At 29.7% G+C, this 57,671-nt stretch carries 61 protein-coding genes, 2 pseudogenes and 1 other annotated feature (2 of these 64 cut by a window edge); of the genes and pseudogenes, 58 read left to right on the top strand and 5 right to left on the bottom strand.

What is annotated here, in order from left to right:
• The 25 genes and pseudogenes from ABDZ93_RS18860 to ABDZ93_RS18740 all read left to right on the top strand — a co-directional run.
• Nucleotides 1-408, top strand: the end of a protein-coding gene (locus ABDZ93_RS18860) for an asparaginase (protein ID WP_343828062.1). 591 nt of this gene lie to the left of the window's left edge; 408 of the gene's 999 nt are visible here — the last part of the coding sequence; its start codon lies off the left edge, out of view; it ends in the stop codon at nt 406-408.
• Nucleotides 409-519: 111 nt separating this feature from the next.
• Nucleotides 520-1,290, top strand: a complete 771-nt coding sequence (locus ABDZ93_RS18855) for a copper homeostasis protein CutC (protein ID WP_343828061.1) — start codon at nt 520-522, stop codon at nt 1,288-1,290.
• Nucleotides 1,291-1,438: 148 nt separating this feature from the next.
• On the top strand, nt 1,439-2,242 hold the full coding sequence (locus tag ABDZ93_RS18850; RefSeq protein ID WP_343828060.1) for a polysaccharide deacetylase family protein: 804 nt from the start codon (nt 1,439-1,441) through the stop codon (nt 2,240-2,242).
• Nucleotides 2,243-2,461: 219 nt separating this feature from the next.
• Nucleotides 2,462-3,133 carry a GntR family transcriptional regulator gene (locus tag ABDZ93_RS18845; protein ID WP_343828059.1) on the top strand — a complete coding sequence of 224 codons (672 nt, stop codon included), beginning with the start codon at nt 2,462-2,464 and terminating at the stop codon, nt 3,131-3,133.
• Between the two features lie 254 nt (nt 3,134-3,387).
• The gene (citD, locus tag ABDZ93_RS18840; RefSeq protein WP_343828058.1) at nt 3,388-3,672 is read left to right on the top strand and encodes a citrate lyase acyl carrier protein; all 285 of its coding nucleotides are present in this window, start codon (nt 3,388-3,390) and stop codon (nt 3,670-3,672) included.
• A 12-nt stretch (nt 3,673-3,684) separates the two neighbouring features.
• Complete coding sequence (locus tag ABDZ93_RS18835) at nt 3,685-4,593, top strand: aldolase/citrate lyase family protein (RefSeq protein ID WP_343828057.1); 909 nt, start codon at nt 3,685-3,687, stop codon at nt 4,591-4,593.
• On the top strand, nt 4,583-6,136 hold the full coding sequence (gene citF, locus ABDZ93_RS18830; protein WP_343828056.1) for a citrate lyase subunit alpha: 1,554 nt from the start codon (nt 4,583-4,585) through the stop codon (nt 6,134-6,136). Before ABDZ93_RS18835 ends, citF begins: the two co-directional genes overlap by 11 nt.
• Nucleotides 6,137-6,257: 121 nt before the next feature.
• The gene (gene citS / locus ABDZ93_RS18825; protein ID WP_343828055.1) at nt 6,258-7,604 is read left to right on the top strand and encodes a citrate/sodium symporter CitS; all 1,347 of its coding nucleotides are present in this window, start codon (nt 6,258-6,260) and stop codon (nt 7,602-7,604) included.
• A gap of 111 nt (nt 7,605-7,715) precedes the next feature.
• Nucleotides 7,716-7,919, top strand: coding sequence for a hypothetical protein (locus ABDZ93_RS18820; RefSeq protein ID WP_343828054.1), 204 nt, complete (start codon nt 7,716-7,718; stop codon nt 7,917-7,919).
• Between the two features lie 39 nt (nt 7,920-7,958).
• A complete protein-coding gene (gene citC / locus ABDZ93_RS18815; protein ID WP_343828052.1) occupies nt 7,959-8,996 on the top strand; it encodes a [citrate (pro-3S)-lyase] ligase in 1,038 nt (345 codons plus the stop codon).
• Nucleotides 8,997-9,131: 135 nt separating this feature from the next.
• A complete protein-coding gene (gene citG / locus ABDZ93_RS18810) occupies nt 9,132-10,511 on the top strand; it encodes a triphosphoribosyl-dephospho-CoA synthase CitG (protein ID WP_343828051.1) in 1,380 nt (459 codons plus the stop codon).
• Between the two features lie 239 nt (nt 10,512-10,750).
• A complete protein-coding gene (locus tag ABDZ93_RS18805; RefSeq protein WP_343828050.1) occupies nt 10,751-11,227 on the top strand; it encodes an NADH-quinone oxidoreductase subunit NuoE family protein in 477 nt (158 codons plus the stop codon).
• A gap of 1 nt (nt 11,228) precedes the next feature.
• Nucleotides 11,229-13,103, top strand: coding sequence for an NADH-quinone oxidoreductase subunit NuoF (gene nuoF, locus ABDZ93_RS18800; protein ID WP_343828049.1), 1,875 nt, complete (start codon nt 11,229-11,231; stop codon nt 13,101-13,103).
• A gap of 4 nt (nt 13,104-13,107) precedes the next feature.
• Nucleotides 13,108-14,796 (top strand): [FeFe] hydrogenase, group A, encoded by a 1,689-nt coding sequence (locus ABDZ93_RS18795; protein ID WP_343828048.1) that lies wholly within the window; start codon nt 13,108-13,110, stop codon nt 14,794-14,796.
• A gap of 5 nt (nt 14,797-14,801) precedes the next feature.
• Nucleotides 14,802-15,050: a (2Fe-2S) ferredoxin domain-containing protein gene (locus ABDZ93_RS18790; protein ID WP_343828047.1), complete on the top strand. Its 249-nt coding sequence runs from the start codon at nt 14,802-14,804 to the stop codon at nt 15,048-15,050.
• Between the two features lie 217 nt (nt 15,051-15,267).
• On the top strand, nt 15,268-15,690 hold the full coding sequence (locus ABDZ93_RS18785) for a hypothetical protein (RefSeq protein WP_343828046.1): 423 nt from the start codon (nt 15,268-15,270) through the stop codon (nt 15,688-15,690).
• 116 nt (nt 15,691-15,806) lie between these two features.
• Nucleotides 15,807-17,672, top strand: a complete 1,866-nt coding sequence (gene htpG / locus ABDZ93_RS18780) for a molecular chaperone HtpG (RefSeq protein WP_343828045.1) — start codon at nt 15,807-15,809, stop codon at nt 17,670-17,672.
• Between the two features lie 241 nt (nt 17,673-17,913).
• The gene (locus ABDZ93_RS18775; protein ID WP_343828044.1) at nt 17,914-18,054 is read left to right on the top strand and encodes a hypothetical protein; all 141 of its coding nucleotides are present in this window, start codon (nt 17,914-17,916) and stop codon (nt 18,052-18,054) included.
• 9 nt (nt 18,055-18,063) lie between these two features.
• Complete coding sequence (locus ABDZ93_RS18770) at nt 18,064-18,270, top strand: phosphorylase family protein (protein ID WP_343828043.1); 207 nt, start codon at nt 18,064-18,066, stop codon at nt 18,268-18,270.
• Nucleotides 18,248-18,646 carry a 5'-methylthioadenosine/S-adenosylhomocysteine nucleosidase gene (locus ABDZ93_RS18765; protein ID WP_343828042.1) on the top strand — a complete coding sequence of 133 codons (399 nt, stop codon included), beginning with the start codon at nt 18,248-18,250 and terminating at the stop codon, nt 18,644-18,646. The genes ABDZ93_RS18770 and ABDZ93_RS18765 overlap by 23 nt, the downstream gene beginning before the upstream one ends.
• Before the next feature lie 73 nt (nt 18,647-18,719).
• Entirely contained in the window at nt 18,720-19,382 is a 663-nt protein-coding gene (locus ABDZ93_RS18760) for a response regulator transcription factor (RefSeq protein ID WP_343828041.1), read from the top strand.
• 44 nt (nt 19,383-19,426) lie between these two features.
• Entirely contained in the window at nt 19,427-20,821 is a 1,395-nt protein-coding gene (locus ABDZ93_RS18755; RefSeq protein ID WP_343828040.1) for a HAMP domain-containing sensor histidine kinase, read from the top strand.
• Nucleotides 20,822-20,938: 117 nt separating this feature from the next.
• The gene (locus tag ABDZ93_RS18750) at nt 20,939-21,355 is read left to right on the top strand and encodes a hypothetical protein (protein WP_343828039.1); all 417 of its coding nucleotides are present in this window, start codon (nt 20,939-20,941) and stop codon (nt 21,353-21,355) included.
• Between the two features lie 86 nt (nt 21,356-21,441).
• Nucleotides 21,442-22,239: pseudogene (locus ABDZ93_RS18745) on the top strand (NAD(P)H-dependent oxidoreductase).
• A gap of 153 nt (nt 22,240-22,392) precedes the next feature.
• Nucleotides 22,393-22,749 carry a hypothetical protein gene (locus ABDZ93_RS18740; protein WP_343828038.1) on the top strand — a complete coding sequence of 119 codons (357 nt, stop codon included), beginning with the start codon at nt 22,393-22,395 and terminating at the stop codon, nt 22,747-22,749.
• 283 nt (nt 22,750-23,032) lie between these two features.
• Here the strand turns inward: ABDZ93_RS18740 and ABDZ93_RS18735 are convergent, their stop codons facing one another.
• On the bottom strand, nt 23,033-25,174 hold the full coding sequence (locus tag ABDZ93_RS18735) for a C25 family cysteine peptidase (protein WP_343828037.1): 2,142 nt from the start codon (nt 25,172-25,174) through the stop codon (nt 23,033-23,035).
• Nucleotides 25,175-25,896: 722 nt separating this feature from the next.
• Here ABDZ93_RS18735 and ABDZ93_RS18730 point away from each other — a divergent pair.
• From ABDZ93_RS18730 to ABDZ93_RS18705, 6 genes are all read left to right on the top strand, one after another.
• On the top strand, nt 25,897-26,718 hold the full coding sequence (locus ABDZ93_RS18730; protein ID WP_343828036.1) for a GNAT family N-acetyltransferase: 822 nt from the start codon (nt 25,897-25,899) through the stop codon (nt 26,716-26,718).
• Nucleotides 26,719-26,882: 164 nt separating this feature from the next.
• Nucleotides 26,883-27,227 (top strand): PadR family transcriptional regulator, encoded by a 345-nt coding sequence (locus ABDZ93_RS18725; RefSeq protein ID WP_343828035.1) that lies wholly within the window; start codon nt 26,883-26,885, stop codon nt 27,225-27,227.
• A gap of 232 nt (nt 27,228-27,459) precedes the next feature.
• Nucleotides 27,460-27,963, top strand: a complete 504-nt coding sequence (locus tag ABDZ93_RS18720; RefSeq protein WP_343828034.1) for a flavodoxin family protein — start codon at nt 27,460-27,462, stop codon at nt 27,961-27,963.
• Nucleotides 27,960-28,598: a hypothetical protein gene (locus tag ABDZ93_RS18715; RefSeq protein ID WP_343828033.1), complete on the top strand. Its 639-nt coding sequence runs from the start codon at nt 27,960-27,962 to the stop codon at nt 28,596-28,598. The genes ABDZ93_RS18720 and ABDZ93_RS18715 overlap by 4 nt, the downstream gene beginning before the upstream one ends.
• 179 nt (nt 28,599-28,777) lie before the next feature.
• Nucleotides 28,778-29,203, top strand: coding sequence for a hypothetical protein (locus ABDZ93_RS18710; RefSeq protein ID WP_343828031.1), 426 nt, complete (start codon nt 28,778-28,780; stop codon nt 29,201-29,203).
• A 138-nt stretch (nt 29,204-29,341) separates the two neighbouring features.
• A complete protein-coding gene (locus tag ABDZ93_RS18705; protein WP_343828030.1) occupies nt 29,342-29,467 on the top strand; it encodes a hypothetical protein in 126 nt (41 codons plus the stop codon).
• Nucleotides 29,468-29,723: 256 nt separating this feature from the next.
• On the opposite strand, the gene ABDZ93_RS18700 is transcribed toward ABDZ93_RS18705, so the two are convergent.
• A complete protein-coding gene (locus tag ABDZ93_RS18700; protein ID WP_343828152.1) occupies nt 29,724-30,191 on the bottom strand; it encodes a VOC family protein in 468 nt (155 codons plus the stop codon).
• Nucleotides 30,192-30,596: 405 nt separating this feature from the next.
• Complete coding sequence (locus ABDZ93_RS18695; protein ID WP_343828028.1) at nt 30,597-30,950, bottom strand: hypothetical protein; 354 nt, start codon at nt 30,948-30,950, stop codon at nt 30,597-30,599.
• 345 nt (nt 30,951-31,295) lie between these two features.
• Here ABDZ93_RS18695 and ABDZ93_RS18690 point away from each other — a divergent pair, with 345 nt between their 5' ends.
• From ABDZ93_RS18690 to ABDZ93_RS18620, 15 genes are all read left to right on the top strand, one after another.
• Nucleotides 31,296-31,928, top strand: a complete 633-nt coding sequence (locus tag ABDZ93_RS18690) for an HD domain-containing protein (protein ID WP_343828027.1) — start codon at nt 31,296-31,298, stop codon at nt 31,926-31,928.
• A gap of 117 nt (nt 31,929-32,045) precedes the next feature.
• Nucleotides 32,046-32,819 carry an MBL fold metallo-hydrolase gene (locus tag ABDZ93_RS18685; protein ID WP_343828026.1) on the top strand — a complete coding sequence of 258 codons (774 nt, stop codon included), beginning with the start codon at nt 32,046-32,048 and terminating at the stop codon, nt 32,817-32,819.
• A 308-nt stretch (nt 32,820-33,127) separates the two neighbouring features.
• Nucleotides 33,128-33,604, top strand: coding sequence for an NUDIX hydrolase (locus tag ABDZ93_RS18680; protein ID WP_343828025.1), 477 nt, complete (start codon nt 33,128-33,130; stop codon nt 33,602-33,604).
• 112 nt (nt 33,605-33,716) lie between these two features.
• Entirely contained in the window at nt 33,717-34,067 is a 351-nt protein-coding gene (locus ABDZ93_RS18675) for an inorganic pyrophosphatase (RefSeq protein WP_343828024.1), read from the top strand.
• Nucleotides 34,068-34,303: 236 nt separating this feature from the next.
• Entirely contained in the window at nt 34,304-35,317 is a 1,014-nt protein-coding gene (locus tag ABDZ93_RS18670; RefSeq protein ID WP_343828023.1) for a phosphotransferase enzyme family protein, read from the top strand.
• Between the two features lie 170 nt (nt 35,318-35,487).
• Nucleotides 35,488-36,732: an SEC-C metal-binding domain-containing protein gene (locus ABDZ93_RS18665; protein WP_343828022.1), complete on the top strand. Its 1,245-nt coding sequence runs from the start codon at nt 35,488-35,490 to the stop codon at nt 36,730-36,732.
• 335 nt (nt 36,733-37,067) lie between these two features.
• Entirely contained in the window at nt 37,068-37,901 is an 834-nt protein-coding gene (locus tag ABDZ93_RS18660; RefSeq protein WP_343828021.1) for a GNAT family N-acetyltransferase, read from the top strand.
• Nucleotides 37,902-37,980: 79 nt separating this feature from the next.
• On the top strand, nt 37,981-38,448 hold the full coding sequence (locus tag ABDZ93_RS18655) for an HIT family protein (RefSeq protein WP_343828020.1): 468 nt from the start codon (nt 37,981-37,983) through the stop codon (nt 38,446-38,448).
• Nucleotides 38,449-38,481: 33 nt separating this feature from the next.
• Entirely contained in the window at nt 38,482-39,036 is a 555-nt protein-coding gene (locus ABDZ93_RS18650) for a GNAT family N-acetyltransferase (RefSeq protein WP_343828019.1), read from the top strand.
• 45 nt (nt 39,037-39,081) lie between these two features.
• Nucleotides 39,082-39,609, top strand: coding sequence for a GNAT family N-acetyltransferase (locus ABDZ93_RS18645; RefSeq protein ID WP_343828018.1), 528 nt, complete (start codon nt 39,082-39,084; stop codon nt 39,607-39,609).
• 54 nt (nt 39,610-39,663) lie between these two features.
• Nucleotides 39,664-40,008: a DUF1801 domain-containing protein gene (locus tag ABDZ93_RS18640; protein ID WP_343828017.1), complete on the top strand. Its 345-nt coding sequence runs from the start codon at nt 39,664-39,666 to the stop codon at nt 40,006-40,008.
• A 29-nt stretch (nt 40,009-40,037) separates the two neighbouring features.
• A complete protein-coding gene (locus ABDZ93_RS18635; protein WP_343828016.1) occupies nt 40,038-40,940 on the top strand; it encodes a 4Fe-4S double cluster binding domain-containing protein in 903 nt (300 codons plus the stop codon).
• A gap of 273 nt (nt 40,941-41,213) precedes the next feature.
• The gene (locus tag ABDZ93_RS18630) at nt 41,214-41,480 is read left to right on the top strand and encodes a nucleoside/nucleotide kinase family protein (RefSeq protein WP_343828015.1); all 267 of its coding nucleotides are present in this window, start codon (nt 41,214-41,216) and stop codon (nt 41,478-41,480) included.
• 57 nt (nt 41,481-41,537) lie between these two features.
• Entirely contained in the window at nt 41,538-42,032 is a 495-nt protein-coding gene (locus tag ABDZ93_RS18625; RefSeq protein WP_343828014.1) for an NUDIX hydrolase, read from the top strand.
• Between the two features lie 75 nt (nt 42,033-42,107).
• The gene (locus ABDZ93_RS18620) at nt 42,108-42,578 is read left to right on the top strand and encodes a GNAT family N-acetyltransferase (RefSeq protein ID WP_343828013.1); all 471 of its coding nucleotides are present in this window, start codon (nt 42,108-42,110) and stop codon (nt 42,576-42,578) included.
• A 90-nt stretch (nt 42,579-42,668) separates the two neighbouring features.
• Here ABDZ93_RS18620 and ABDZ93_RS18615 read toward each other — a convergent pair whose 3' ends face one another.
• Nucleotides 42,669-43,781: a DEAD/DEAH box helicase gene (locus ABDZ93_RS18615; RefSeq protein WP_343828012.1), complete on the bottom strand. Its 1,113-nt coding sequence runs from the start codon at nt 43,779-43,781 to the stop codon at nt 42,669-42,671.
• Between the two features lie 212 nt (nt 43,782-43,993).
• Between ABDZ93_RS18615 and ABDZ93_RS18610 the strand changes: the two genes are divergently transcribed.
• The 3 genes from ABDZ93_RS18610 to ABDZ93_RS18600 all read left to right on the top strand — a co-directional run bounded on the left by ABDZ93_RS18610 (nt 43,994) and on the right by ABDZ93_RS18600 (nt 45,661).
• Nucleotides 43,994-44,770: a DUF434 domain-containing protein gene (locus tag ABDZ93_RS18610; RefSeq protein WP_343828151.1), complete on the top strand. Its 777-nt coding sequence runs from the start codon at nt 43,994-43,996 to the stop codon at nt 44,768-44,770.
• Between the two features lie 160 nt (nt 44,771-44,930).
• Nucleotides 44,931-45,077 carry a hypothetical protein gene (locus ABDZ93_RS18605; protein WP_343828011.1) on the top strand — a complete coding sequence of 49 codons (147 nt, stop codon included), beginning with the start codon at nt 44,931-44,933 and terminating at the stop codon, nt 45,075-45,077.
• 62 nt (nt 45,078-45,139) lie between these two features.
• Nucleotides 45,140-45,661: a Csac_0668 family 2Fe-2S cluster-binding (seleno)protein gene (locus ABDZ93_RS18600; protein ID WP_341255978.1), complete on the top strand. Its 522-nt coding sequence runs from the start codon at nt 45,140-45,142 to the stop codon at nt 45,659-45,661.
• A gap of 219 nt (nt 45,662-45,880) precedes the next feature.
• Here the strand turns inward: ABDZ93_RS18600 and ABDZ93_RS18595 are convergent, their stop codons facing one another.
• Nucleotides 45,881-46,537, bottom strand: a complete 657-nt coding sequence (locus ABDZ93_RS18595; protein ID WP_343828010.1) for an HAD family hydrolase — start codon at nt 46,535-46,537, stop codon at nt 45,881-45,883.
• Between the two features lie 518 nt (nt 46,538-47,055).
• Between ABDZ93_RS18595 and ABDZ93_RS18590 the strand changes: the two genes are divergently transcribed.
• The 9 genes and pseudogenes from ABDZ93_RS18590 to ABDZ93_RS18550 all read left to right on the top strand — a co-directional run.
• Nucleotides 47,056-47,790, top strand: a complete 735-nt coding sequence (locus tag ABDZ93_RS18590; RefSeq protein ID WP_343828009.1) for an ATP-binding cassette domain-containing protein — start codon at nt 47,056-47,058, stop codon at nt 47,788-47,790.
• Between the two features lie 58 nt (nt 47,791-47,848).
• On the top strand, nt 47,849-48,610 hold the full coding sequence (locus ABDZ93_RS18585) for an ATP-binding cassette domain-containing protein (protein WP_343828008.1): 762 nt from the start codon (nt 47,849-47,851) through the stop codon (nt 48,608-48,610).
• Between the two features lie 86 nt (nt 48,611-48,696).
• Nucleotides 48,697-48,926: a binding site (T-box leader), on the top strand.
• A gap of 66 nt (nt 48,927-48,992) precedes the next feature.
• Nucleotides 48,993-50,071: pseudogene (locus ABDZ93_RS18580) on the top strand (TGS domain-containing protein); the annotation flags it as partial.
• 324 nt (nt 50,072-50,395) lie between these two features.
• Nucleotides 50,396-51,877: a beta propeller repeat protein gene (locus ABDZ93_RS18575; RefSeq protein WP_343828007.1), complete on the top strand. Its 1,482-nt coding sequence runs from the start codon at nt 50,396-50,398 to the stop codon at nt 51,875-51,877.
• Between the two features lie 176 nt (nt 51,878-52,053).
• The gene (locus ABDZ93_RS18570) at nt 52,054-52,779 is read left to right on the top strand and encodes an MBL fold metallo-hydrolase (RefSeq protein WP_343828006.1); all 726 of its coding nucleotides are present in this window, start codon (nt 52,054-52,056) and stop codon (nt 52,777-52,779) included.
• 303 nt (nt 52,780-53,082) lie between these two features.
• Nucleotides 53,083-53,754: a hydrogenase nickel incorporation protein HypB gene (gene hypB / locus ABDZ93_RS18565; RefSeq protein ID WP_343828004.1), complete on the top strand. Its 672-nt coding sequence runs from the start codon at nt 53,083-53,085 to the stop codon at nt 53,752-53,754.
• A gap of 32 nt (nt 53,755-53,786) precedes the next feature.
• Complete coding sequence (locus ABDZ93_RS18560) at nt 53,787-56,477, top strand: FAD-dependent oxidoreductase (RefSeq protein WP_343828003.1); 2,691 nt, start codon at nt 53,787-53,789, stop codon at nt 56,475-56,477.
• A gap of 95 nt (nt 56,478-56,572) precedes the next feature.
• Nucleotides 56,573-56,914: a hydrogenase maturation nickel metallochaperone HypA/HybF gene (locus ABDZ93_RS18555; RefSeq protein WP_343828002.1), complete on the top strand. Its 342-nt coding sequence runs from the start codon at nt 56,573-56,575 to the stop codon at nt 56,912-56,914.
• A 713-nt stretch (nt 56,915-57,627) separates the two neighbouring features.
• Nucleotides 57,628-57,671 carry the start of a GNAT family N-acetyltransferase gene (locus ABDZ93_RS18550; protein ID WP_343828001.1) on the top strand. 3,040 nt of this gene lie beyond the right edge of the window, so 44 of the gene's 3,084 nt are visible here — the first part of the coding sequence; its start codon is at nt 57,628-57,630; the stop codon falls past the right edge of the window.

The following is a 57,671-nucleotide window of genomic DNA, read 5'->3' as shown; positions in this document are numbered from 1 at the left end:
AATTTAGCTATGGCTTATATGACCATGGCATGTCCAGATACTATTAAGGATGAGTTAACAAGAAATGCAGTAATAAAGCTTACTAAATTAATGAATGAAAATTATGAGATGGTTTCAGGCACTGATTTAATATGCTCATTACTTTTACAGGATAATAATATTGTTGCAAAGGGGGGAGCTAAAGGTGTATATTGTTTTGGGCTTAAAAAGGAAAGACTTGGATTTTCAATTAAGATAATTGATGGTTCAGAGGAAGAATGGCCTTTAATAGTAGCATCTATTTTAGAGCAGATCAATTATAAAAATAGCGATACAATAGAGAGATTAAAGAAGGTATTTCCAAGGGTTATTGTTAATGATAATAACAAAATAGTAGGAGAAAGTATTGTAAAATTTAATCTGAAATAGATAAACTTATTTGTAATATTAAGTTTACTTAAAAAGTTATATATCTTAATATGTAATTTTTAGTGGGAGGTAGATTACAAAATAAAAGGTATGAGATGGAGGTAATTAATAATGAAAGAAAAGGTGTTAGTGGAGATATGTTGTGGTTCACTAGAAGATGTTATAATAGCTAAAAAAGCAGGAGCCCATAGAGTAGAGTTGAATTCTAATATGTTTTTAGGAGGCATAACTCCATCTATAGGAACTATTGAGGAAGCTAAAAAATTAGTAAATATTCCTATTATGGTAATGATTAGACCAAGAGGTGCTGGATTTTGTTATTCTGAATATGAAATTAAAACCATGGAGCGAGATATGAAAGCAGCTGTTAAAGCAGGTGCTGATGGCATAGTATTTGGAGCATTAAAGGAAGATGGTACTCTTGATGTGGAGTTATGCAAAAAATTTATGGATATTATTGGAGATAGAGAAGCTGTATTCCATCGCGCCTTTGATGTAGTTAAAGATCCTTTTAAAGTTTTGGATACATTAGTTGATTTAGGTGTAAAAAGAATTCTTACTAAGGGACAAAAGAATACAATAGAAGATGGGTCTGAATTTTTAAAAGAGCTGATGAAGTGTGGTAAGGGCAAAATTGAAATACTTCCAGGAGGGGTAAGACCATATAACGTAAAATGGATGATTGAAAATATGAAGTTTAATCAACTTCATGTAGCTTCCTTTACTAAAAGAAAAGACTATTCAACACAATGCAATCCAGAAGTTTACTTTGGAAGTCCTCTGAATCCCAAAGAGCTTGACTATGATATAGCTAATTATGATTATTTAAGAGAAATGTGTGATAATATAAAAATTATTACTAAAGCTAATTGTATAAAATAGATAAAAAATAATTTTAAAGAGGTTGTCTCAAAATAAGTTTGCGACAACCTCTTTTTGTTAATTTAACCTTAAAAATAATAGTATACATTTATAATTAAGAACACAATATATATTAAGGTAATTTACTATTTATATAAGGAGGATTAATATGAAGAAATTAAAATATTCTTCTATGGTTGTACTTATACTTATCTTTATATTTTGTACCTTCAATCCAGCTTTAGCTGAAGATGAGAAGAAAGCTGATTCCAAGGAAGATATAAAAAAAGTAGTTTATTTAACTTTTGATGATGGTCCTACTAATAATACCATAGAAATACTAAAGGTTTTAGAAAAAGAAAATGTTAAAGCCACATTTTTTGTTATAGGTGAACTAGTTGAGCAAAATCCAGATATATTAAAGCAAGTTCAAGAACAAGGCCATGAAATATGCGTACATACCTATAACCATAAGAAATGTATATATTCGAGTAAGGCGGAATATTTGGCGGACTACAACAAAGCTTTTAAGGCTATTACTGATGTTATTGGGCATGAACCTTCAAAATTCATGAGAATGCCTGGAGGGTCTAGCACTACCATAGGAGATAAAGGAACTGTAAGAGCTATTAGAAATGAGTTGTGTGATGAGGGATTGTACTATGTGGATTGGAATATGTCTATTGAGGATGCTCTATCTACAAATGTACCTGTAGAAAAACTTTTATCTACTTTTAGAAAAGAGCTTAAAAAAACTTTTATAGATCCTAACACTGCCATAGTACTCATGCATGATGGAGCTTCAAACTCTACTACACCTAAGGCTCTTCCTTCTATAATTAAATATTTTAAAGACAATGACTATGAGTTTAAAAATTTTGGAGATATATCTGAGGAAGAACTAACTCACCTTTTAAATCAAAGACAAATAAATAAATATAATCAACCAAAGCAAACAGATGCTTCAAAGTAAGAATCTAATCCTTTAAAAATTTTATTACTTTTATATACATAAGTATTATGCATCATTAAATTTGACAAAGAGTTAAAGGTATGCAATATTAATGTATATGGTTAATATTTTTAATTAAGTAAAGTATTAAATGAATGACTTTATTTGTAATGAAAATTAACAACTAAAATAAAGTATGTTTGTTATAGTCACAAATTATTTTTAAGGATGTAGATATTTATGAGTAGTGTTTTAAAGAATTTAGATGAAGGTAAAGAAAAATCTATAAGAGAAATAGTTCTTAAAGAACTTCGAACAGCTATATTTACAGGAAATATAAATCCAGGAGATAGATTGGTAGAAAATAATATAGCTACAGCTATGGGAGTTAGTAGAACACCTGTTAGAGAAGCCTTAAGACAGTTGGAAAGTGAAGGTTTGGCTGTGAATATTCCTAGAAAAGGAACTATAGTTAAGGGGATTTGCATTGAGGATGCTATAGAGATTTATGATATACGCGAAGTTTTAGAGGGACTTGCAGTAAGAGGAGCATGTATGCATATTTCTAGAATTGAGATAAGAGAGTTGAAAGAAATCATAGAAAATATGAAAAAACTTATTGAGGCTAATGAAGAAAAGGAATATGTAGAAGTTCACAACAGATTTAATAGAATAATTTTAGATGCTTGTCATAATAAAAGATTAATATCACAAATGGAATATATATATGAATACTTACAAAGCCTAAGAAAAATTAGTTTAATGACTAAGGAAAGAAAACTAGATGCACTTAAGGAACATATAGAAATTGTAGATGCTATAGAAGCGGGAGATGAACAACTTGCTGAAGAAAGAGCAAGGGTTCATGTTACACGTGCTAAAAAATCTTTTCAAAATGCAGTGGTTAAGTAATAGCTTATAATATATTACCTATAATATATAATATAAAAAGAATTGTTAATACTAAGTGTATTAGCAATTCTTTTTTATGCATTAAAGAAAATTTAATATTTACTATAAAATTATGAAAACTTAAAAAAATATTCAATTTTCTATTGATTTTTATAAATATTTTGTATACACTATAAACAAGATGTATACAAAATGTATTCAAAGTATGAAAAGGGATACAAAACGATGAATATTTTTAATCAGGAGGCGTAAATATGGAACTTAAAACAGTAGCTAGTGCTGGCACATTGGAGTCCAGTGATATTCAAATTATAATTGAACCCTCAACTGCTGGAATAGAAATTACTCTAGAAAGTACTGTTAAAGCACAATTTGGAGAGGAAATAGAAGCAGTTATTAAAGAAACTCTTAACTCCTTAGGGGTAGAAAATGCGAAGGTGTTTGCTAATGATAAAGGTGCAATTAATCCTGTAATTAAAAGTAGAGTTCAGACTGCAGTTCATAGATCCGCTGATAACAAGGAATATAAATGGATGTAAGGGGAGATTAAGATGAAACTAAGACGTTCGATGTTATTTGTTCCTGGAAACAATCCAGGAATTATAAGAGATGTACACATATACAAACCCGATTCAGTAATGTTTGATTTAGAAGATGCCATTGCTATAACAGAGAAAGATTCTGCAAGATTTTTAGTTCACAATATGTTGAGAAATCTAGGAGATTACTATAAAGAACTAGGCATAGAAACAGTGGTTCGTATCAATGGTTTAGATACAGAATTTTGGAAAGATGATTTAGCAGCAATAGTAACAGGTGGAGTTGAAGTTGTTAGAATACCTAAAACTGAAACTGTAGAAGATGTTATGACTGTAGATAGAGAAATAGAAAAAATAGAGAAGGCTTGTGGAAGAGAAATTGGATCTACAAAGATAATGGTGGCCATTGAATCTGCGTTAGGAGTTATGCATTCCTTTGACATAGCAAAGTCGCCTACTAAAAGATTAATAGGAATGGCTTTAAGTGGTGAGGATTTTGTAACAAGCATGAAAACAACAAGAACTCCAGAAGGGGACGAGCTTTATGTAGCTAGAGGAATGATTGCTATGGCAGGTAGAGCTTGTGGTCTTGAAGTATTAGATACAGTTTATTCTGATGTAAATAATGATGAAGGATTCTTAAAAGAAGCGAATCTTATTAAGAGAATGGGATATGGCGGTAAGTCACTAATTCACCCAAGACAAGTTGAACTTATACACAGTGTCTATACTCCAAATGAAAAAGAGATAGTTAAAGCTAAAAAGATAGTAGATGCTACAGCGGAAGCACTACGTGAAAATAAAGGAGTATTTACTGTAGACGGTAAAATGGTAGATAAACCAATTATAGAGAGAGCTCAAAGAGTTCTAGAACTTGCCAAAGCAGCAGGGGTTCTAGCTGGAGGTGAAGATGATGAATAATAGAGTAAGTAAGGAATTATTAAATACTATCCCAGGCTATGAGAAAAGGAAGGTTTATGAAACTCCATTTATTAATCAACCAAAGGAAACCATGGTTGAAAGCGATAGTGAAAACTTAAAAGAACAAGTAAAGCGAACTAAAGTTGTAGAATCTTTAAAAATTGCTATAGAAAAATGTGAAATTAAAGATGGAATGACTATTTCTTTCCATCATCACTTTAGAGCTGGAGATAAGCTTTTAATGATGGTGGTAGACACATTAGCAGAGATGGGTATCAAAAATTTAAGAGTAGCATCAAGTTCTCTAACTAGTGCTCATGATGGGCTTGAAGCACATATAGCAAATGGTGTTGTAAACAGAATTGAAAGTAGTGGACTTAGAGGAAAACTTGCTGCAGCAATATCAGAAGGAATTTTAGGAGATCATCCGGCAGTTATTCGTTCTCATGGTGGAAGAGCTAGAGCTATTGTAGAGGGAGATTTAAAAATAGATGTAGCATTTATAGCAGCTCCATCTGCAGATTGTATGGGAAATGCCAACGGTGTAAAAGGAAAATCTATATGTGGATCTTTAGGATATGCAAAGGTAGATGCAGAGTATGCTAATAAAGTAGTTGTAGTTACAGATACTTTAGTTGATTATCCAAACTTTCCACAAAGCATTCCTCAAACTAAAGTTGACTATGTAGTCGTAGTTGATGAAATAGGTGATTCCAAGGGAATAATGTCTGGAGCAACTAGATTTACATCAAATCCTAAAGAGCTTTTAATGGCAAAAAGAGTACTTGATGTAATGCTTGCCTCAGGAAGATTTGTAGATGGATTCTCTATGCAAACAGGTAGTGGTGGAGCATCTCTAGCAGTTACTCGTTTTGTTAAAGAGGAATTAAAGAAAAGAGATATTAAATTAAGTTATGCATTGGGTGGAATTACAGGACCTATGGTAGACCTTTTAGAAGAGGGTCTTTGTGATATATTATTTGATGTTCAATGCTTTGATTTAAAGGCTGCAGAGTCCATTGGGAAAAATGAAAAACATATAGAAGTTAGTGCAGATTTTTATGCTAATCCATTTAATAAATCTGCAGCAGTTAACAAATTAGATTTTGTTATACTAAGTGCACTAGAAATAGATACTGATTTTAATATTAATGTTATATCTGGTTCTGATGGAGTTATTAGAGCAGCATCGGGTGGACATAGTGACACAGCAGCTAATGCTGGAATATCAATCCTAGTAGCACCTCTTACTAGAGGAAGAATTGCAACCATAATTGATAAGGTAACTACTATTGTTACTCCGGGAAGTACAGTAGATGTAGTTGTTACAGATTATGGTGTAACTGTAAATCCACGAAGACAAGACTTAATTAAGAAGTTTAAGAAGGCAGGTCTTCCTTTAATAACCATGGAGGAATTGAGAAAAATTGCCATTAAACTAATAGGAGTTCCTAAGGAATTAAAGTTTACTGATGAGGTAGTAGCAGTAATAGAATACAGAGATGGAAGTATTATAGACGTAGTTAAAAAGCTTAAAAAGTAACTTGAACATTATCTTTGATTTGAAAATTTTAAACATATAACTTGTTAACCCTACTAAGCTTTACAAAACTCAGTAAAGCTTAGTAATGAAATTATACAATTTAATTTTAGGAGGATTAATTATGCCAGAAAATCTTATTGAAGAAAAAAAAGGTCCATTTAAAGTATACGGCATGCCGTGGTACATTTTTGCAGGAGTTGCAGTAGTAGTTTTCTTTGCAGCAATCAAAGGTTTTTTACCTAAAAACTCTGTAGGTGCCTTTGCACTATTATACTCAGTAGGTATACTATTTGCTATGGTTGGTGATAGAATTCCAATATGGAAAGAGTATGTTGGAGGAGGTCCTATCCTTGCTTTCCTTGGTTCAGCAGCATTAGTTTACTATGGAATAATACCAGAAGCTAGCGTTGAAGCTGTAAAGGTATTTATGGATACAGCAGATTTCTTAGACTTATTTATAGCAGTACTTATAACCGGATCAATATTATCAGTTAATAGAAAATTACTTATGAAAGCTTTCCTTGGATATATTCCAGCAATATTAGGAGGAGTAATTGCAGCCTTCTGTCTTGGGTCTCTAGGTGGATTTATATTTGGAATTCCTATGTCAGACATAGCTACTAAGTATGTATTACCAATAATGGGTGGTGGTACTGGAGCAGGAGCAATTCCTATGAGTGAAATTTACTCAAGTGTTACTGGTGGAGATCCAGCAGCTTGGTTATCATTTGCTCTTTCAATTCTTACAATAGCTAATATTATAGCTATAATAGCGGCTTCTATATTAAATAAATTTGGTGAAACTAAGACAGGAGCTAAATTTAACGGACATGGTGAATTAATAAGAAAAGCAGAAGATATATCTAAATTAGAAGAAACAAGAGTAGTTAAAGTTACAGCTAGAGAAGTTGCAGCAGGATTAATTCTTGCATGTGCATTCTATGTATTTGGAAATATATTATCAAAAACTTTAATTATACCAGAGTTCACACTTATGGGGATAAATGTTAAAATTGATATTCATAGATTTGCTTGGATGGTTATTTTAGTAGCTATAGCTAATGTAGCTAATATAATTCCATTAGAGTTAAAAGAAGGTGCTAAAAAGCTTCAAGGATTCTTCTCAAAACAATTCTTGCTAGTAGTAATGGTTGGAGTTGGTATAGCTATGACAGATCTTGGAGAACTTATAGCAGCATTTAATGTAGCTAACGTTGTTATAGCAGGTTTAATAGTTTTAGGGGCAATCATTGGATCAGCACTTGTAGGTTGGTTAGTAGGATTCTACCCAATAGAAACAGCAATTTCTGCTGGATTATGCATGGCAAACCGTGGAGGTTCAGGAGACGTTGCTGTTCTTACAGCAGCAAAACGTATGGATTTAATGTCCTTTGCACAAATTTCTTCTCGTCTTGGCGGAGGAATAATGCTGATATTAGCAAGTATAGCCTTTGGTATGTTCTTCTAAAATCGGCCTTTGAAAATAAATATAAAAAGAGTGTTGATGTCAACACTCTTTTTATATTATGATACAATGTAAGTATCCTAATAGTTATAAACTTATAATGGAGTGATAAATATGAGTAAAAAGAAAAATATAAAAATCAATAAAGAAATTCTACAAGAAGCTCATGCAGAAGGAATGTTTAGTGAAGCAGAAGAAATATCTAAAGGAAAAAAGAAATATGAATTTAAAAGTGGCTTTGATGCCATGTTATCCGTAATTATAGTAATTATTGCATTACTAATAATATCTTTTGTAAGAAAATATTTTAACTTATAAAATTAATATAAGATATAACTTATTAAATGAGGTGGAAAAATGTATTTTAATACTCAAAAAATAAATCTTAATTCTAAAATAGAAATAAATAGGGTTGAGGAATTTTTAAAAGGATTTGCACTTAAGTATGAGGATGTAGATTATACTTTAATCATTGAAGAAGATGGAGAAATAATAGCTACCTGTTCTAAAAAAAATAATATAGTTAAATGTTTTGCTATAAGTGAAAATTATCAAGGCCAAGGTATATCTAATATACTTATCACTGATATAACTAATAAACTCTTTGAAGAGGGTATATATCATAACTTTATTTTTACTAAGCCTTCTAATAATTTTCTATTTGAAGGACTTGGATATAAGGTGATTGTTGATACAGATAAGGTAAGTTTATTGGAAGCAGGGAATAAAAATATCCAAAGTGAGCTAAAAAATCTAAAAAAGATTTATGAAATAAGGGAAGGTGAGAAATATTCTGCATTGATTATGAACTGTAATCCTTTCACATTAGGGCATAAATATATAGTTGAAAAAGCAGCTAAGGAAAATAGCAATGTAATAATTTTTGTAGTAGAAGAAGATAAATCCTCTTTTCCATTTCAAATTAGGTTTCAACTTATAAAAGAGGGAGTAAGGGAATTAAAAAATGTCACTGTAATACCAGGTGGAAATTATATCATATCATCAGCTACTTTTCCAAATTATTTTTTAAGAAAAGATGATGACATTCTAAAGGAATACACTAAGATAGATGGAAATGTCTTTGGAAAATACTTTTGTAAGGAGCTAAATATAACTAAAAGATATGTAGGTAGTGAACCTTATTGCAATGTTACCAATACTTATAATGAAACTTTAAAAGAAGTATTGCCTAAGTATGGCGTGAAAGTTGAAGTTATAGAGAGATATGAGATAGAAAATAAAGCTATAAGTGCATCTAGAGTAAGAGAATTACTTAAAGGAGATAGACTAAAAGAAGTAAGGGAACTAGTACCCAAAACTACCTATGAATTCCTGGAAAGTAGCGTAGGAAAAGATATTATTGAAAAGCTTAAACTTAGAGATTTACCCCATTAAAATTATAATAATAAGTATTAGCTATTATGTAAGTTAGAAACTGATTGGTATATAATAAAAACCTATGAATTTAATTTTATCATAGTAAGGAAGGGGAAAAGTGATAGGATAATTATTGCCTATCCTTACATTAATATGGATTATACAGAAATAGATAAATTTTTAAACCATAGAGAAAAAAGAGTATTACATCAAGAACAGCTTCTTAGAAATACTTCAGGCGGAGTTACTCTTGCCACTGTAAGAGTAAATTATCCTGGTATAGAAAAATCTAATTATATTACAGATAGTATCGCAAAGATAATTTGTGAAGATATATTTTTATTTCACAATAAAAATATAATTTATAAAGAAGTATATAAGAATAGAGAAGGAATTATAGGTCACTTTATATTTAATACAGATAACATTGAAGTAAAAAGAAAACTTATATATATGGAAGAAAATCATATATTAGGTAGATGTGTAGATATAGATGTATACTATATTGAGGATAGTGATCCAATGATGCCAACATTGCATGGAGTATCCAGACGTGACATAGGTTTAGAACCTAGAAAATGTTTTTTATGCGAAGAAGAAGCTAGAGTATGTTCTAGAAGTCAAAAACATAATATAGAGGAAATAAAAGAGTACTTTGTTAAAAAGTATGAAGAATATATGTGTTATGTATATAGAAAAGATAAATTATCCTATGATATATCTCAACTAGCCCTTAAAGCAATGATTTCAGAGGTATCCACTATGCCTTCTTTTGGATTAGTTTCACCTATTACAAAGGGGTCGCATATAGATATGGATTACTATACATTTTTAGATAGTAGTTTTGCTATAGTACCCTTTATAAAAGAAATGGTAGAAGTAGGATATAGCTATGAAAGTCCTAAAAATATTTTTATAGCTATAAGAGCTATTGGAATAAAATGCGAAGAAGCTATGTTCAATGTTACAAAAGGAGTAAATACGCATAAAGGCATAATATTTTTAATAGGAGTAGTAGCTGCTGCTCTAGGTAAAGTTCTTTATGAGAAATTATCGTATAATAAAATTGAAACTATACTAAAAGACATGTGTGAAAACATATTAGATGATTTTAAAGATTTACATAAAAAGAAAGAATTAACTCATGGAGAGGCTTTATATTTAAAACATGGTTTCGCTGGGATTAGAGGAGAAGTTAAAACGGGACTTGGAAATATTTTCCAGGAAATAATACCCAATTACCGAAATTCTAAGCTGAAAGGAAATGATTTATATTCTCAGACATTGCTTATGCTAATGAGTAAAGTCGAAGATAGTACCATTGTACATAGACAAAATATAGATAAACTTCGTGAAGTTCAAAGACACGCCTATGAAGTTTTAAACTTAGGGGGCTTCAATAGTGAAGAAGGAATTAAAGCAGCCTATGATTTTGAAAAGCAGTGTATAGATGAAAATGTCAGTCCAGGAGGGTCGGCAGATTTATTGGCGCTAGTTATATTTTTGACAGACTCTAAAAAGTTTTTTTCATAAACTTTACCTCATTACAGATGTAAACTTTTAAAGTAGATGTATTTAATATACAAATAAAATTAAATATATCTACTTTATTTTATAAATTTCTTAAAAAATCAATATTATACAAAGAATTTATTATAATTATATATAGATTAATGACAAAAATAATTATTAATTTATATTGAAATATTTGAAAATTCAGTATAGAATGTAATGGTGATAATAATTTAACAAGCATTGTAGGGGGGAAAACAATGAATACATCCTTTAATTATGAAGAACTAGATGTTATATTAAAAAATCATGGGTATAGCTCTAGTAATATAATTGCTATATTACAAGATACTCAGGAGATATACAGATATCTTCCAGAGGAAATATTCCCATATTTCTCTAAAAAATTAGGTGTAAGTGAAGCTAAAATTTATAGTGTAGCTACATTCTATGAAAACTTTTCGCTAGAACCTAAAGGAAAATATGTAATAAAAATATGTGACGGAACAGCATGTCATGTAAGAAAATCTATACCTATATTAGAAAAACTAAGAAGTGAATTGAGTCTTTCAGAGAATAAGGTTACTACTAATGATTTAATGTTTACTGTGGAAACGGTTTCATGTCTTGGGGCTTGTGGTTTAGCACCAGCAATAACAGTTAATGATAAGGTTTATGGAGCTATGACTCCTGAAAAGGCAGTAGAACTTCTAAAAACGCTTAAGGAGGACAAATAGTATGCTTCTTAATAGACAGGATTTAATTAATATAAGAAATACCTATAAAGAGAGTTTTGAAAATGAAAAAGTAAAAATTCTTGTATGTTCAGGTACTGGTTGCATAGCGGGTGGTGCATTAGATATATATGATGAGTTTGTAAGAATAATGAAGGAAAAGGATATAAAATGCGAGGTTAGATTAGAGAAAGAACCTCATGATAAATCTGTAGGAATTAAAAAAAGTGGTTGTCACGGATTCTGTGAAATGGGACCTCTTGTAAGAATAGAGCCATGGGGATACTTATACATAAAGGTTAAACCACAGGATTGTGAAGAAATAATAAATAAAACAATTCTTTATGGTGAATGTGTAGAAAGATTAGCCTATAAAAAGGATGATAAAATTTATAAAACTCAAGAAGAAATACCTTTCTATAAAAAGCAAACTAGATTAGCATTAGAACATTGTGGTCATATTGATTCTACATCTATAGAAGAATACTTTGCTATAGGCGGATATTCTGCCTTAGAAAAAAGTTTATTTGATATGACAGCAGATGAAGTTATAAAAGAAATTGATGAATCCAACTTAAGAGGCCGTGGAGGCGGGGGATTCCCAACAGGTCGTAAATGGTCTCAAGTAAAACGTCAACCTGAAGGTGAAAAGTATATTGTATGTAATGGAGATGAGGGAGACCCCGGTGCTTTCATGGATAGAAGTATAATGGAGGGAGATCCACATAGAGTTATAGAAGGAATGATGATTGCAGCAGTAGCTTGTGGAGCACAGGAAGGATATATATATGTGCGTGCAGAATATCCTCTTGCTGTTAGTAGGTTAAAAAATGCTATAGAAGAAGCTAAAAAACATGGAATACTAGGTGAGAATATCCTTGGTACAGGTTTTAATATGGATATTAAAATTAGTAAAGGAGCAGGTGCATTTGTATGTGGAGAAGGAAGTGCGCTTACTGCTTCTATTGAAGGTAAAAGAGGTATGCCTAGAGTTAAGCCACCTAGAACTGTAGAACAAGGTCTATTTGGCAAACCAACAGTACTCAATAATGTAGAAACTTTTGCCAATGTACCTATAGTAATTGAAAAGGGCTCTGAATGGTATAAAGCAATTGGACCAGAAAAGAATAATGGAACAAAAGCTTTTGCTTTAACAGGAAATATTGAAAATACAGGACTTATAGAAGTTCCAATGGGTACAACCTTAAGAGAAATAATATTTGATATAGGTGGAGGAATAAGAGACGGAGGAGAATTTAAAGCTGTTCAAATAGGAGGTCCTTCTGGTGGATGTTTGACAAAAGAGCATTTAGATTTACCATTAGATTTTGATTCCTTAAAAAAGGCAGGAGCTATGATCGGTTCTGGTGGACTTGTTGTTATGGACGAAAATACTTGTATGGTAGAAGTGGCTAGATTCTTTATGAACTTTACTCAAAATGAGTCTTGTGGTAAGTGTATACCATGCCGTGAAGGTACTAAGAGAATGCTTGAAATTTTAGAAAGAATTGTGGCTGGTAAAGGTGAGATTGAAGATATTGATCTATTATTAGAGCTTGCAGATACTATATCTTCTACTGCTTTATGTGGATTAGGAAAGACAGCAGCCTTCCCAGTAGTAAGTACTATTAATAATTTTCGTAGTGAATATGAAGCTCATATTGTCGATAAAAAATGTCCAACCAAGACATGTCAAAAACTAAAAACTATCTTTATAGAAGCAGATCTTTGTAAAGGTTGTTCAAAATGTTCAAGAATTTGTCCAGTAGGTGCTATTTCAGGCAAGGTAAAGGAACCTTTTGTAATTGACAAGAACAAATGCATTAAATGTGGTGCCTGTGTTGAAGCTTGTGCCTTTAAAGCTATAAAGGAGGATTAATAGAATGAATGAACAATTTATGATTATAGATAATATCCCGGTAGAAATAAAGGGAGAGAAAAATATTTTAGAGCTTATTAGAAAAGCAGGCATAGATCTACCTACTTTCTGTTATTACTCAGAGCTTTCTGTATATGGAGCTTGCCGTATGTGTATGGTGGAAAATAAGTGGGGAGGTATTGAAGCTGCATGCTCTACCCCACCAAAGGCTGGTATGGAAGTATACACTAATACTCCTAGATTAAGAAAATATAGAAAAAATATATTAGAATTATTACTTTCAAATCACTGTAGAGATTGTACTACTTGTGAGAAAAATACACACTGTAAGTTACAAGATCTAGCTCAACGTTTTGGAATTAAAGATATAAGATTTAATAATACAGCAGAAAAAAGTGAATTAGACAAATCCTCTTTATGTATAGTAAGAGATAAGAGTAAATGTATCCTATGTGGTGACTGTGTTAGAATGTGTAATGAAGTTCAAAATGTAGGTGCCATCGACTTCTTAAAAAGAGGAGCAGAAATGACTGTAGGTGCAGTATTTGATAAACCAATTGGAGAATCAAACTGTGTAGGTTGTGGTCAATGTGCAGCAGTATGTCCTACAGGTGCCATAGTAGTAAAAAATGATACACAAAAATTATGGAAAGAATTAAGTGATAAAAACACTAAAGTAGTGGTTCAAATAGCTCCGGCTGTAAGAGTAGGAATTAGTGAAGAGCTTGGACATAAAGATGGCGAAAATGTAATGGGTAAAATTGTTGGAGCTTTAAAGAGAATGGGCTTTGACGAAGTATTTGATACATCCACTGGAGCCGATCTTACAGTATTAGAAGAGACAGGGGAATTCCTTTCAAGATTAGAGAATAATGAAAAGCTTCCTCTATTTACTTCATGCTGTCCAGCTTGGGTTAATTATGTAGAAAGAAATTATCCAGAACTAATGAGTAATGTTTCTTCATGTAAATCTCCTATGCAGATGTTTGGTTCTGTTTTAAAGGAACACTATAAACATTCTAGTAAAAGAATAGTAAGTGTTGCTATAATGCCTTGTACAGCTAAGAAATTTGAAGCTAATAGGGATGAATTTGAAGTTGAAGGAATAAAAGATGTAGACTATGTTATAACTACTCAAGAGCTTATATCTATGATAAAAGAATCTGGAATTGTATTTTCAGAGATAGAGCCAGAAGCTGTAGACATGCCTTTTGGTGTTAGTAGTGGCGCCGGAGTTATATTTGGTGTTACTGGTGGAGTTACAGAGGCAGTTTTAAGAAGAGTTCTAGATGACAAATCTGTATCTACATTGCGTTCTATAGCTTTTAATGGAGTAAGAGGAATGTCAGGAGTAAAGGAAACTAGTGTAACTGTAAATGATAAGGAATTAAAGATTGCTATAGTTAGTGGTCTTAAGAATGCTGATGATCTTTTAAGAAAGATAAAATCAGAAGAAGTACATTATGACTTTATTGAAGTAATGGCTTGCCCAGGTGGATGTGTAGGTGGAGCTGGTCAACCGTTTACCATGTCAGCCGGAAAACAAAAACGTGGAGCAGGATTATATGCAGCAGATAAGATGAGTAGCCTTAAACGCTCAGAAGAAAATCCAGTGATGATATCACTTTATTCAGGATTATTAAAGGGAAAAGTTCATAAATTATTACATGTGAATTACGATAGAGGGGAGTAAATGCTGTGGTAAACTTGAGTGTTTGTATAGGTAGTGCCTGTCATGTAAAGGGATCTTATAATGTTATAAATGCTTTTCAACAGAGTATAGAAGAATATAATCTATCTGACAAAGTAGATTTAAAGGCAGTATTTTGCTTAGGTCACTGTTCTGATGCTGTATCTGTAAAAATTGATGATGGGGAAATCTTCAGTGTATCAGGGTTAACAGCAAAGAGTTTCTTCAAAAAAGAAGTATTACCAAGAGTAAAATAAGAACTATCTTAAAATAATATTGAACCTACACTTATATTAAAGTGTAGGTTTAATATTTATAAAGTTTAGTGAATTACTATTGAGACAGAACCTTTTTATCCGTAGGGAAATAAACAGAACAGCTGAAAAATACATATAGTTGTTAATTTAAATTTATATATATGATATAATGATGTGCATGAAAAACTTAAGAATTAATTAACAGGAGATGATAAAAATGTATGTATTATTTGGTGAAAATGTAATTCATAATGATGAGATGAAAGAAATAATAGAAAGTAAAACTGATTTTAAAGTAATTAAGGATATGACAAAGGGAACTAAAAGAGAAGATGTTCATGCCTTTTGTTTAAGTGTGAAAACCTCAATCTTAAATGAAATTATAGAAGAAGAGTATGATGATTTTAATTTAAGTGAAATAGAAGAGGACGATATTTTTGATGAGTATCTTAGCTTAGCAGAAGAGATGGCCTTAGATATGGAGGAGTTTATCCCGGAAGAAGCTATTATAGATGCAAAGGCTTATAAATGGGATCAATCAGATAACGATATAAAAGTAATTGTTATTATTGGAAACGATGAATTAGAAGAAAGAAAACTGAGAGATATAATGAAAAAATTACTAACTCAAGCAGAGTAAATGTGATATTTTACAAAAAATTTACAATGTATTCTTTATTTTATGCGGAATTGGGTATAAAATAAAGAATACAATGAGTATAATTATTTAATATTTTATGTTTGGAGGAGATATATATGCTTAAAGAGAATGGAAACATTTCAATTCACACTGAAAATATAATGCCGATTATAAAAAAATGGCTATACTCTGATAAGGATATATTTGTAAGGGAACTTATCAGTAATGGTTGTGATGCCATTAGTAAATTAGAGAGACTAGTGACCTTTGGAGAGGCTACTGTAAAGGAGTCTAACTACGAAGTTACTGTATCCTTAAATAAAGATGAGAAAACCATAAAATTTAAAGATAACGGTATAGGAATGACTTCAGAGGAAGTAAAAAAATATATTAATCAAGTAGCTTTCTCAGGAGCTGAGGAGTTTTTATCTAAATATAAAGATAAAATTGATGAAGGAAAAGGAATAATTGGTCATTTCGGATTAGGATTTTATTCAGCCTTTATGGTATCAGAAAAGGTTGAAATTGATACTTTATCCTATAAAGAGGGAGAAGAAGCTGTTAAGTGGATTTGTGATGGTGGTACAGAATATGAAATTGAATCTTCTGAAAGAAATTCTAGAGGAACTACTATTACCCTTCATATAAGTGAAGATAGCAATGAGTTTTTAGATTATTATAAACTAAGACAAATAATTAAAAAACATTGTAACTTCTTCCCTGTAGAGATTTATCTAATAGATGAAAATGAGAAAAAAGATGAGAAGGACTCAGAGGAAAATATAGAAAAAACTCCTTTAAATGATACAAAACCACTATGGATGAAAGCTCCAAAGGATTGTACAGATGAAGAGTATAAAGAATTTTATAGAAAGGTATTCAATGAATATAATGATCCACTATTTTGGATTCATATGAATGTAGATTATCCATTTAATTTAAAAGGAATACTATACTTCCCTAAATTAAAACATGAATTTGAGGCTACAGAAGGAGAAGTGAAACTTTATAATAAACAGGTCTTTGTTGCAGATAACATAAAAGAAGTTATTCCTGAGTTTTTATTACTATTAAAAGGTGTTATTGATTGTGAAGATATTCCTTTAAATGTATCAAGAAGTTTTCTGCAAAAGGATAACAATGTATCGAAGGTATCTAGACACATTGTAAATAAAGTGGCAGATAAGCTTACATCTTTATTTAAAAACCATAGAGATGAGTACAATGACTTTTGGAAAGATATAAATATCTTTATTAAATATGGTTGCCTAAGGGATGAAAAATTCTATGAAAAGGTTAAAGATATAATAATTTTTAAAACTACCAATGAGGACCATGTAACATTAACACAATATCTAGAAAATAATAAAGAAAACCACGACAAAAAAGTTATTTATGTCAATGATGAAAAGCAGCAGTCTCAATATATTAAAATATTAAAGGACAACGGCTTAGAAGCAGTAGTTTTAAACACCACACTAGACAGTCATTTTATTACATTAATGGAGAGTAAAGAGGAAGGAGTACAATTTAGTAGAATTGACTCTGACTTAACAGAAATATTAAAAACTGATTTGAAAAATGAAAATCAAGAAGAAAATGATAAAGTAGAAGAGATATTTAAAAATTCTATAAATAAGAAAGAACTAAAAATATCTATAGAACCTATTAAAACAGAAGAAGTTCCAGCCATGATTACTCTATCAGAACAGTCTAGAAGAATGGCTGAAATGAGTGTAATGTTTGGTGGAGGGGATATGTCAATGTTCCCTAAAGAAGAAACCTTAGTTATAAATAGTACAAATTCATTAATTAAAAAGTTGTTTAATTTATCTAAAGATGAAAACAAAAAAGACTTAGTTAATGACATATGTAACCATGTATATGATTTAGCTATGATTAGTCATGGACAGCTAGATGCTGAAGAAATGGCTAATTTTATTAAAAGAAGTAATGATTTACTTGGAAGGTTAATTCAATAGAATAATTAAATAATTTGATTTTTATGATACCTCCTATTTTTAAAATAGGGGGTATTTAATTTAAAAATGTATTAAAAATTGAAAAAAAGTAATATTATGACGTAATATATATAAATTTGTATATATTATGATATAATTATGTATGAATTAAAATTATAGGATTTAGAGTAAAATCATACAATAAAGATAGGAATACATTTCAATTAAAAAGTAAAATTTATCTTTTAAAAAGGAGGAATACATGAGTACTTTAGGTATAATTGGAGTTAAGGAGATTGATATTAGATATATTAAAGAAAGTATGAAAATAGTAGAAGAAGTTGCATATTCAGGTTTTTTATTTTATATAGGAAATTATAATACATTAAATATTGTATTATGATGCACAGGCATGGGCAAAGTAAATTCAGCAGAATGTACTCAAATTTTAATTACAAAATTTAATGTGAAAAGAATAATTAGTACCGGTATTGCTGGTAGCTTAAATCCAGAAGTGAAAATTTGTGATATAGTTATTTCCAATAAGGTTACATATTACGATATATCAAAATCGCAGATGAAGACTTTATTTCCAAATGAAGACTTTATTTCCAAATGAAGATGTATTTGTTTCAAATGAATATCTAAAGAGATTAGCTATAAAAGCTTATAATAGAATAGAATTAAAGGAATGTGGGTATCACATTGGAAGAATAATTACAGGGGAAACCTTTGTATCAGATGATAAAACAAGAGCTGATTTAAGAACACAGTATCATGCGGAATGTATAGAAATGGAAGGAGGAGCTATAGCTCATATATGTCATACAAATAAAATTCCTTTTATACTTATAAGAGGAATATGTGACAATGCCGACCAATATGCAACTATATTATATAGGCAATTAGATATGATAGCAGCTTATGGCTCTGCAAAGTTTGTGATAAAGTTATTAGAAGAGCTTACCTACAATGAAAGAGATGTACTAAAATAATTTTAGGACATCTCCTTAATTTTATACTATAATAGTATAAAATAAAGGTAATATACAATTTTAGGAGGTTTAAATGAAAATTTTAGTTGCCGATGATGATGAGAGAATTTTAAGACTTATTGCTGATTATTTAACTTTTAATAAATTTGAAGTTATTACTGCAACGGATGGTAAACTTGCTTTAGAGAAGTTTGATAGTACCATTGATTTAGTAATTTTAGATGTAATGATGCCTATTTATGATGGGTGGATTGTATGTAAAGAGATTAGAAAGATATCAGAAGTACCTATAATCATATTAACAGCCAAGGATAGTGATTTAGATGAACTTTTTGCATTTGATATAGGAGTGGATGACTATGTATCTAAACCCTTTAATATAGCTTTATTACTTGCTAGAGTTAATAGGCTTTTAAAAAGTAAAAGCAAAATTATTCAGGAGGGAAGTATTGTATTTAAAGGAATTGAAATAGATGAAGAAAGCCATTTGATAAAAATAGATGGTAAAGAGAAGGAGCTAAATCCTAAAGAATATGAGTTATTGCTTTATTTCATAAAAAATATAAATAAAGTTATAACTAGAGAAACTCTACTAAGAGCCATATGGGATGAAGATTACTTTGGTGATACTAGAACTGTAGATACTCATATTAGTAGGTTGAGGAGTAAGTTAGGAAATCATAACAAGTATTTAAAAACCATAAGAAGTTTTGGATACAAGTTTGGTGAAGTATGATGAAATCAATTAAGATAAAATTATTTTCTGGTATAGTCCTCATATTGAGTACTTTTATTATTGGTATTGCAACATATGGAATTACATATAAAGACTTTTTTCAAAGAGAAAAATTAAAGGAAATGAATGTGGTAATTGAAGAAATTAAGGATTATATAGATGAAGACTATAATAATAGGGTAGACGAAAAACTAGAAGGGCTTTCAGAGAAGTATAGTGTTCAAATAGATATTAAAAATGCAATAACATTAGATAGCATATTTTCTAGCCATAAAATGGGTAAGAATAATATGATGAACGGACAACATAGGTTTGAAGTTATAGAGTTTATAGATGAAAAAGAGGGAATAAGTGAAACTATAACTCTAGATAAGTCTACAGGTGTAGAGTTTTTAACTGTAGTAGGAAACAGTGAATCCTCTTATGAAATAAGTGTTAAAACCCCAATTACTGTTATTGATGATGCAGTAAATAAATCTATAAAGCTTTTATTTATGATAATGTTGCCTGTTGGATTCATAGCACTTTTTATCACAGCATTATTTTCAAAACAATTTACTAAACCAGTAATAGAAATAACTAAAAAAACTAGAAAAATAGAAGAGTTAGACTTTAGTGAAGGTTTAAATATAAAAAGTATGGATGAAATAGGCACCTTAGCTAAAAGTGTAAATAATTTATCCTTTAAAATAGAAGAAACTCTAAAAAATCTAAAAGAAAAAAACTTAGTGTTAGAAACTATGATGGAGAATGAAAGGAAAAATCAATTAGCTAGAAGGGAATTTGTATCCTCCGTATCTCATGAACTAAAAAGCCCTATAACTGTTATTTCAGGTTATATACAAGCACTTCAAGGAGGATTTATTTCCTCAGATGAGGACAGAAAATATTATTTAGATGTAATAGGTGAAGAAACTGAAAGATTAGGAATTATAGTCAATGATCTTTTAGAGCTATATAAGCTAGAGTCAAATACCTTTAAATTAAATAAAAAGGGAGTAAATATAAATAGTTTGATAAAAAAAATTCTAGACAAAAATAAATTTAGATTTGAGGAATTAAACATAAATCTTAACTTTAATGAAGGTAAAAATGTTACCGTCTTTGTGGACGAAGTTAGATTAGAACAAGCAGTACAAAATTATATAAATAATGCTCTTAGTCATGTAGATGAAAATAAAATAATAGAGATTGATTTAAAAGTATCTGAAGATAATTTGGTAATTTATGTATATAACAGTGGTAGTAATATTGAAGACGAAAACCTTAATAAAATTTGGGAGGGTTTTGTAAGGGTAGACAAAGTGAGAAACTATAAAGAAAAACGTCTAGGATTAGGTCTAGCTATAGTAAAGCAAATAGTAACTCTTCATGAAGGTACCTATGGTGTAAAGAATAAAGAGCAAGGTGTGGAGTTTTGGATAACCTTAAAGTTATAAAAATGTATAATTAATTTAAGCTAACTATTAGATTCTTGGAACATTAATGTAACATTCCCTTGTTATTATAAAGGTGTAGAGGGAATAAAAAATATTTAATGAAGGGAAGGATTTAATATGAAAAAATCAATGATAGCTTTAGCACTAGTAGGAGTAATCACCGTTGGTGGAGCAACTATGGCCTTTGCAGATGAAAATTTAGGAGGAGCTTTTAGAAATGGTGGAACTACAAAAGTTCAAAGCTTAATAGAAGAAGGAAAGACTTTAGAAGAGTCAAGGGAAATTATGCTACAAGAAAAATATGAAAGAGTAGATGCAGCTATAGAAAGAGGAACAATAACTACAGAAAGAGGAGATGAAATTAAAGCTGAAATGACAGAAAATAGTGCTACTTGTGATGGTACTGGCATAAATAAAGAAAATAAGGAAGGCTACGGATTTAATCAAGGATTATGTAGTGGTGAAGGTACAGGACAAAGTAGAGGAACAGGCCAAGGGAAAGGTGCTGGTAGAGGAAACTGTATAAATAACTAATATTATAGGAAGGGTAGATATATTTGTATAAATATAGATATATCTGCTCTTCCTCTTTTTTATAAATTTTCTTTACATTAGTTAGGATGATTATGGTAAAATATTGTATATATACTATGACTATGAAGGAGATAGAAAATATGAAGTGTTTAGTTATCCATGGTAGTCCAAGAAGAGGAAATACATGGGATGTGTTAACTTTAGTAAAGGAAGAATTGAAAAAGAATTTAGAATTAAATTTTATAGATATAGAATTAAGAAAAGAAAACATTCCTTTGTGTATAGGATGTTTTAATTGAATTTATAAGGGAGAAGATAAATGTCCTCATAAAGAAATTATGAGTAAAATAGTGAAAGAAATTAAAGAAGCTGATGCTATAATAATCACTTCACCTGTATACTCTTTGCAAATAAGTGGATTACTAAAAAACTTTATCGATCATATGTCTTATAATTTTCATAGACCAAGTCTATTTACAAAGAAGGCTTTAATAATAACTACCACAGCCGGTGCAGGTCATAAGGATGCTGCTAACTATGTAAAAAGTGTTCTAAGTTACTGGGGCTTTAACCATATTCAAACTTTACCAATTGCTTATAGAAGCATGGAGCTTACAGATAAAAACAAGGTAAAGGTATTAAAAGGTGCAAAAAAATTCAGTGAGGAGCTAAGGTCTCAAAAGATTCATAAACCAACCTTAAAATCAGTAGCCATGTTTAATCTTTGGAAAGCTATGTCAAAGAATAAATATGAAGAAGGAAGTGCAGACTACGACTATTGGCATAGTGAAGAGATGCGTATAGGAGTATTTTCACCTCAAGTTCCTATAGGTATATTTAAAAAACTAATGGGAACAATTATTTATGGGATAATGAATAAATAAGGTTTGTATAAAAATAGATAAATTAGTAAATAATCCATATTAATACAACAATATATCTTGAACTATAACGTAATAAGTATTATAATGTGAATACATTATTAAATAATATATTTTAAGATATAACTGTTAAATGGAAAATGCAAGTTTGAGGTGATGATTTTGGATATTGAAATTGAAGATATACTTGTAAAGCTGTTAGAAGGTCAAACAAGACTTGAAACAGAAATAAATGGGGTTAAAAATGAGATAAAGAAGAATTCAATTAAAATTGAAGCTATAGAAAAAAACATAGATATGATTGTAGAAGTACAAACTTCACATAGAGATCAAAATGAAAATTCATTTAGAAGCACTGATTTAATAATAGAAGAAAAGACAAACTTGATTGAGAAATCAATAAAAAATATTTCAAAGAATGTTAAAGAAGTGAAGGAAAGTATAGAAGTATTAAAAGATATGACAGGGAGACATGAAGTAGATATTAACATATTAAAACGTAGACCAGTCTAACTAAAATTCAATATTCTTTTTCAATAACCATTTTATTTATTTAAGATAGTTATTTTTTATGGCTAAAATATGATTAAAATATGGATAATTTTAAAGGTAAGTTTGCATCTATTATATAGATGATAAGCTTACCTTTTTTGTGGACAAGAATTGTTTATAATTAAGTAAATGTTTTTTTAGAAGAAACTTATGAAATGCTAAGAGGAAATTATTTCAATAAGAACTGATAAGGCATTAAATAATAATAGGGTGCTACAAGAGCACCCTATTATATATTATAAATTTAGTTAGTTATAGGATAGCTTACGTTTAAATTATATTTTGTAGATGTGCTATAGATTCCATTATATCCAACAACTTTAAGATAGTATGTGCCTGTTGTACGTGCTGAGTAAGAAAGGGACTCATTGGATGTGGAGCTTCTAGTAGAAGAGGCAACTTTGTTTCCTGAGGAGTTATACAAATATAAGTCATAGTCATATGGTAGATTTGTTAGTGTAGCAGCGATAACACCAGATTCGTTAGTTGTAACTTTATAGTAATCAACGTCTGTATCTGAATATATATATGAACTATAATCTACACCACTGTTTATAGCATATGCTTGAGAAGTAGAGTCATTAGGTTCATATGGATCTTCTGGATCTACTGGTGGAGTTGTTGAATCAGATAGGATTTGTATAGATGGATCACCAAATAATGTCCATGTGTTAAAAGTTAATAAATCACTGCTTGTACCATTATCTAGCATTCTAGTTTCACCAGAATAACATAAGCCTCCTAATGATACTTTACTGTTGTTGCAAAGTAAGTCAATTATTCCGTCTTGACCATTCATAGGAGGTATCCAAGGTTGATTTACTGTTGACATTAATGTTCCTATTGCACCTATTGGGTTTCCATTGCTATTTTTTGAGCGAAGCCATGTTTCTGCAAAACAAGTACCACTTTGGAATTTACCACTTACACAAGAAACACTTACAATAAAAGGAAGTTGTCCTGGGTTTTGAAGATTTTTTATATTGGTATTACTAAAGCCTGTTGTTACCCAGTAGTTTTCAGCACCGTGTCCACAATAATTTATTATACCTCTGCCTTGATTTAGACTATTAGTAACAGAAGAAGCTGATGCACCTGGATCATATAGACTATCTACTTGAGTATAACCTGCATTTAGTAGCCTACTCTTTATGCTATCCATTTGTTGTATATCTGTCTCACCAGAGCCTTCATCAGATGCTATACCAACACCTTTCTTAAACCATGCAGCTGTATTATAACCATTTTGTTCAAACTCTATAGATCTTTGTACTTGAGTTTCAACATCTGCAATACTTTCTGCAGAAAAACGACCTACATATATGTCAGGATAATCATCTGATCCTGCAACCTTTGTATAGGTAGGATCAGAAACACCTGTAGAGTAAGTAGGAGAAGATACATGTGCATAGTCGCCAACCAGAAGAACATAAGTTAATTCAGGATGTTGGTTGTAATAATTTTGTATATAGTTTTTAATTTCAGTTGGATTATTGGTTGATGATACATCAGACATGTTTACCAATGTAGTGTTTATGCCTTTGGAATTTTTCCAATTAATAAAGGAATCCATAGTGCTACTATATTGATCATAGGATATGATAAGCATTGAGCCAGTTTCTGAAGGGTTACTCATTAAAGAATGATTTGATTTTTTTATATTACTGTAGTTAATAAATGTGTTTGTATAAGCTGGTTCGAAATCCGAAGTGATTTTATTAGGTTTTGAAGCTACAAGTGAATTTACTGAAGATTCACCATCTGTTATTATCTCAACAGTTACAGATTCATATACTCTTAGAGTTTCATTTTTAGGTTTATATTGAAATGCATTTAGAGTGATAGTTGTTCCTCTTAATTCTCTCATAATAAAAGGTTCACTAAAGGAAACTAATTCTGAAGGATAAAAGCTTTTATTTTTATATTCTTTACCTAATTTGTAAGGTATATCTTCAGGATTTTTATCCCTTGTTATAGAACCTTTTGATGGAACGATAGGGAAATTTTTATAGTCTTTATATTCTGATGATATAACGTTTAACTTAACGTCAGCATCATCTGGGATAACTATATTTCTGCATATACGAGGAAGTTCAGGTGCTCCTTCTTCAAGAGGTAAACTAGTACCTTCACAGGTAATATTATAGTAGGATTTATCATTAATATTTACTAAGTCTTTACTAAAATTGTTAATATCAAATTTTACAACTGTATGATGAGAATCAGACTCTAGAACAGTGACACTAACATCATCAGTGTTATTTGAGTTACCATCATTGTCAAGACTAGAAGTGGTTCTAGTATTAAATACAAAGAAACATTGAGTAACTAAAAATGTCAGTAGAAACAAAAATACTGATAGTTTTGATTTAAACAATTTTTTCATACATTCCCTCCTAAAAATTAAAAAATAGTAGAAATAAGACTGATAGAAAAACTCTCTAAATAATATATCCCTCCTTTTAAATTGTATTAATTGGTGATTTATGATAGATACATTGTGTCTATAGATAACAACTGAAATATAAGATTATTAAAGTTGTTTATCTCAAATATATTAAATTATTATGGAAAATTATAATTTAAACATGGGTGCATATAAATTAATTATGTGAAATTAGATAAATCAAATTGTATAAGACTGGATGAATAAATTTTGAAGATGTTTATAAAGTAGTTTATCACTTTTATGCGTGATTATGTAAAATAATGAAATGAAAAATTTATGTTATATATATATTAGAACAAATTCACAAAATTGTAAATAAAAACTGTGAATTTTTTTAAAAAGTTAATTATATGGAGACAATTAGTAAAAAACTAAATTTGAGTTAGTATACAAAGTGTGTAATATATAAGAAATTGAGATAGATAAGTTATAACTCTATTCTGTAACGAATAGTTATAAGATAAAATGCAATAACTATAAAATTAAATAATCTTTAATTAGCATAATATGTTATAATTTCCTTATAAAAGATAATCATATGATAAAAAAGTGATAAATTGATAAAGTGATATAGCTAAAGTTGCTATAGGAGTAAGAGCATAGTTTATATAATAAAACATTTAAGTGAAAATTAAAGTTGAAAAGTGGGGGGCACTATGATGTATACAATTAAAGATAGTAGAAGAAAACATATGTTAGAAGCTTATGACAAAGATAACAACTTAGTAGGGGAAGCTATAATTTCACCTTTTATGGAATCTGATTTATATGAAAAATCTAGATTAAATATTTATATTGATATTAAGGTGAGAGAGGTTTTAGATAAGAGTGAGTTAAAAGATCAAATCTTTGATGAAATAATGAAGAGATCACAAGTAATAAAAGAAGAAAATAAGGAGCTTGATGTAAGAGTCTACCATTGTTGTTTTTCAGACAATAAAGAGAACATAGCGTATTATTCTTCTAAAGAAGGTTTTAGCCATGATGAAGGAATGCATATAGTAAGAAAAGAAATAACTGAGGATAGTTTCCAGCTTACTGATATTGAAGGTATTAATTTTGTTAATCTTGAGTTTGTAGACGAAAATGAGATAAAACAATTAGTAGAAAAGCAAAATAAAGTATTTGTTAGAGGCTATTCTATTGAGGATTTAAAGGAATTGAAAAAGGAAAATAAGTGGTTCAGTATAGCAGCTAAACATAAAGGGGCGATTGTAGGCAATATCATCATTATTGTGAAGGAAGATGGATTAAACAATAAATATGGTTGGGTAGATGATTTGTTTGTTTCAAAGGAATGGAGAAAGCAAGGTATTGGTAAAAATCTGATTATAAGAGCCTTTCAAGGGTTAAAAGACTTAAATATTAAGGAATCAAGACTAGAAGTATGGAGTGAAAATAAAAGAGCATTGTCAGTTTACAATAGTGTAGGATATAAGTTTCACGAAGAGACAGAATCATCAATCGGGATGTCTCTTTAATGCTATTCTATGTGAAATATTTAAATTTGATGAATGAAGATTTTCATGTTCTACCAATGTGAAATGTGGTGTAACAATTTCATGAATACAAAATTTTACATGCATTGATTATTTAAGCATAATTATACTTAGATAATCAATGTATAATTTTGGAAGATGTTAATGTGAAAATTGATAAAGGATTAATAGGAGGTAGTACCATTTTACTGGTATTATCCTTATTGGAAGAAACCGATAGATATGGATATGAAATAATAAAGGAGTTAGAGATTCGCTCATATAAAACTTTCCAATTTAAGGAGGGTACCCTATATCCTGTTTTACACAAATTTGCGAATAATGGTTATGTAAAATCTTATATGGCTAAAGGGGATACAGGCAAAGAGAGAAGATATTATAAGATAACTAGGAGTGGAAAAAAACAGCTTAAAGAGGAAAAGAAAAAGTGGAAAGAATTCTCAACATCTGTTAACAAAGTTATTGGTAGTGAATCATATACCTTCTATTAGAAAAGAAAAGTTTTTAAAAGAGGTTTTGTACTATATTAAGTTTTCGTATATGATTCTGATAATAATGTAATTTTTGAAGAAAAATTCCAAAATATATTATGTCTAGTATTAAGTTTTTTACAATGAAAAAGTTATTAAACATAGAACTAAAAAGATAAGTGTAGTCATAATTATATAGAAATAATAAGATTGTTAGGAAAGTATATTAGATATAAGAAAGGAGCATTGAAAAATGAAGTTATTGATACATGATTTAGAAAGTAAGGATTTTAAAAAGATATTTCCTAATCAATTAGATGATACAATGGTTATTTCAGATGATGGAACTATACACCATTGCATAGGCTGTTTTGGGTGCTGGATAAAGACACCAGCAGCTTGTGTAATACGAGATAAATATGGTGATATGGGAGAGTATTTGGCAAAGTGTAAAGAGATTATTATTGTTAGTAAATGTTGTTATGGTGGATTTAGTCCATTTGTAAAAAATGTGTTAGATCGAAGCATTTCTTATATCCATCCCTATTTTGTAATAAGAAATGGAGAAATGCATCATCGGAGAAGATACAAAAATCATATAGATATGAAGGTTTGTTTTTACGGTGAGAATATAACAGAAAAAGAAAAACAAACTGGTGAAAAATTGATGAAAGCAAATTCTATTAATTTGAATTGTGATATTAGTAGTATTTCATTTGTTAATAGTATTGAGGAGATGGAGGGACAGATATTATGAAAATAGCTCTTATTAATGGAAGTCCTAAAATTAAAGATAGTGCTTCTGATTGTGTCTTACAAGAATTGAAAATTTTTTTAGAACAACAGGATAATATAATTTTTGAACATCACTTTAGAAAGCCACAATTGAGTACAGAAGAAATGAAGAATTTAGTAGAATGTGTAGCTTTAGTATTTGCTTTTCCTCTATACGTAGATGGAATTCCATCTCATTTGTTGAATTGTCTTGCTGAGCTAGAAAGTTTTCTCCTAACTTTAAATAAAAAAGAAATAAAGGTTTATTCCTTAGTAAACTGTGGATTTTATGAAGGTCATCAGAATAAATTAGCCATTGAAATTATGGAAAATTGGTGTATAAAATCAGGACTTAAGTGGGGACAAGGGGTTGGAATTGGTGCAGGTGGAATGCTCCCATCCTTAAAAAATGTTCCTATTGGTAATGGACCTAAGAAAAACTTGGAGAAAGCTTTAAAACAAATTGCAAATAATATTTTAAAGTCTACTTCAGAAGAAAATATATTTATAACAGCAAATTTTCCAAGAGTTGCCTATAAGTTTGCTGCAGAAATGGGATGGAGACAATCTATTAAAGCAAATGGGTTAAAGCGGAAAGATTTATTTTTGCGAAAGTAAAGAGTGTGAAATGATCATACCCTACAGTTAAATTTTTATGAGTATTATTTATATGGGGAATACAATAAAATGAAAACAATTAAATTAGTTTTAATAGTACCTTAACTACGATACTACGAGCAATGTTACAGGCACTTATACCTGCAGGGCAACGGACTATTCTTGCACCAAGCATCTTCGTGAATAATGGGACCATGCCCCTTGTATTTATGGTATATGGTACATTTGCCTATACTATAATTGTAGGAATTTTCCTTATATTACATAACGGCATGGGTGGTAATAGGATAATTAAAGGTTTGAAGTTCGGAATATCATGTTCATTGTTATGGACAATGTACCTTATGGAACCTCTACCGTATGTTGCAAATATTGATAGAATTACGTATCCTATTGTAGATAGTGTTGCGCTAATTTTTATGGGAGTATTATTAGGTAGATTTATAGCAATGTCATCTCCAACTAAAAAGCATAAACTTACAAAACAATCTTTATTTAATATGGGGATTATTACTATACTATTTTTTATAGGAAGAATGATCCAGTATACAATTTTCTGCATATATTCTTCCTTTAATAAATCTAGTATACCTTATATAGCGTAGGTAATCGGAACTAGTATTGCCATTGGATTAGTATTTGATTATTTAAATCCTTTAATAGAGAGTAAAAGTATTATTACTAAGTCTTTAATATTTGGGTTTGTAATTTTGGGTGTTGATTTATTTGCATTTAACTTCTTTATGCCAATTGTTTTTAATGCTAACATATTAGACTTGTTTATTAGGATGATAATGGATATAGTTTTCGTTTTTATTGGAAGTTATATTATAAACAAAATTAGAAATAGAGAAACTGTAATTCAGTAGAAAAATAAATTGATGAAATGCTTTTGTGTATCACTGATATTTAAACCCCTTTTGATAGATATTTAATTTGATTGGAACATATATAATGACATTTTGTATGATATGAAAAATAATATTAATATGGAAGTATTTGAATTGTGAAATAAGAATACCGCATATTCATTATGAATAATACGGTATTTTTATTTATTTTAATATATATTTTAATCATTTATTAAGATTCTGAAATTAACTTACTATACGTTATATTCATAATCTATTCCAAGAAAGATTTTACATAATCAACTGGTACATCCATTCTAATAGCAGTTTCTTTAATTGATAAACCTCTATTTAAGAATCGGCTGACAACCATAGTCATATTTTCACCAACCTCAATAATATGATTATCAGGGTCATAAAATCGAACAACACGCTGTCCCCAAGAATGTTCTATCATGGAATGTACATAATTAATGTCTGTCATGTTATTAAGTCTTTGAATAAAGCAATCAAAATTATCTTCTTCAAAATATAGCTCTGCGTCATTTCCCCCAAAGACAATTTCACTATCATTTTTATGAACAAAAGTAGACCAAGAATTTTTTGTCTGCAATGCAATACCTCCTGTTAAAGTCACATTTGCGCCAAAATCCTCAACAACTTTTAAATCAAGCACTTTATGATAAAACAACTTTGATTTTTCTATATCAGAAACCACTATTAATGGACTCAAAAACTTCATTATATTCCTCCTCATATAAGTGATAGTTATTATTTACTTTAATTATTATAGTAACTTTTTAACCTATTTTTCATATTGTGTAATTGGCAAGAAAATTTGTTCATTAATGAAAGGGGGGGATTATCATGTTTAAGGAAAAAACGTACAATAAGAATAATTGTAAAAACTCTGATTTTAAATATAATTATAAATGTCAGTGTTATACACATGAATATATGGGTATTGCAAGAATTGTTAAATCACAGCCATACCCAAAACAACCATCGTTTTCTTGGAGCTTCTAGCTAAACTAACCAAGTGTAAATAGAAATGTGTATAAATTTATATTGAGCTGTCATCCCTGACAGCTCTTATTGTTTAATGGCTAAGTGCTAGTTGTTTTCAATAGCTCAATTTTCTAAAAAATTAGATAGTTGTTCCTAATTTCTTCATTGTATAACCTATGATAAATAAATCAATGACTAATCCTAAAATTATAATAACTGTTTTTGAAATTAGTGATAAATGAAAGCTAAGGGATATTTTAATAAATATCAGTGATGTTAATAAGCATATAATTATAAATACACCAATCAAAATAGCAAATTTTTTAATGCCATTTTTTTTTGCATATCCAATAATATCATCAATACTACACAATAGAATAGTTATCATTAATATGGCTCTATCCCATTGCTGAATTCCAATAAGTTTAGCTAAAATCCATAAAAATATACCAAATAGGATGATAACATGCTTGTATTTTTTCCATAATTTCATTCTAATTCACTCCTATTCATTAAGAATGCATAATAATATCTTATTGATTCAGTTAAATTAATATACACATTATAACATATTTTCCAATACAGTTCTATTCAGTTTCAAAGATCGAGTTATTGTAACTCATGTAACAACATTTACATACTATTACCTAAAGATATAACCAAATGGCATATATGATTAGGGTAAATACATAGTTAAAATTAAGAAGGTCTTATTTCAAAATATTGGGTTGAATGTAATAATTTTATTTTAAATTTGCTTTTATTGTCGTATAATCAATTTATAGGTTTATAAGTGGCTGTATTTTTGATGAAAAAATTTTTACAAGGAGAGATAAGTATGGAATATTGTTATAAAAAAGGTGTACCTACATTAGAAGAAGCAAATATGATTTTAGAAGAGGCTGAAAAACTCAATCCAGGTAAATGGGTGGAACATTCAATTAATGTAGCTGAAGGAGCAAAACTAATAGCAGAGCAGACAGATGATTTAGATCCTGAATTAGCATATATTTTAGGGTTATTGCATGATATAGGAAGAAGAGAAGGAATGCACGGTATGAGGCATGGTATAGATGGATATAATTATGCAGTTGAGAAAGGGTATGATTTAGTAGCTAGAACTTGTATAAGCCATACTGGATTTAAATATAATAATGAGGTTGTTATTGTGGGTAAATGGGATGGTACAATTGAAGAATATAATTTTACCAAGGAGTTTTTATCATGTACAGAGGAGACTGATTATGATAAATTAATAAAATTATGTGATTATTTATCACTACCAAATGGATTTGTTTTAATCGAGAAAAGACTTGTAGAAATGGCATTAAGGGGAGGAGTTAACGAATATACAATTCCAAGGTGGAAGTCAACTTTTGAAATTAAAAAATATTTTGAGGGAAAAATCGGAAGATCGATCTATAGTTTGCTACCTAATATAAAGGAAAATACATTTGATTCAATCCTATAGTGTATTCTAACGTTGTCAAAAAAGCTTGGATTGAATTTTTATATATGATAAAGAATTGCAATTTTCTGATGATGATATAGAGCTTAGTGCAATATATTGAAGGGAGGTATATAATAAATGGCTATTGAAACCGATTGGTTTACAGTTGAGTTACTAGACGATACTACGTATTGTATAAGTGAATATAAGCATTGGGAAGAAACTCATTGTTATTTGTTAATTGGAAATGATAAATGTGTTTTAATTGATACAGGGCTTGGGGTTGCAAATATAAAAAATATAATCGATGAAATAACAGATTTACCAGTAGAGGTTATTTCAACTCACATTCATTGGGATCACATAGGTGGTCATAAACATTTCTCTAAATATGGGGTCCATGAAAAAGAAAAAGATTGGATAATAAAAAAATTTCCTATTCCTCTTCGAGTAGTAAAGGATAATTTAATAAAATATCCTTGTGACTTCCCATGTGATTTTACCATAGGTAATTATGAAATATTTCAAGGAAATCCAAGTTTTATTTTAAGTGATGGTGAAAAAATTCAAATTGGAGAAAGAGAGATAACAGTAATTCATACACCTGGACATTCTCCTGGTCATATGTGTTTTTACGAGAAGAAAAGAGGATATTTATTTTCAGGTGACTTAATTTATAAAGGAATTTTAGATGCCTTTTACCCTACAACAAATCCTACTGACTTCATGCAATCAGTTCAAAAGATTAGAACACTAGATATTAAAAGAATTTTACCGGGGCATCACAGTTTAGATATTAGGGTTAATTTAGTTGATGAAATTAATCAAGGGTTCTCTAAAATTAAAAAAGAAGGTTGTTTGCATCAAGGTGCTGGAGTTTTCAAGTTTGAGAATTTCACAATTCATATTTGATCAGATTAATCTTAGACAATTATAAATATAACAAGAATAATTTACTCTATGGTCACTTAAGTTCTAAAATAATTTCTGCATTTTAATATTTAAAGCATTAAGGAATATACTTAGATGTTAAAAAATATACTTAGATTTTACCTATGAAAATAGATAAATATATATGTAGAAAACTATTTACATAGAGAAGTATACAAATATTGACATAAAGAATTATTTATATATATAACTATTTGTATAGGTATATAGGAAACTATAAAAATATATAACTATTTAACTATAAATAAATTTTTAATTGGAGGTTTAAAATGGATTGTGGATTTGAAAAAGATAATGGATGGTTTAGATATAGAGCAGCAGCAATTATTATAGAAAATGGACATGTACTTTTTGTGAAAAATGAAATAGACGATTATTATTACTCCGTTGGAGGCGGTGTTCATCTGGGAGAAAAGGCAGAAGATGCAGTAAAACGAGAGGTTTTTGAAGAAACAGGAGTAGAATATGAGATTGAAAGATTAGCCTTTATTCATGAGAACTTTTTTGATGGGACAGGATCATTAGAGGTGTTAAAGTGTCATGAAATAGCCTTTTACTTTTTAATGAAGCCGAGAGGAAGTCAAGAACTCAATAGTAATAGTTATTCACAAGGCGGCCGTGAATATATGCATTGGCTACCTATTGAAAAGTTGGGAGATTATTTAGCTTATCCAAGTTTCTTTGCGGAAAAATTAACATGTATTAGTAATACTGTTGAACATATTGTTACAGATGAACGTATTTAATTAAATATTGGATTATTGGTGATTTTGAAAAATAGATGAATATTCCTTTGGAGCATAGAATGTAAGTGTGGTTTGTAGATGAAGTAATTTATAATAAATGGAGGACTGATTTATGGAATATAACGTAGAATTTTGGGATACATTAGATAAGCTTGTGCAACAATCGGAAGTTGTTATTGATAGACCAAAGGGAACAACGCATCCAAAATATCCAGAGTTTCTTTATAAAGTAGATTATGGTTACTTAAATGATACCACATCAATGGATGGTGGTGGAATTGATGTCTGGAAAGGAACAGACAAGGAACAAAAAATAGATGCCATAATATGTACTGTAGATTTAACAAAAAAGGATTCTGAAATAAAAATATTAATTGGATGTACTGAAGAAGAAAAAGAAAAGATTTATCATACTCATAATGATTCAGCAAATATGAAAGGTATTTTAATTAGAAGGTTATAACAAAGTAAGGCTATGACATTGTTAAGAATGAATAATTTGTGTGTATTACTTTTATCGATTTACAATTAGTTTATAGTTTGATGTGATGATAAATTCCTAGAATAAAAGAAATGGAAAAAAGGTTGAAAGTATTGTTAAAAAGTACGTTTCTAATTACTTTACTGACAAGGGAAAACCTGAAAGACGTGTACATGATGGAGTATCAAATTTTAATTCGTTGTAAATGGGGAGGAAAAATGAGGGAAAATAACAACTCAATTTTAAATGAGATTTTTAGACTTTTTCAATTAAATATATTAGAAGTTAATATTAATGAGATTGGTAATTCTGCCAATTTAATTTATGAATTACAAAATGAAAACAATGCATATATTTTAAGAATTTCAAAACAACCTTTTTGTAATTTGTCACAATATGAAGCCGAAATGGATTATGTAAACTATCTATATCATATGCAAGGAAATGTATCAAAAATTATTCCATCTATAAATAATAAACTTGTAGAAGTTATATATGATAATGATCAATGTAGCTTTGTTTCAGTATTTAAAAAAGCTAAAGGACATCTTCCAAGAGTAGATAATAGTAAGGAGTGGAATGAATTTTTATTTTATCAATGGGGAAAGACAATGGGTAAATTTCATTGTTTAACAAAGGATTACAGACCGAAAGAAGGAAAAATTATAAGGAAACAATGGAATGAAGATCTTAATTTTATAGGAGAATATGCAGTCGATGAAAAAGATTATGTTATTTATGATATATGGAGTGAAATAATAAAAGAAATGAATTCTTTTCCTAAGGATAAGGACTCTTATGGGTTGATTCATAATGATTTTCATCAATATAATTTTTTTATTAATGATGATAACATAACTGTTTTTGATTTTGATGATTGCTTATATCATTGGTATGTTTGTGATATTGCAATTGCTATTTATCATTCTTTACAAACAATTCCTATGAATAGTATAGAAGAACGTGTAGAGTTTGGAGTTAGGTTTATTGAAAGCTTTTTAAAAGGATATTTACAAGAAAATAAAATTGAAGAAAAATGGATAGATAAAATACCATTATTTTTAGAATATAGAAGGATTTGCTCCTATAACTTTATTTTAAAACTATGGGGAAAAAACGAGCTCAATGAGTATCAGAAAGAGTATTTGAAAAATATTAGATATAATATCGAGAATCGAGTGCCATATATTGATATTAACTTTAATAAGTTGAAAGAAATTAAGAAGATTTAACTGTGGAAAAGATGACATAATATTATAACATAAGCCAATGATATTAAAAGTGTCATTGTCTTATGTTATAATTTATTAAATAAGGAATTAACTATTTTAGAACAATGGAAATTAAAGACTTATTCTAGTAAAATAGTTTACGAAACATAAAGATAAATCAGGAGGGAACAATGAAAGAAAAATCTTATTTCTGTGAAAAACAAGTTACAGATGAAACTACTAATGAAACAAGCGTCCTTGGACATGAAGATAATGATATTAAGGATGAAAATTATTTAGAAGATGTGGATACTGAAATTTCAGGGTTAGTAGATGAAATTATCTTTAAGAGAATTCAAAAGACAGCAAAAAGTGCATTGAAAAGAGAGTGTTCTAAAGATTTAAAGGAACTCCTAAAAGTGGAAACAAAGGATACTTTAAAAGAGATAATGAATGAATTAAATATTGAATTTAAGTCAGCTGATAAAAAAGATGATTTGATTAATAAAATTGCTATGGATTACGAACAAGTAATTTTACAAGTATTTAAATATGTAGATAGGGATTGTTACGATTCTTTACAAAAAATACTTAAAAATGATGGAATTATTCCTATAAGTGGCCATATGGATGAGTCTGAAAACTCTATATTTATGCAAGAAATGGGAATATTATATATTGCTGAAAGTGATGATAAATTATATCTTTGTGCACCAGAAGAGGTTCTTAAAGTTATACCTGAAATTGATAAGAAATCCATAGATAAGAATGAAGAAATAATAAAATTATTTAGAGGAATGCTTTTTTATTATGGAGGTATTTCTGTAGAAGAATTTATAGAAAGATTACCTGAGGATGCAAAGATAGATTTAGAGTTAGAAGAAGTAGATAAAATTTTAGCTATGGGAGAAAAAACTTGTGCTGAGTATATCTATGATGATGGTTATGGATTAAATGGTTTTTTATGTGATGTAGAAGAATTAGAAGCTCTTAAATTAGAAGGAGTAACAGAAGATTATAAAAAACTTACAAAAAATGAGTTGCTTAAGGCTAGTAGAAGAGATTACATAGGTGATAAAAATAACTATAAAAGATTTGTGAAAGTTATTAATGATAACTATGATATACCAGGAGAGGGTATAGAACAGTTACTAGAATTTATATATGAAACTTATCAATTAGGGGGTAAGGAAGAATTAATTAAGAAGGTCCTTAAACAACTATCTGCACCAGAATTTATAGAACATGAAATTATTAATGCTATATATGAAGTTTGCAGAAAGATTCCAACTTGGAAATATAATGGATATACAGAAGCAGAAAAAAATAATTCAATAAGAGTTAATTTAGAAAAAATAAAGGTGGGAAGAAATGATCCTTGCCCTTGTGGTAGTGGTAAAAAGTATAAAAAATGCTGCGAATCTAAGGAAATATAATCTAGGTAGAGAAAATCTTAATTACGAGGATAACTTAAAAGTAATAAATATTTATGTAAATAAACTTCAGGGAAGTATAGTTCTTTACTGAAGTTTATTTTTTATTTTGTTATATGTCAAATTGGGTTCAAGGATATTAGAATTATGTAAAATAAAGCATAACCTTATAAAAAGAGGAATATAAAAGTTTTTCACGTATATATAATAGTGGGTTTAATAAATGTGATATTAATTTTATAAATCAATGAAATGTAAATAAGAAATAGAAGAATAAAACTAAATAAATAGTAGAGTATCATTTTTACAGTAAATGTTTTTGGAGGGTATATTAAATTATGGGTTTACGTGTTAAAGAGTATAAAAGTGAATATAAGTCGGCAATAGTTGATCTTATTTCAGATAATAATTTTGCAAGAGAAGATATAATTGGATGTTTAGGCAGATGGCCACAGTATGGGACTATTGTTGAAGTTGAGTCTGAAGTTATTGGTGTAGGTGTATTTACTGGAGTAAGTAAAATGACTAGTATGACTCTATATGTGAAACCGTCAAAAAGAAAAGAAGGTATAGGAACTATGCTTTTAAAGTCCTTAGAGGATAACATGAGAGTTGTTGGAGTTGAGGAGGTAGTCTGTGATTTTAGAGTTAATGAACTAGAAAAATCATTTTTATATAAAAATGGGTACAACCATTGGTTTAATTCCAATTTTATGATTTACACTGGTGGTAAATTGGCAGTAGGTAACCTTGAAATTATAAATTATGAAGATAAGTATTATCATGAGTGCCAAAAGATTTTAAGTGAATCTTTTCATAAAATGCGCTTATCCGTGGGATTAGAATCTACATTGAGCCTTCCAAGTGAAGAAGAGAGAAATCAGTACAAAGAAAATGCAGAAAATATATTTTTACTACGTGATGATAATCAAATAGTAGCAGCTGCTAGGCTAGAAGGTAATGAAATAGATTCAGTTGCAGTGGGAGTAGAACATCAACATAAAGGATATGGGAAAGTATTAGTAAGCTATGCTGTTAATAAATTATTAGATAGAGGATGCACAAAGGTAACTCTTTGGGTAGTTGAAGGAAATTCAGCAAGGTTCTTATATGAGAAGATAGGTTTTATAAAGGAACGTACCCATGAATTTGTTATTAAAAGTATAAAGTAAAAAATAACATGAATAAAAATTTATGAAGTAAATTATGAAGTAAATAAGATTTATAAAATAGGTATGTAGGAGATATATTATGGATAGTTGGAAAAATGATAGGATTGGTTCTGCAGAGAGAGGTGAAAATCCTACAGTAATGGTAAAAATGAAAAGTGGATTTGCTGTTATAGGAGATAATCAATTTCTGCCTGGATATTGTGTTCTTCTTGGATATCCCAGAGCGAGTTCACTAAATGAATTATCTTTAGAGGAAAGAACTCAGTATTTAACTGATATGACATTAATAGGAGACGCCATTATAAAAGCATGTAATCCATTAAGAATTAATTACTCTATTTTGATGAATTTAGATCACTATTTACATGCACATATTGAAGCACGTTATGCTTGGGAACCTGAAGAGAATAAGTGCAGGCCATCTTATTTTTATCCAAAGGAACAAAGATATGGTAGTCAGTATGAATACTCAGATGAAAAATATGGTGATTTAAAAAGAAATATAACAGAGAACTTATTGGAATTAATGAAGGAGATTAATTACTAGATGTATGAAGAATATTTTAGTGAGGTGTAGAACGTGATTGATTACAATGAAATTTTAAGAGAAAATTTATTCTTAAAATCAAAGAGGTTAATTTTAAGACCGTTTACTATAGATGATATAGATGATGTTTTTTTGTATGCCAGTGATGATGTTGTAACAAAATATTTAACATGGCCTTCATATAAGGATATGTCGGAAATAGAGGAAGTAGTAGAAAAATATTACATTAATAAAAATGGGGTTTTTGCAATTGAATTAGATACGGAGAAAAAGTGTATTGGATGTATTGATTTAAGACTATGTATTGAACACAATAAGGCAGATTTTGGTTATGTTTTGAATAGAGATTATTGGAATAAGGGTTATATGACAGAGGTTTTAAATCTAATATTAAACTTTTCATTTTCACAATTAGAATTGAATCGTGTTGAAGCTACACATTATATAGGAAATGAAGGCTCTGGTCGTGTTATGCAGAAATGTGGAATGAAATATGAAGGAACCGGTATACAGGAGGTAAAAGTCAAAGACGTTTTCTATGACGTTGTTCACTATGCAATTTTGAAAGAGGAATGGTTAATTGGATAAAGTGACTAATGAAGATAAATTTATGTTGATTGGAGGGGTACACATATGGATATGATTTTTGAACTAGGACAAGCAGATGATTTTGATGAGTTAGAACAGCTTTATAACGATTTAAATGACCATTTAGCAGAAGGAGTAAACTATCCTGGATGGATAAAGGGGATATATCCTGTACGGCAAAATGCAATTGATGGAGTTAAACATAATAATCTTTATGTAGCAAAACATAATGAGAAAATAGTTGGTTCTGTTATTTTAAGCCACAAGCCTGAATCTGCATATTATAAGGCAGAATGGGGATTTGAATCTGATTATTCAGATGTTTTTGTTGTATATACATTTGTGGTACACCCAAAGTTTTTGAAATGTGGTGTAGGTAAAGCATTAATGGATTTTGCTATTGAGCATAGTATTAAGTCACAGGCTAAATCAATTAGATTGGATGTCTATGAAGGTAATATACCTGCAATTAAACTATATGAGAAATGTGGTTTTAAATATATTGATACAGTTGACTTAGGGCTTGGAAACTATGGATTGAATTGGTTTAGATTATATGAAAAATTACTTTGACAGTGTGAGTATACTCTATAGTCAAACTATTAAGTATAAAAGCGGGAGGAAATTATGGGAATTATGGGTAAAGAAGTTTCAGATTATTTTGCAAGTTATGGAGTAGAAAAAGAAAAACGATTGGAGTCTATTAGAAATACAATTCACAATATAGTTCCTGATATAAAGGAAAAAATGTGGACTAAAGTTCCATGTTTCTATATAGATAAAACAACTATTGTTATTCGTGTATTCAATGATCATATAAATATTTTTGCAGATAAAGTATTTCAATATAAAGATGAGTTATCGGAATATAAAATTACACCAAAAGGCGCACTACAAGTATTTGATAATCAAGTAATACCATTTGAAACTTTATCAAAGATATTTAGGTCTTGTTTCACGAGTGTGTGTTAGAAAACTGTATTAGAAAAGAGGTAATTTCTTTGAAAAGCAAAATAGAAAATATTGCTATCGAACATGGTGACAGATTAAATGTTATTCCAATAGAGCACTTAAAAGAATTAAAACATATTATTAATGACTTTAAGGAGAAAGTAGAGCTTAATAATTTTCAAAAGTGGATTGTAAACGAAATGTACCAATATGATGTGAATGAAGAAGATTTCAAGGTAAATTCTATTATTCTTATTGCAGTCCACCATCCCTTCTATGCTAAAGTTAACTTTAGCATAGAAGGGGAAAAGAAAACTTTTTTAAGTCTAGTAACTGCGAATTTCAATAAGGTAGAAAAGTATTTGAAAGAATTTTTAAGAGAAAATGATTTTTCTCTTAAGATTGCAAATAATCTTCCATTAAAAAGATTAGGGGTTCATAGTGGGCTAGCAAAGTATGGACGTAATAATATCACTTATGTTGATGAGTTGGGAAGCAATTTTTCATATGTAGCATATTTCTCAGATATGAAATGTGAGAAAGATACCTGGGGAGAAGTAAGAAATGCTGATGTTTGCACCAAATGTAATCTTTGTTTAGTTAATTGTCCAACTAATGCCATTCTCAAAGATAGATTTTTAATAAATAATAAAAGATGTTTATCTTGCATCAATGAATCTTCAGGTGAGTTTCCTGATTGGATTCCTATAACTGCCCATCACACCTTGTATGATTGTTTGACTTGCCAACGCATTTGTCCAATGAATTCGGATCAAAAAGAGAAAATTATTGAGGATATATTTTTTTCGGAAGAGGAAACCAATATGTTATTAGAAGGAAAACCAATTGATTCTTTTTCAGAGGATTTTAAGTCAAAAGTGCATATGCTAGGGATTGATCAATGGTATGAAGTAATTCCAAGAAATTTGAAAGTTTTATTTAATAATGTGTAATACGGGTAATATTGAAACTATGCAGTAAAATTATATAAAAAGAGAAATATAAGTTTTTTAGCGAATATATAATTGAATGGATTAAATTATAACAAGATAATAAAAGTATATCTGAAATATAAATTAAGAACTGGAGGATTACAATGGATGCTAAGAAGACGTTAGTTATTGCAATAGCAGCAGTATCAGGTGGTGTAAAGACTACTATTACAACGGGATTAAATAAAAAACTACATAATACTTGATTATCCATTTGCTTATAAACATAATAAAATGAGTAAATCTATAAATTTGACAATATTTATAGATACACCTCTGGATATTGCCATGGCTAGGCGTATACTGAGAGATTTTAAAGAATTTTCTTTTGAGAATATAAGGAAAGATTTAGATGTTTATTTATCGCGTGGAAGATTAGGTTATTTAGAAGCGTTAAATTCAATTAAACTAAATTCTGATTTTATAATAGAGGGTTCATTATCAGTAGAGGCTATAGTAAAGCAGGTCTATGAAGTAATTATTAGTAAGAATAACTTATAGTCTTATTGGAATATTATGAAGTATTGTTTATATAATATTATTAGGAGGAGCACCTTAATGAATCAAGATATATTGTTTAAAACTGATGACTTTGTTTTTAGTTATCGAGTTGCAGGGTTATTAATTAAAAATAATAAAATTTTACTTCAACACCCTATAAGTGATGCAGGATATGCAATTCCAGGGGGGCATGTTTCTTTGGGAGAAACAAGCGAAGAGACTCTAATTCGAGAATTTAGAGAAGAAATAGGTGTAGACATAAAGGTAGAGAATTTAAAGTGGGTAGGTGAAATTTTCTTTCCTTGGGGAGATAAACCATGTCATCAAATTAACTTATTTTATAAAGTTACTTTAACTGAGGATACACAAATTCCATTGCATGGAGAATTTTATGGAATTGAAAAAATAGATAATGACTCATTTAAACTTGAATTTTCATGGGTGGATTTGAAAGATATTTTAAATGTTGAGCTATATCCCACAAATGCCAAAGAGTTATTATTAAATAATTCAAAGGAAATAAAGCATTTTGTTTATCGTGAAGAAGTATAGATAATGAACTCAAACTATAGATGAATTAAATCAAATTATAATTTAGTAGACAAAGATAAAGAAAGGAGGTTTTATATGAATTTTCAAGTAAGAGAAGCAATTATAAGCGATTGTATTGAAATCAATAATCTTGTTAAGGAAGTACATAGCTTACATGTTAAAAACAGACTTGATGTTTATGTGGATGTCGATACTCCTTTGATAAAGGAACATTTTTATGATTTATTAAGTGCCAGTGACACAAAGGTATTTGTAGTAGAAAATCTTAATAATAAAGAGTTAGTAGCATATAGCATTGTGAAAATTATGGCTCATAGAGGCATTCAGATACTTAGACCAATGACATTTGCTTATATAGATGATTTTTGTGTTAAAGCTAGTAAGAAAAAGAATGGTATTGGAAGGTTGCTTTTTGATTATGTTGCAAGTTATGCTAAATCAGAAGGAGCTTTATCTTTACAGTTGATTGTATGGGAGTTTAATAAAGATGCTATTAAATTCTATGAATCATTGAGAATGAGAAGAGTGGAATTAAACTTGGGTTAATATAAATGTAAAAAATATAATTTAAAGATAGGTACTGAAGGAAATAAATCCCATAGTACCTTATTATTTTATATTATGTTAAACTTCAAGTTACGCTAAATCTATAGTTCTTCTAGAAATTTTAAATCCTATTTTTTCTTCAATTTTTTCAAGTGAATTGGTATCTTTAGGATCCATAAAACAGCAAGTATAGCCACTTTCACCAGCTCTAGCTGTTCTACCAATTCTATGAATATAGCTTTCTGGAGATTCTGGAATGTCATAGTTATATATGTGAGTAATACATGAAATATCAATACCTCTTGCAGCTACATCAGTTGCAATTAGATATTGAATATCCGCATTTCTAAAGGACTTCATGATTCTCTCTCTTTTATTTTGAGGAACGTCGCTATGGATTTTCTCACAATTAAATTTTCTTTTACACATAGCCATTTCAAGAGCATCAGCTCTTCTTTTAGTTCTGCAGAAGATTATTGCCATAAAGGGATTATCTTCTTCAAGAGCTTTGAAGAGGGAACCTTGCTTTAAGCGATCTGTAGTTTCGACAATTTCTTGATTTATTGTAGAAAGAGTTATACTTTCTTTTTTTACAGATACCACAATAGGATCTTTCATATATCTATAGGCAAGTTTTTTAACGGAAGAATCCATAGTAGCAGAAAAACATAATGTTTGATGGTTTTTAGAAGTATGTTTAATTATATTTTCTACTTCATTTTTAAAACCCATAAGTAGCATTTGATCTGCCTCATCAAGAACAAAGGTTTTAAGTTTAGATAAATTGATTGATTTTCTCTCAAGATGGTCAAGAAGTCTTCCAGGGGTAGCTATTATTAAGTGAATGCTTCCCTTAAGCTTATTTAACTGGGAGCCAATATCTTTTCCGCCATAAGCAGCTAAGATATTTATATTTATGCCCTCAGCTAATTTAGAGGCCTCGTTAGTAATTTGAATGGCTAACTCACGGGTTGGAGTCAATATTAACACTTGTGTATCATCAAGGTTTGGATTAATATTTTCAAAAAGAGGTAATAGAAATGCTAAAGTTTTACCTGTACCAGTTTGAGCTTCAGCTATAACATCTTTTCCTTCTTTAATATATGGAATACTTTCTATTTGAATATCAGTTGGATTATTTATTCCTGACTTGTTTAATATATCTATTAAATTTGTACTAATTCCTAATTCTTTAAAATTCATTTACTCATACCTTTCATCCTTTAGTTAATGTCTAATAGTAACACATATTAAAGTATTTATCAATTTTAACAAACTCCATAATGCTAGTATGAATAATCATTATAATGTGGAGCATAATGAATGGTGGAAATGAAGAGTAGTAGGAAAAGCCATTTAAAGTGCAACACCATAATATAATGACATATAATACTGTTGAAAGTAAGGTGAAAATAATGAGTAAGACTACTAGAAGAGGATATATTCCAAGGGATGAAAAGGAGTTCGTAGATGAATATAGGGATAAATTATATAAAGCAGGAGAAGACTTATTGTATCTACTAAATAGTGGTTATAAGATAAAGGGAGCATCTACTTTTGTAGGAAATCATTATCTTTTATCTGAAAGGCAGAGGCTTGCCTTAGTGAGGGGAATATCCAAAAGTGAAGATATTAAAAATAGAAAATCTAAAGTAGTTACTGATTCTTTATCAGGGAAAACAATTCATATAGATGGTTTTAATACAATAATAACTTTAGAAGTTGCACTATCTAATTCACTAATTATAAAATCAATGGATGGAACTATAAGAGATTTAGCAGGACTTCGAGGTTCGTATTCACTTATAGATAAAACTGATAAGGCGATTAAGCTAATAGGTGAAAAATTAGTAGAGTATAAAGTTCATAAAGCTATATTCTATTTAGATAAGCCAGTTTCAAATTCAGGGAGATTGAAGATGAAAATTTTAGAATTACTAGAAAGTTTACAATTTGAAATAGAAGTAGAGAATATTAATAATGTAGATAGTGTATTAGAAACAAAAGAAAATGTGGTATCTAGTGATGCAATTATCATTGATAAATGTAAGAGTTGGATAAATATGAATAGATATATTATAGATGATAAGGGATTAGAGGTTAATTGTATAGATTTTAGCAAATTTTATTTTTTACAAGGAAGTATAAACGTAATGAGTGAAAAATATGACTGTTCTTGTGCAAGCCAATAGCAAAAAGAAAAGAAATCAAATAATTTTGGAAGCAAACATAGTAAAAAGACGCATGAAAAAGGATAATATGTTGATAGAGCTAGTTAAACCTAGCTCTTTTATTATATGGAAATACATTTAATAAATCAGTATAATATAAGTGACACTCTAAATTTTAGATTTGACTAAGTTAATCTTAATCATTGGAATTGATATGACATGTAGAGATAATAATTTAATACAGCTAACTGGAATGATTGATAAAGCAATAAGGGATGAGAAGAGTAAACTTAAAGGTGTTAGGTATGAAGTAATAAAACTTAGTTAGAGAAAAACTTTTTGTAGAAAATAGGATGGTAATTAAATAGCATTGAGGAGGGGAAATGTATTATGAAAGAGCAAGAGTTAAAAAAATCATGTTGAGGCAGTGAACAAAATTCTACTTGGGAAGTAGAAAATGATAGCCTTTGTCCTGTATGCAATAGTAATGGAATGGAAGTGGAAAGTACTACCATAAAACATTTAGTTAATGAAGAATTTGTAGAACAAATAAAAGATCATAATTACTTTATTTGTATTAATGAGGAATGTAATATTGTTTACTTTAATCCACATTTAGGGACATCATATAGCAAACAGCAGGTGAAAGTGCCTATATGGTTTAAAAAAGATGCTAACCCTAAATACATATGTTATTGTAATGGAGTTACAGAACAACAAATTATAAATGCTGTTGTTAATAATGGAGCAAAAGATATAAAAGATATTATAAGGCTTACAGGAGCAATGAAGAGCGGAAAGTGTGAAATTAACAATCCTCTAGGTAAATGTTGTAGTCCATTTATTCAAGAGGCTATCAATAAAGCGTTGAGTATTAAAAGAAAAATTAACTTTACAAAAACAAATCATTAAAATATGAACCGAAATATCCAGATTAGGGGATACTTTAAATCTGGTATTGTAGTTGATGAATTATCTGAAAAATATAGTCTTTCAGTAGAAACTATTAAAGATTATTTGTTCCCGCTAAAAATATACCCCTGCCATAAGCATTTGGCAGAGGTATTTATTATTTTATTGTAATACAGTTTTTAGGAAAAGGTATCTATTCATTGACTTTTGTGATTAATGTTATTCAAATAAAAACTTTTCAAGATCCTTAACCTTATTAAAATAATAATCACAGTTTTTTTTCATAAATCCTATAATTAAGCTATTTGTGTGTGACCATCCAGCACTAGCAAAATCTACATTACAACTCCTTGCCATATCAAAGCCTGGCTTCAAATCATCAATCATTATAAGCTCATTAGGTTTAAGGTTATATTTACGCATAATTTCCTGAAGAGGATATGGATTAGGCTTACGCTCTTCTTCACAGCGTTCCCATCCGAAAATCATGTCTGGAGCAAGACTACAATTCTCTAAATAATCACGATTTATGTTTTCACTGTAAGAATGAGAGACAACGCAAACTAGTCCACCTTCTTCCTTTTGTCTTTGAATAATTCTTTCGAATCCAGTATAGAAAGCAGGGACATTGTTTTTTACATACTCATTCCAAGTAGTAAGTTGATATTTCATTTCCTCCTCTGTAAACTTCAAAATATCGAAGCATAAAGAGCTAAATCCAGGATCAAAGCAGTACATCATAAATTCATCTAGAGTTATTCCTGTATTTGGACGAAGTTTAGATAATGTATTTTTGAATACTGGAAAATGTATTTCAGGTGTACTTCTAACAACGGTATCGTCATGATCAAGGACTAAACATTTATATTTTAACATAGCTGACTCCTTTTATATTTTATGTTTTTGAATTTAATTTTTAACTTGTTAATACCACAAAGACAAATGTATATTAATTAATATATATTATACATGAATATAAAAGTATTTTGGAGATATTTTCATATAGATTGTAGAGGTAGGTTTGGAGTTAAGGTAGTTGACAGCCATATGTGTTATTTATATAATTATAATTGAATGTTAGAAGTTTAATTTAAAGAAAGGCAAGGTATTTGCAGAGATGAGAATATAATTCACTTTTGTTTATGAAAAATCAAAGATTAAATGAGGTCTAAAGAAAGGCTTTATTGTTATGCATTTTTTTGATTTTGTGAGTGGATAGCGTTTTTGTAACTGCTGATAGTTTGTCAATATAATGTGTTATTAATCTTAATTATGACTTGAATCCTAATATATACTGTTATTTTTGTATATATTTTAAGGTTTTATTTAGTGCAGATTAAAGGTTATGATATAGTTGCGATGCTATCCTCTCCAAGTTATAAGGAGGGGATTTTTTGTTATTAGTTGAATGCAGTAATATTAAAAAAAGTTTTGGTGATAGATCCATATTGGATATAGAAAATTTAAAGGTTTATTCACAGGACAGAATAGGTGTTGTAGGTGTAAATGGAGTAGGTAAAACTACATTGATTAATATATTGTGCCAAAGATTGCAGCCAGATGAAGGCGGTGTTAAGTTATACGGAAGATACTCATATATATCTCAGTTAGAAGGACCTGAAAGTATATCAATAACTGATGAAATGGCTTCTAAATTTAATGTGGAAAGTATATGGAATGAGAACATGAGCGGAGGAGAAAAGACTAGATTTAAACTTGCTCATGCTTTAAGCCAGAATAGCCAGTTGATTTTTGCAGATGAGCCTACTAGTAATATGGATATAGAGGGCATTGAGCTTATGGAAAAAAGTTTTGAAAAATATAAAGGAGCTTTAATCCTTATATCCCATGATAGGAACTTCTTAGATGGGTTATGTAATAATATTTTAGAGATAGAGGATGGTAGAATAAAAATATATAATGGTAATTATAGTGACTACGCTGCTTTGAAAGCTAAGGAAAGAGAACGAGCTGAATTTGAATATGAGGAGTATATAAAAGAAAAGAAGCGACTTAAAAGTGTAATTACCGATGCAAAACAAAGGGTAAAAAGTATAAAGACTACTCCTAAACGAATGGGCAATTCTGAGGCTAGGCTTCATAAAGCTAGATATTCAAGATTCAAATAAGCTATATAGCAAAATAGTTATAGAAGGTAAAAATATAGCTAAGGCATTTGATAAGAAAATGATACTAGATAATGCTGAATTTAGTATATATAACACCTCAAAGGTAGCACTCATTGGTCCTAATGGATGCGGAAAAAGTACTTTGATAAAAATGATAATGGATAGTGATGAGTCCATTAGAATTGCTAATGGAGCAAAGATAGGATATTTTAGCCAAGATATGGACATCTTAAAAGAAAACTGTACCATCATAGAAAATGTAACGGAAAGTAGCATAAAGGATGAAACTTTCGCTAGGATACTACTAGCAAGATTATTATTTAAAAGAGAAGATATCTATAAAAAAGTAAGTATATTAAGTGGAGGAGAAAGAGTTAAAGTATCCTTTGCAAAAATGCTATTACAAGATATAAATCTCCTTATACTAGATGAGCCTACTAATTATATGGATATAAGCTCTCTTGAGGTAGTAGAAAATGTTCTTAAAGATTATCATAGCACCCTACTATTTGTATCTCACGATAGAAGATTTGTAGAATCTATTGCAGACCATATAATGACTATAGAAAATCACAAAATTGAGATGTTTAAAGGTAATTATAAGGAATGCCTAGATAATAAAGATAAACATAAAAATAAATGTAAAGATAATAATAAAGAAGAAATAGAAAATGAAATTTTCATATTACAGAATCGTCTTTCAGAAGTTATTGGAAGGTTATCCATGCCCTCAAAAAAGGATGATGTAGTAGCGTTGGATGAAGAATATAATGAGTTGTTGGCTGAGTTAAAGAATTTAAAAGTAAATTTACTAAATTAATAGAAAAATATTTACAGCATATTACAAAAGTGGTAATATTGATTTCAACAAGAGCGAGTGCACAAAACTCTTTAAAATTAAAAATAAAATGAACAATGAAAGGGCCGAGTATTATAGAGTACAGTTTCCAGAGAGGGAGTGTCACCGACTGTAAGCATTCCTAAATATGACTATAAGAAAACTACACTAGAGTTATGGTTGATTAGCTAATATTAGTAAAATGCCATCGGTAAATACCGTTAAAAAGTTTGAGATGAATTGAATTATTTTAATTCAATTTGGGTGGAACCATGGATGTTATGCATTCGTCCCAAGGTAGGACGGATGCTTTTTTGTCGTATAATAACTAATTCAATAAATTCTGTTAAGGAGGGTGATAATTATGATAAGTATAAAACTTAAAGATGGTTCAATAAAAGAAATTTGTGATGATTCTAATGTTTATGATCTTGCAAGTTCAATTAGCAAAAATTTAGCTAAATCAACAATAGTAGGTGAAGTAAATGGAACCTTGGTTGATTTAAGTTATAAATTAAAAGATAATGACTAGGTAAATATTTTAACCTACGATGATGAAAATGCTGTTGAGGTAATTAGACATTCAACTGCACATATTATGGCTCAAGCAGTAAAAAGAATTTATAGTAATTCGAAACTTGCTATAGGACCTTCCATAAAAAATGGTTATTATTATGATTTTGATATTGAAAGTCCCTTATCTGCTGAAGATATAGATAAGATTGAAATAGAAATGAATAACATAATTAAAAAAAATTTTAAATTTGAGAGAATAGATGTTTCTAGAGAAGATGCAATTAAGCTAATGGAGGAAAAAGGGGAAGCTTATAAAGTTGAACTTATAAGGGACTTACCAGAAGGAGAAAAAATTTCTCTATATAAGCAGGGCGAGTTTATTGATCTTTGTAGAGGACCTCATATACCATCTACAAAGTATGTAAAAGCTTTTAAACTAACAAGTGTAGCTGGGGCATATTGGAGAGGTAATGAAAAAAATAAGATGCTACAGAGAATATATGGTGTTGCCTTTGCAAATAAAACATTAATAGAAACTCATTTGCATAATTTAGAGGAGGCTAAAAAAAGAGATCACAGAAAATTATTTAGCTTTGTTGATGAAGGTATAGGATTTCCATTTTTATTACCTAAAGGATTAGTTCTTAAAAATACTTTAATAGATTTTTGGAGAAAATTGCATGCAGAAGCAGGTTATGTGAGATTGAGACACCAATAATGCTTAATAAAAGATTGTGGGAAGTTTCAGGACACTGGGATCATTATAAAGAGAATATGTATACTTCAAGTATTGATGAAGAAGAATTTGCATTAAAGCCAATGAATTGTCCAGGAGGAATGTTAGTATACAAATCTGAAGCTCATTCATATAGAGATTTTCCAATGAGAGTAGGTGAACTTGGTAGAGTTCATAGACATGAACTTTCGTCCTTTAGGGGAAATCGTTATCCAGGGACATAACAGCTTTTTAGTCCCATTTTGAAGAAGATGGGAGTATTAGAGCTGATAGTCATCGAATAAAATAAGGTAAACATATAAAATAACATCCATCAACGATGGATGTTATTTTTGTGTGTCCAAAAATTCTGGACTAGACTTGATAGTAAAAGCTCAGTGAAAGTAATTGTCAAGAAGACTAATTTATAAATAATGATAAATTTATGATGTATTAATAATATACATATATAGAAAAATGAGGTATATTTATATGTAGGTTAATAAAAATAGAAAAAATTATGGTGGTGAAATGGAATGGTTAAGGAAATTATAAAAAGATTATTTATATCATTAGTAACAAATCCAATATTAATAATTACATATTGGATTTGTTGTCATGAATTAGCTTCAATATGTAAATTTGGAAGAATGAATAACAATACTTCTATTTTATTAGCATGCACAGTATTTTTTATAGCTATAATTATATTTACCACAATTACAACTATAAAAAAGATGAAAAATGAAGAAAAGGAGCCTAAAAAATTAGTTTATAAAGTTGTATGGAGATATATTTCAATTTTAATTATTGTTGCAATAACATTAGTTTATGGAGTAAGGATTTATAAAAGTGCAATAAATTATAATGGTAAACTTTCGTGGGTTATAGATGATATTAAAAACAAAAATTCAGTGAGTTTTGATCATAATAATATATATGAAGATGGAGTTGAAGGTATTTTTAATGATATTAAGAAAAAATATACTTTACCAAATAAATTATATATCTCAGATAATTTTAAGCTTAATTTTAATTCAGATGGAACAATCATATCATTTGAAACATTTGTCTATGGAAAGAGTGATAAAGGGAAAGAAGAGAACTATTTAATCTATTATGATAAGAATAAATCAAAGGATATTGCAGTAGAGTTAAATAGAAATGTAAATTCTGATTACAATGATGATAAACTATTAGAACCACTAATTAGTACAGTTAAGGTTATTTCTATAAAGGATACAGTAAGTAAGTGGAATGAGAATGAGTATGGATTGGTTTATTATGGAAAAAGGGATTGGGGATTTAATACAGAAGGAATTGTGAATGTTGATGAAGAAGGAAATGAACAGCAAACAATAGATGTTACTTCTAATATTATTGGATATACTGTATCTTTATTTGTACCAGGAAAAGAAAATGAATATACTCCTGTTAGATATAATTTGAAAAATAACTCAGATTGGAGTAAGTCAACAACGGTTCCAAAAGAAAATAGTAGTGAGAATGATCCGCAAAAATTAGATAATGATAATGTAGAATTTTACCTATCTAAGGAAGTTGGTTATCGTTTAGATATTACGGGTGCAGCAGCAGGCAGTAGATTTTATTCTTTAAGTGGCACTGTTGATGGTGGCGAAAAATGGGAAGTGATAAATGGTGATCCATTCTTAGGAATGAGTGGTGTTGCATCAGAGATAACTTTTATAAATAATAAGCTTGGATTTTTATGTTTATCTCATAGCGGTGGGTCTAATGGAGAATTATATCGTACAGAAGATGGAGGTTTATCTTATAAACAGATATCCTTCCCGGTTCATGAAGTAAAATTAGACGGTGGTGCAACTATAAGTCCTTTCGATTTTCCAGGCATGCCTTATGAGCAAGAGGGAACTCTTAATATGTTAGTTGGACAAGGAGCAGATGGTGATTATAATGGGGATAGCAAAGTCTTGTATCAATCAAAAGATCAAGGAATAACATGGGAGTTTATAAAAGAAGTAGAAAAAGAGCAATAGTTTGTTTAAGTGATGATATACTTAGCTTAGGAGTGGCTTTAGTAGTGAAAAATATTATCATAAGTAGTAGTGACTGCATAGATATTATATTAAATATACGTAAATATGCATGAATAGAGGGTATGTCTAGCTAAACGTAAAATATTTTTAAATAAGAAAGAAGAGGGAGTTAACTTATGGAATTAAAAAAAATATCTAATAGAATTTATTATTTACCTGCCGAAGAAGAAACTGATAGACCGGTTATTGGATATATCAAAGGAGATAAATATTCATTGGCTATAGATGCAGGTAATTCATCTAAACATGTAGAGAAATTTTATTGTGAATTAAATAATGCAGGTTTGAAATTACCAGATTATACAGTGATTACCCATTGGCATTGGGATCATACATTTGGCATGCATTCAGTAGAAGGAAAGACAATTGCTGGACAATTGACAAATAATAAATTGAAAGAAGTTGCAACATGGCAATGGTCTGATGATGATATGAAAAGTAGACTTGAAATAGGTAAAGATATTAAAATGTGTGACAAATGTATCAAACTGGAGTATTCAAACAGGCAAGATATAAAAGTAATTTCTGCAGATATAGAATTTAGTGGAAGTTTAAAATTTGATTTAGGCGGAATTTATTGCGAAATAACTGAAATTGAAGCACCTCATTCAGAAGATTCGGTATTGATTTATGTACCCGAAGAAAAAGTGGTTTTTATTGGTGATGCCGATTGTGAAGATCACTATGATAATAAAGGTCATTATGATAAGGATAAATTGGAATCTTTTATCTCACTAATTAAGGAAATTGATTTTAATACTTATATTTTGGGACATGATGAACCAGAAATGAAGGAAGAAGTAATCTTATATTTAATGGACGAATTAAAAAAGTTAAGATAGGGGCATAAAGAGGGGAAACCGCACCATTAGTGAGTGCGGTTTTTTATATTTATATGTATAACACATATATGAAATATCATCAATAGTCCAGGAGATAAAATGTTCAAAGCCTTGATAGTTATCATGCTATAAAATTTTATAAATAATCTGTAGGTAAATAATAGTTTTTATAGTAAGTTTATAATATTAGAGGATATAAATGAATATATTTCATTAATATGGATTACATGATACAATTTTATTGTAAGTAATATTTTTTATGTTTTAATGTAAAAAATAAAAATTAAATGGGGGTAGAATGGTATGGATATGTATAAAGTTCTTGAAATTAAGCGAAGTGTTTTCGAAAACAATGATAGACAAGCAGATTTGCTTAGGGAAGATTTAAAAAAAGATAAGACTTTTTTGTTGAATTTAATGTCATCACCAGGTTCAGGTAAAACGACAACTGTTTTAAGAACAATTGAAGCTTTGAAAGATGAAATGAGTATTGGTGTTTTAGAAGCAGATATTGATTCAGATGTGGATGCTAATACTGTTTCAAAGACCGGTGCAAAAGTAATCCAGTTGCACACTGGTGGTATGTGCCATTTAGATGCATATATGACAAAACAAGGGTTAAGTGGATTGGGAACAGAAGACGTTGATTTTGTAATATTAGAAAATGTAGGAAACTTAGTATGTCCGGCAGAATTTGATACTGGTGCATCAAAAAATGCTATGATTTTAAGTATACCAGAGGGAGATGACAAACCTTTAAAATATCCTCTGATGTTTTCCATTGTTGATGTTTTATTAATTAACAAGATAGATGCAATAGATTATTTTGACTTTAATTTAGAAGCTGTGAAAGAGCGTGTAAAAAAATTGAATCCAAATATCAAGGTAATCCCAATCTCTGCTAGAACTGGTGAGGGAATTGATGACTGGGTTAACTGGATACGTAATGAATTAAAAGATTGGAATGAAAAATAGGGTTATATTAAAAAGTTATTGGGGGAATACGTGTGGTAAAAGTAAAAGTATTAGAACTTGCCAATCATATAAGTAAGATAAAACCAGGTTCAAAAAATGAAATAAAGCCAGAGGATCCAGAATATAAAATTTTGGAGCCAGTGGTTACAGAAGAAATGGCAGAAGTAGCACTTTGTGTTGAATTCCGTAAACCAAAGAGCGCAGAAGAAGTTGCTACTTTGTGTGGTAAATCTTTAGAGGAGACAAAGAGAATCCTATGGGAACTAGCTGTTGCCGGTGTTTGCTTTGTTGGTGAAGAAGATGACGTTGACAAGTACTGGTTTGAGATTTGGGTTCCAGGACACATGGAAATGATAGTTAACCACCCACATAAGGAAAATGTTAATAATTATAAGCAAATTGCTGAGGCTTTTGAGGCCTATGGAAGAAAAAAAGCACCTATAACAGCAGGTATTTTTCCAGTAGGAACAGGCCCTATGCGTGTTATTCCTATAGAAACATCAATCCAAGGTGAAACAAGAAGAGCATCCTATGAGGAAGTTTCTAAATATCTCAATGAAAATACTGTTTTCTCCGTTTCAGATTGTTCTTGTCGTACGTCAAGAGAAGCTATGGGGGAAGGGTGCGGCCATTTGAAGGAAGATATGTGTATTCAACTTGGTCATGCTGCTGAATACTATATTCGGACAGGTAGAGGCCGAGCAATTACCCGTGAAGAAGCTTTTGAAATCATAAAAAGAGCTGAAGAAAACGGTTTAATGCATCAAATACCAAATGCAGATGGTCCAGGGAAAACCCATGCTATTTGTAATTGTTGTGGTTGTTCATGTTTCGCTACGAGAATTGCTGGAATGTTCCTAAACAATGATATGGTACGTTCAAATTATGTTTCAAAAGTAGATAAAGACAAATGTGTTGGTTGTGGAGAGTGTGTTCAGGTTTGTCCAGTTAATGCATTGAAATTAGGTCAAAAATTATGTACCAAAACACCAATTATTGAGAAGAAGAGAGTGGACTTTGCTCATAATACAGAGTGGGGTCCAGATAAATGGAATGTTGATCATCGTATTAACAAAGAAAATGTTGTTGAAACAGGTACAAGTCCTTGTAAAACACAATGTCCAGCACATATTTCTGTTCAGGGCTATGTTAAGCTAGCATCTCAAGGACGATATAAAGAAGCACTTGAACTTATCAAAAATGAAAATCCATTTCCGGCAGTATGCGGACGTATTTGTCCAAGAAAATGTGAGTCTGCTTGCACTAGAGGGGATATTGATGAACCAGTTGCTATAGATGAAATCAAAAAATTCATTGCTGAACAAGATTTAAAAATGGATACTCGTTATGTACCAAAATTAAGACATGAATATGGTAATAAAATTGCAGTTATAGGTGCTGGTCCTTCAGGTCTCTCTTGTGCTTTTTATTTAGCTCTTGATGGCTATAAGGTAACGGTATTTGAAAAACAAAAGGTACTTGGTGGTATGCTTACCCTTGGTATTCCTTCTTATAGATTAGAAAAAGAAGTTATAAACGCAGAAATAGATATTTTAAGAGAACTAGGAGTAGAATTTAAAACAGGTATTGAAGTAGGTAAAGACATAAGCCTTAAATACTTAAGAAGTCAAGGATATGAAGCATTCTATCTTGCAATCGGTGCTCAGTTAGGCAGAAAACTTGGTATTGAGGGTGAAGATTCAGAAGGAGTTATTACAGGTGTTGATTTCTTACGTAATGTAAACCTAGGTAATGATGAAAAACTTGAAGGAGATGTGGTTGTAATTGGTGGTGGTAATGTTGCTATTGACGTTTCAAGAACAGCTACAAGAGTTGGAGCTTCAAAAGTAGATATGTATTGTCTTGAAAGCCGAGAAGAAATGCCAGCTCTTGAAGAAGAAATTGAAGAAGCATTATCAGAAAGCATTGGAGTTAATAATTCTTGGGGTCCAAAACGAATCCTTGAGGAAAATGGAAAAGTTGTAGGAATAGAATTCAAAAAATGTCTTTCAGTTTTTGATGACAATGGAAAATTTAGTCCTGTTTTTGATGAAGAGATCACTAAGAGTGTTAAGGCAAATTATGTTCTAATTTCAGTAGGTCAAGGAATGGATTGGGGCAGATTGTTAGAAGATAGCAAAATAGAATTGAATTCAAATAAGACAATAAAAGCAGATTCATTTACTCTACAAACAGGAGAACCAGATGTATTTGCTGGCGGGGATGCATTAACAGGTCCTAAATTTGCTATAGATGCTATTGCTTTAGGTAAAGAAGGGGCAATTTCAATTCATCGTTATGTTCAACCAGGGCAGAGCTTAATTCTTGGTCGTGATAGAAGAGCATATTCTGCACTAGACAAAGAAAACTTAACCCTACAAGGATATGACCGTATCCCAAGACAAAAGGTAGATCATGTAGATGGAAAGAAATCAAGAGAAACCTTTAAGGATTTACGCTCTACATTTACAGAAGAGCAAGTGATGAAGGAAACAGAACGTTGCCTTGGATGTGGTGCTACAATTACAGATGAATATCAATGTATAGGCTGTGGTGCATGTACAACTAGATGTAAGTTTGATGCCATTACACTGTTTAGGAAATATGATGCACAAAGTGTACCACTTGAAAAACTTAAACCTATAATTGTTAAAAATCTAATTAAGCGTAAAGGTGTAATCACAGCTAGAAAGATTAAAAAGTTATTCACAAAAAACTCTTAAAAATAAAACAAAACAATTGACATATTACAAGGAAAAAGGTGAGGGAATATAAAGTTACCCTCAACCTTTTTACATAGATAAGAAAGGTGAGTTTAATGCATGAATTAGGTGTAGTAATTGAAGTTGTTAAGACTGTTGAAATTTTCGCAGAAAAAAATGGATTAACAAAAATTGATACAATAGTTCTCCAAATTGGTGAGCTATCATCAATGATTCCTAAATATATTGAAGCTTGTTATCCAGCTGCAGTAGATGGTACACGATTACAAGACACAAAATTAAAAATTGAGATATTACCAGGAAATGCTATTTGTAAAAAGTGTAAAAAAGTTTTTAATATCATTGAGAATAATAGTAAGTGTCCGAACTGTACAAGTGAAGGATGGGAGTTATTATGCGGAAAAGAGTTTATGATCAAAGAAATAGTTGCTTGCTAAAGTAAGACTTAGAAGAAAAAGATGAGATAGAAATATATAATGAATATTTTACTAGATATATAATATGGACATGCGTTTAACATTTAGGCTTTAGAAATTTGGAAATGAAGTCATATCATAGACACGAAAGTTTTCTGCTGAGAATTATATTTATCTGTTAAAAAACTTTTAAATTATGATATAGATAGAATTATATGTTATCAAGGTGGAATATATACAAAGGATATAACTGAAACACTTAAAAAAATTGATAAATATTTGACTAAATGTAAAATAAAAACTATAATAGAATAGTAATTTGAAATTAGAAGGGGATTGTAATATGATTATGTTCGTTTTTAACCTTTAATCTAAATTTGATATATTAGTATAGTAGCACCTATTAAACAGGTTTATTTGCTATGTACAAAAATGTTATTTAGATATGTTAAGAACAACAGCATTTACTGTCCTAATTTAATTTTAAAGATCATGTACAATTATATTTATTGTGTCATGTTTTTATGTTATTGGATTTAAGCTGTATTTAACTGTACAGCTTTTTTTAATTACCTAAAATGTTTTTAAGGGTACTTAAAATAAATCTATAAAATTGAAGGACTGTAAATGATGAGTGTTCATTTGCAGTCCTTTTTATTTTAGTCATGGGGGTGATTAAAATACTTGTTTAATATAGAAAATAAGCAAAATCAGAATATAATGGGGGAAAGACTATGGAAGGGTTAAAAATTGTAGAATACACTCCAGCCTATGCAAA

The organism is Clostridium subterminale (assembly GCF_039521425.1).
GTDB classification, from domain to species: domain Bacteria; phylum Bacillota; class Clostridia; order Clostridiales; family Clostridiaceae; genus Clostridium_J; species Clostridium_J subterminale.
This window is presented reverse-complemented; position numbering and strand designations above follow the sequence as displayed.

Coding starts and splice junctions, on each gene's coding strand:
- ABDZ93_RS18855 (WP_343828061.1), top strand. CDS start 520: ATGAAAGAAAAGGTGTTAGTGGAGATATGTTGTGGTTCACTAGAAGAT.
- ABDZ93_RS18850 (WP_343828060.1), top strand. CDS start 1,439: ATGAAGAAATTAAAATATTCTTCTATGGTTGTACTTATACTTATCTTT.
- ABDZ93_RS18845 (WP_343828059.1), top strand. CDS start 2,462: ATGAGTAGTGTTTTAAAGAATTTAGATGAAGGTAAAGAAAAATCTATA.
- citD (WP_343828058.1), top strand. CDS start 3,388: ATGGAACTTAAAACAGTAGCTAGTGCTGGCACATTGGAGTCCAGTGAT.
- ABDZ93_RS18835 (WP_343828057.1), top strand. CDS start 3,685: ATGAAACTAAGACGTTCGATGTTATTTGTTCCTGGAAACAATCCAGGA.
- citF (WP_343828056.1), top strand. CDS start 4,583: ATGATGAATAATAGAGTAAGTAAGGAATTATTAAATACTATCCCAGGC.
- citS (WP_343828055.1), top strand. CDS start 6,258: ATGCCAGAAAATCTTATTGAAGAAAAAAAAGGTCCATTTAAAGTATAC.
- ABDZ93_RS18820 (WP_343828054.1), top strand. CDS start 7,716: ATGAGTAAAAAGAAAAATATAAAAATCAATAAAGAAATTCTACAAGAA.
- citC (WP_343828052.1), top strand. CDS start 7,959: ATGTATTTTAATACTCAAAAAATAAATCTTAATTCTAAAATAGAAATA.
- citG (WP_343828051.1), top strand. CDS start 9,132: ATGGATTATACAGAAATAGATAAATTTTTAAACCATAGAGAAAAAAGA.
- ABDZ93_RS18805 (WP_343828050.1), top strand. CDS start 10,751: ATGAATACATCCTTTAATTATGAAGAACTAGATGTTATATTAAAAAAT.
- nuoF (WP_343828049.1), top strand. CDS start 11,229: ATGCTTCTTAATAGACAGGATTTAATTAATATAAGAAATACCTATAAA.
- ABDZ93_RS18795 (WP_343828048.1), top strand. CDS start 13,108: ATGAATGAACAATTTATGATTATAGATAATATCCCGGTAGAAATAAAG.
- ABDZ93_RS18785 (WP_343828046.1), top strand. CDS start 15,268: ATGTATGTATTATTTGGTGAAAATGTAATTCATAATGATGAGATGAAA.
- htpG (WP_343828045.1), top strand. CDS start 15,807: ATGCTTAAAGAGAATGGAAACATTTCAATTCACACTGAAAATATAATG.
- ABDZ93_RS18775 (WP_343828044.1), top strand. CDS start 17,914: ATGAGTACTTTAGGTATAATTGGAGTTAAGGAGATTGATATTAGATAT.
- ABDZ93_RS18770 (WP_343828043.1), top strand. CDS start 18,064: ATGGGCAAAGTAAATTCAGCAGAATGTACTCAAATTTTAATTACAAAA.
- ABDZ93_RS18765 (WP_343828042.1), top strand. CDS start 18,248: ATGAAGACTTTATTTCCAAATGAAGATGTATTTGTTTCAAATGAATAT.
- ABDZ93_RS18760 (WP_343828041.1), top strand. CDS start 18,720: ATGAAAATTTTAGTTGCCGATGATGATGAGAGAATTTTAAGACTTATT.
- ABDZ93_RS18750 (WP_343828039.1), top strand. CDS start 20,939: ATGAAAAAATCAATGATAGCTTTAGCACTAGTAGGAGTAATCACCGTT.
- ABDZ93_RS18740 (WP_343828038.1), top strand. CDS start 22,393: ATGATTTTGGATATTGAAATTGAAGATATACTTGTAAAGCTGTTAGAA.
- ABDZ93_RS18735 (WP_343828037.1), bottom strand. CDS start 25,174: ATGAAAAAATTGTTTAAATCAAAACTATCAGTATTTTTGTTTCTACTG.
- ABDZ93_RS18730 (WP_343828036.1), top strand. CDS start 25,897: ATGTATACAATTAAAGATAGTAGAAGAAAACATATGTTAGAAGCTTAT.
- ABDZ93_RS18720 (WP_343828034.1), top strand. CDS start 27,460: ATGAAGTTATTGATACATGATTTAGAAAGTAAGGATTTTAAAAAGATA.
- ABDZ93_RS18715 (WP_343828033.1), top strand. CDS start 27,960: ATGAAAATAGCTCTTATTAATGGAAGTCCTAAAATTAAAGATAGTGCT.
- ABDZ93_RS18705 (WP_343828030.1), top strand. CDS start 29,342: ATGCCAATTGTTTTTAATGCTAACATATTAGACTTGTTTATTAGGATG.
- ABDZ93_RS18700 (WP_343828152.1), bottom strand. CDS start 30,191: ATGAAGTTTTTGAGTCCATTAATAGTGGTTTCTGATATAGAAAAATCA.
- ABDZ93_RS18695 (WP_343828028.1), bottom strand. CDS start 30,950: ATGAAATTATGGAAAAAATACAAGCATGTTATCATCCTATTTGGTATA.
- ABDZ93_RS18690 (WP_343828027.1), top strand. CDS start 31,296: ATGGAATATTGTTATAAAAAAGGTGTACCTACATTAGAAGAAGCAAAT.
- ABDZ93_RS18685 (WP_343828026.1), top strand. CDS start 32,046: ATGGCTATTGAAACCGATTGGTTTACAGTTGAGTTACTAGACGATACT.
- ABDZ93_RS18680 (WP_343828025.1), top strand. CDS start 33,128: ATGGATTGTGGATTTGAAAAAGATAATGGATGGTTTAGATATAGAGCA.
- ABDZ93_RS18675 (WP_343828024.1), top strand. CDS start 33,717: ATGGAATATAACGTAGAATTTTGGGATACATTAGATAAGCTTGTGCAA.
- ABDZ93_RS18670 (WP_343828023.1), top strand. CDS start 34,304: ATGAGGGAAAATAACAACTCAATTTTAAATGAGATTTTTAGACTTTTT.
- ABDZ93_RS18665 (WP_343828022.1), top strand. CDS start 35,488: ATGAAAGAAAAATCTTATTTCTGTGAAAAACAAGTTACAGATGAAACT.
- ABDZ93_RS18660 (WP_343828021.1), top strand. CDS start 37,068: ATGGGTTTACGTGTTAAAGAGTATAAAAGTGAATATAAGTCGGCAATA.
- ABDZ93_RS18655 (WP_343828020.1), top strand. CDS start 37,981: ATGGATAGTTGGAAAAATGATAGGATTGGTTCTGCAGAGAGAGGTGAA.
- ABDZ93_RS18645 (WP_343828018.1), top strand. CDS start 39,082: ATGGATATGATTTTTGAACTAGGACAAGCAGATGATTTTGATGAGTTA.
- ABDZ93_RS18640 (WP_343828017.1), top strand. CDS start 39,664: ATGGGAATTATGGGTAAAGAAGTTTCAGATTATTTTGCAAGTTATGGA.
- ABDZ93_RS18630 (WP_343828015.1), top strand. CDS start 41,214: ATGAGTAAATCTATAAATTTGACAATATTTATAGATACACCTCTGGAT.
- ABDZ93_RS18625 (WP_343828014.1), top strand. CDS start 41,538: ATGAATCAAGATATATTGTTTAAAACTGATGACTTTGTTTTTAGTTAT.
- ABDZ93_RS18620 (WP_343828013.1), top strand. CDS start 42,108: ATGAATTTTCAAGTAAGAGAAGCAATTATAAGCGATTGTATTGAAATC.
- ABDZ93_RS18615 (WP_343828012.1), bottom strand. CDS start 43,781: ATGAATTTTAAAGAATTAGGAATTAGTACAAATTTAATAGATATATTA.
- ABDZ93_RS18610 (WP_343828151.1), top strand. CDS start 43,994: ATGAGTAAGACTACTAGAAGAGGATATATTCCAAGGGATGAAAAGGAG.
- ABDZ93_RS18595 (WP_343828010.1), bottom strand. CDS start 46,537: ATGTTAAAATATAAATGTTTAGTCCTTGATCATGACGATACCGTTGTT.
- ABDZ93_RS18585 (WP_343828008.1), top strand. CDS start 47,849: ATGATACTAGATAATGCTGAATTTAGTATATATAACACCTCAAAGGTA.
- ABDZ93_RS18575 (WP_343828007.1), top strand. CDS start 50,396: ATGGTTAAGGAAATTATAAAAAGATTATTTATATCATTAGTAACAAAT.
- ABDZ93_RS18570 (WP_343828006.1), top strand. CDS start 52,054: ATGGAATTAAAAAAAATATCTAATAGAATTTATTATTTACCTGCCGAA.
- hypB (WP_343828004.1), top strand. CDS start 53,083: ATGGATATGTATAAAGTTCTTGAAATTAAGCGAAGTGTTTTCGAAAAC.
- ABDZ93_RS18555 (WP_343828002.1), top strand. CDS start 56,573: ATGCATGAATTAGGTGTAGTAATTGAAGTTGTTAAGACTGTTGAAATT.